At 66.5% G+C, this 57,671-nt stretch carries 51 protein-coding genes and 1 tRNA gene (2 of these 52 only partly in view); 28 read left to right on the top strand and 24 right to left on the bottom strand.

Annotated features, from left to right (window positions below; genetic code table 11):
- From nuoD to AC4ELS_RS01360, 12 genes are all read left to right on the top strand, one after another.
- Window positions 1-852, top strand: the 3' portion of a protein-coding gene (gene nuoD, locus AC4ELS_RS01415; protein WP_064878924.1) for an NADH dehydrogenase (quinone) subunit D. Its footprint begins 453 nt before the window's first position; the window shows 852 of its 1,305 coding nt (coding positions 454-1,305); the start codon falls outside the window, past its left edge; its stop codon occupies window positions 850-852.
- Between the two features lie 58 nt (window positions 853-910).
- Window positions 911-1,642, top strand: coding sequence for an NADH-quinone oxidoreductase subunit NuoE (nuoE, locus tag AC4ELS_RS01410; protein WP_110776842.1), 732 nt, complete (start codon window positions 911-913; stop codon window positions 1,640-1,642).
- Window positions 1,639-2,955, top strand: a complete 1,317-nt coding sequence (gene nuoF / locus AC4ELS_RS01405) for an NADH-quinone oxidoreductase subunit NuoF (RefSeq protein WP_448442749.1) — start codon at window positions 1,639-1,641, stop codon at window positions 2,953-2,955. The genes nuoE and nuoF overlap by 4 nt, the downstream gene beginning before the upstream one ends.
- Window positions 2,956-3,047: 92 nt before the next feature.
- Window positions 3,048-5,450, top strand: a complete 2,403-nt coding sequence (locus AC4ELS_RS01400) for an NADH-quinone oxidoreductase subunit G (protein WP_448442747.1) — start codon at window positions 3,048-3,050, stop codon at window positions 5,448-5,450.
- Complete coding sequence (gene nuoH / locus AC4ELS_RS01395; protein WP_448442745.1) at window positions 5,447-6,670, top strand: NADH-quinone oxidoreductase subunit NuoH; 1,224 nt, start codon at window positions 5,447-5,449, stop codon at window positions 6,668-6,670. The genes AC4ELS_RS01400 and nuoH overlap by 4 nt, the downstream gene beginning before the upstream one ends.
- Before the next feature lies 1 nt (window position 6,671).
- On the top strand, window positions 6,672-7,196 hold the full coding sequence (gene nuoI / locus AC4ELS_RS01390) for an NADH-quinone oxidoreductase subunit NuoI (RefSeq protein ID WP_064878914.1): 525 nt from the start codon (window positions 6,672-6,674) through the stop codon (window positions 7,194-7,196).
- Window positions 7,197-7,210: 14 nt separating this feature from the next.
- Window positions 7,211-7,954, top strand: a complete 744-nt coding sequence (locus AC4ELS_RS01385) for an NADH-quinone oxidoreductase subunit J (RefSeq protein WP_448442987.1) — start codon at window positions 7,211-7,213, stop codon at window positions 7,952-7,954.
- A gap of 4 nt (window positions 7,955-7,958) precedes the next feature.
- Window positions 7,959-8,258: an NADH-quinone oxidoreductase subunit NuoK gene (gene nuoK / locus AC4ELS_RS01380; protein WP_064878910.1), complete on the top strand. Its 300-nt coding sequence runs from the start codon at window positions 7,959-7,961 to the stop codon at window positions 8,256-8,258.
- A gap of 7 nt (window positions 8,259-8,265) precedes the next feature.
- Window positions 8,266-10,146, top strand: coding sequence for an NADH-quinone oxidoreductase subunit L (nuoL, locus tag AC4ELS_RS01375; RefSeq protein WP_448442743.1), 1,881 nt, complete (start codon window positions 8,266-8,268; stop codon window positions 10,144-10,146).
- Complete coding sequence (locus tag AC4ELS_RS01370; RefSeq protein ID WP_448442741.1) at window positions 10,140-11,729, top strand: NADH-quinone oxidoreductase subunit M; 1,590 nt, start codon at window positions 10,140-10,142, stop codon at window positions 11,727-11,729. The genes nuoL and AC4ELS_RS01370 overlap by 7 nt, the downstream gene beginning before the upstream one ends.
- A 2-nt stretch (window positions 11,730-11,731) precedes the next feature.
- Window positions 11,732-13,297, top strand: coding sequence for an NADH-quinone oxidoreductase subunit NuoN (gene nuoN, locus AC4ELS_RS01365; RefSeq protein WP_499045404.1), 1,566 nt, complete (start codon window positions 11,732-11,734; stop codon window positions 13,295-13,297).
- A 57-nt stretch (window positions 13,298-13,354) separates the two neighbouring features.
- Entirely contained in the window at window positions 13,355-14,131 is a 777-nt protein-coding gene (locus AC4ELS_RS01360) for an enoyl-CoA hydratase (protein ID WP_448442738.1), read from the top strand.
- On the opposite strand, the gene AC4ELS_RS01355 is transcribed toward AC4ELS_RS01360, so the two are convergent.
- The 6 genes from AC4ELS_RS01355 to AC4ELS_RS01330 form a co-directional block, all read right to left on the bottom strand.
- On the bottom strand, window positions 14,128-15,174 hold the full coding sequence (locus AC4ELS_RS01355) for a zinc-dependent alcohol dehydrogenase family protein (protein ID WP_448442736.1): 1,047 nt from the start codon (window positions 15,172-15,174) through the stop codon (window positions 14,128-14,130). The two genes, AC4ELS_RS01360 and AC4ELS_RS01355, sit on opposite strands and share 4 nt — an antisense overlap.
- A gap of 31 nt (window positions 15,175-15,205) precedes the next feature.
- Window positions 15,206-15,880 (bottom strand): PIG-L deacetylase family protein, encoded by a 675-nt coding sequence (locus tag AC4ELS_RS01350; protein ID WP_448442734.1) that lies wholly within the window; start codon window positions 15,878-15,880, stop codon window positions 15,206-15,208.
- 2 nt (window positions 15,881-15,882) lie between these two features.
- Entirely contained in the window at window positions 15,883-16,281 is a 399-nt protein-coding gene (locus AC4ELS_RS01345) for an SgcJ/EcaC family oxidoreductase (RefSeq protein ID WP_448442732.1), read from the bottom strand.
- 41 nt (window positions 16,282-16,322) lie between these two features.
- A complete protein-coding gene (locus AC4ELS_RS01340; protein ID WP_448442730.1) occupies window positions 16,323-17,687 on the bottom strand; it encodes an LLM class flavin-dependent oxidoreductase in 1,365 nt (454 codons plus the stop codon).
- Window positions 17,684-18,976, bottom strand: coding sequence for an MFS transporter (locus tag AC4ELS_RS01335; protein WP_448442985.1), 1,293 nt, complete (start codon window positions 18,974-18,976; stop codon window positions 17,684-17,686). Before AC4ELS_RS01335 ends, AC4ELS_RS01340 begins: the two co-directional genes overlap by 4 nt.
- A 96-nt stretch (window positions 18,977-19,072) precedes the next feature.
- Complete coding sequence (locus tag AC4ELS_RS01330) at window positions 19,073-19,681, bottom strand: TetR/AcrR family transcriptional regulator (RefSeq protein WP_499045401.1); 609 nt, start codon at window positions 19,679-19,681, stop codon at window positions 19,073-19,075.
- Between the two features lie 45 nt (window positions 19,682-19,726).
- Here AC4ELS_RS01330 and AC4ELS_RS01325 point away from each other — a divergent pair, with 45 nt between their 5' ends.
- Entirely contained in the window at window positions 19,727-20,872 is a 1,146-nt protein-coding gene (locus AC4ELS_RS01325; RefSeq protein ID WP_499045397.1) for a phosphotransferase family protein, read from the top strand.
- Window positions 20,873-21,988: an Rv3169 family protein gene (locus AC4ELS_RS01320; RefSeq protein ID WP_499045395.1), complete on the top strand. Its 1,116-nt coding sequence runs from the start codon at window positions 20,873-20,875 to the stop codon at window positions 21,986-21,988.
- Window positions 21,989-22,179: 191 nt separating this feature from the next.
- Here the strand turns inward: AC4ELS_RS01320 and AC4ELS_RS01315 are convergent, their stop codons facing one another.
- On the bottom strand, window positions 22,180-22,545 hold the full coding sequence (locus AC4ELS_RS01315; protein WP_499045393.1) for a DUF4345 domain-containing protein: 366 nt from the start codon (window positions 22,543-22,545) through the stop codon (window positions 22,180-22,182).
- A 34-nt stretch (window positions 22,546-22,579) separates the two neighbouring features.
- Between AC4ELS_RS01315 and AC4ELS_RS01310 the strand changes: the two genes are divergently transcribed.
- Entirely contained in the window at window positions 22,580-23,335 is a 756-nt protein-coding gene (locus tag AC4ELS_RS01310; protein ID WP_499045390.1) for an AraC family transcriptional regulator, read from the top strand.
- A 36-nt stretch (window positions 23,336-23,371) separates the two neighbouring features.
- Here AC4ELS_RS01310 and AC4ELS_RS01305 read toward each other — a convergent pair whose 3' ends face one another.
- The 4 genes from AC4ELS_RS01305 to AC4ELS_RS01290 all read right to left on the bottom strand — a co-directional run bounded on the left by AC4ELS_RS01305 (window position 23,372) and on the right by AC4ELS_RS01290 (window position 26,948).
- Window positions 23,372-23,737 carry a DoxX family protein gene (locus tag AC4ELS_RS01305; protein WP_448442722.1) on the bottom strand — a complete coding sequence of 122 codons (366 nt, stop codon included), beginning with the start codon at window positions 23,735-23,737 and terminating at the stop codon, window positions 23,372-23,374.
- Window positions 23,734-24,336 (bottom strand): TetR/AcrR family transcriptional regulator, encoded by a 603-nt coding sequence (locus AC4ELS_RS01300; protein WP_448442720.1) that lies wholly within the window; start codon window positions 24,334-24,336, stop codon window positions 23,734-23,736. Before AC4ELS_RS01300 ends, AC4ELS_RS01305 begins: the two co-directional genes overlap by 4 nt.
- Before the next feature lie 101 nt (window positions 24,337-24,437).
- The gene (locus tag AC4ELS_RS01295) at window positions 24,438-25,931 is read right to left on the bottom strand and encodes a flavin-containing monooxygenase (protein ID WP_499045386.1); all 1,494 of its coding nucleotides are present in this window, start codon (window positions 25,929-25,931) and stop codon (window positions 24,438-24,440) included.
- Window positions 25,932-25,976: 45 nt separating this feature from the next.
- Entirely contained in the window at window positions 25,977-26,948 is a 972-nt protein-coding gene (locus tag AC4ELS_RS01290) for a TIGR03617 family F420-dependent LLM class oxidoreductase (RefSeq protein WP_064879137.1), read from the bottom strand.
- 27 nt (window positions 26,949-26,975) lie between these two features.
- Here AC4ELS_RS01290 and AC4ELS_RS01285 point away from each other — a divergent pair, with 27 nt between their 5' ends.
- A complete protein-coding gene (locus AC4ELS_RS01285; RefSeq protein ID WP_499045383.1) occupies window positions 26,976-28,337 on the top strand; it encodes a flavin monoamine oxidase family protein in 1,362 nt (453 codons plus the stop codon).
- Here the strand turns inward: AC4ELS_RS01285 and AC4ELS_RS01280 are convergent.
- Window positions 28,327-29,253: an alpha/beta fold hydrolase gene (locus AC4ELS_RS01280; RefSeq protein ID WP_448442716.1), complete on the bottom strand. Its 927-nt coding sequence runs from the start codon at window positions 29,251-29,253 to the stop codon at window positions 28,327-28,329. The genes AC4ELS_RS01285 and AC4ELS_RS01280 overlap by 11 nt on opposite strands.
- A 43-nt stretch (window positions 29,254-29,296) precedes the next feature.
- A complete protein-coding gene (locus tag AC4ELS_RS01275) occupies window positions 29,297-30,394 on the bottom strand; it encodes an NAD(P)-dependent alcohol dehydrogenase (protein WP_448442714.1) in 1,098 nt (365 codons plus the stop codon).
- A 69-nt stretch (window positions 30,395-30,463) separates the two neighbouring features.
- Between AC4ELS_RS01275 and AC4ELS_RS01270 the strand changes: the two genes are divergently transcribed.
- Window positions 30,464-31,444 carry an NADPH:quinone oxidoreductase family protein gene (locus AC4ELS_RS01270; protein WP_499045379.1) on the top strand — a complete coding sequence of 327 codons (981 nt, stop codon included), beginning with the start codon at window positions 30,464-30,466 and terminating at the stop codon, window positions 31,442-31,444.
- 39 nt (window positions 31,445-31,483) lie between these two features.
- Window positions 31,484-31,906: a nitroreductase family deazaflavin-dependent oxidoreductase gene (locus AC4ELS_RS01265; protein ID WP_064878870.1), complete on the top strand. Its 423-nt coding sequence runs from the start codon at window positions 31,484-31,486 to the stop codon at window positions 31,904-31,906.
- A 3-nt stretch (window positions 31,907-31,909) separates the two neighbouring features.
- Here AC4ELS_RS01265 and AC4ELS_RS01260 read toward each other — a convergent pair whose 3' ends face one another.
- The gene (locus tag AC4ELS_RS01260; protein WP_499045376.1) at window positions 31,910-33,979 is read right to left on the bottom strand and encodes an acyltransferase family protein; all 2,070 of its coding nucleotides are present in this window, start codon (window positions 33,977-33,979) and stop codon (window positions 31,910-31,912) included.
- Between the two features lie 208 nt (window positions 33,980-34,187).
- Between AC4ELS_RS01260 and AC4ELS_RS01255 the strand changes: the two genes are divergently transcribed.
- The 3 genes from AC4ELS_RS01255 to AC4ELS_RS01245 are packed head-to-tail and all read left to right on the top strand — an operon-like array spanning window position 34,188 to window position 38,004.
- A complete protein-coding gene (locus tag AC4ELS_RS01255) occupies window positions 34,188-35,384 on the top strand; it encodes an acyl-CoA dehydrogenase family protein (protein ID WP_448442708.1) in 1,197 nt (398 codons plus the stop codon).
- Window positions 35,381-36,844 (top strand): aldehyde dehydrogenase family protein, encoded by a 1,464-nt coding sequence (locus AC4ELS_RS01250; RefSeq protein ID WP_448442982.1) that lies wholly within the window; start codon window positions 35,381-35,383, stop codon window positions 36,842-36,844. Before AC4ELS_RS01255 ends, AC4ELS_RS01250 begins: the two co-directional genes overlap by 4 nt.
- Entirely contained in the window at window positions 36,841-38,004 is a 1,164-nt protein-coding gene (locus tag AC4ELS_RS01245; RefSeq protein WP_448442706.1) for a CaiB/BaiF CoA transferase family protein, read from the top strand. The genes AC4ELS_RS01250 and AC4ELS_RS01245 overlap by 4 nt, the downstream gene beginning before the upstream one ends.
- Here the strand turns inward: AC4ELS_RS01245 and AC4ELS_RS01240 are convergent.
- The gene (locus AC4ELS_RS01240) at window positions 37,964-39,460 is read right to left on the bottom strand and encodes a PucR family transcriptional regulator (protein WP_448442704.1); all 1,497 of its coding nucleotides are present in this window, start codon (window positions 39,458-39,460) and stop codon (window positions 37,964-37,966) included. The two genes, AC4ELS_RS01245 and AC4ELS_RS01240, sit on opposite strands and share 41 nt — an antisense overlap.
- Before the next feature lie 243 nt (window positions 39,461-39,703).
- Between AC4ELS_RS01240 and AC4ELS_RS01235 the strand changes: the two genes are divergently transcribed.
- Window positions 39,704-39,853 (top strand): hypothetical protein, encoded by a 150-nt coding sequence (locus AC4ELS_RS01235; RefSeq protein WP_088304596.1) that lies wholly within the window; start codon window positions 39,704-39,706, stop codon window positions 39,851-39,853.
- A 99-nt stretch (window positions 39,854-39,952) separates the two neighbouring features.
- Here AC4ELS_RS01235 and AC4ELS_RS01230 read toward each other — a convergent pair whose 3' ends face one another.
- Together AC4ELS_RS01230 and AC4ELS_RS01225 are read right to left on the bottom strand one after the other, a co-directional pair.
- Window positions 39,953-40,690 carry an SDR family oxidoreductase gene (locus AC4ELS_RS01230; protein WP_064878858.1) on the bottom strand — a complete coding sequence of 246 codons (738 nt, stop codon included), beginning with the start codon at window positions 40,688-40,690 and terminating at the stop codon, window positions 39,953-39,955.
- Between the two features lie 38 nt (window positions 40,691-40,728).
- The gene (locus AC4ELS_RS01225; RefSeq protein WP_499045371.1) at window positions 40,729-42,171 is read right to left on the bottom strand and encodes a DHA2 family efflux MFS transporter permease subunit; all 1,443 of its coding nucleotides are present in this window, start codon (window positions 42,169-42,171) and stop codon (window positions 40,729-40,731) included.
- A 367-nt stretch (window positions 42,172-42,538) separates the two neighbouring features.
- Here AC4ELS_RS01225 and AC4ELS_RS01220 point away from each other — a divergent pair, with 367 nt between their 5' ends.
- From AC4ELS_RS01220 to AC4ELS_RS01210, 3 genes are all read left to right on the top strand, one after another.
- Window positions 42,539-43,969, top strand: a complete 1,431-nt coding sequence (locus AC4ELS_RS01220) for a TIGR00366 family protein (RefSeq protein WP_499045369.1) — start codon at window positions 42,539-42,541, stop codon at window positions 43,967-43,969.
- Between the two features lie 74 nt (window positions 43,970-44,043).
- Entirely contained in the window at window positions 44,044-45,111 is a 1,068-nt protein-coding gene (locus tag AC4ELS_RS01215) for a class I SAM-dependent methyltransferase (protein ID WP_499045367.1), read from the top strand.
- A 9-nt stretch (window positions 45,112-45,120) separates the two neighbouring features.
- Entirely contained in the window at window positions 45,121-45,873 is a 753-nt protein-coding gene (locus tag AC4ELS_RS01210) for a hypothetical protein (protein ID WP_499045364.1), read from the top strand.
- A gap of 268 nt (window positions 45,874-46,141) precedes the next feature.
- Here AC4ELS_RS01210 and AC4ELS_RS01205 read toward each other — a convergent pair.
- The 7 genes from AC4ELS_RS01205 to AC4ELS_RS01175 all read right to left on the bottom strand — a co-directional run bounded on the left by AC4ELS_RS01205 (window position 46,142) and on the right by AC4ELS_RS01175 (window position 54,380).
- Window positions 46,142-46,218, bottom strand: a tRNA-Met gene (locus tag AC4ELS_RS01205).
- Between the two features lie 84 nt (window positions 46,219-46,302).
- Window positions 46,303-47,697, bottom strand: a complete 1,395-nt coding sequence (locus tag AC4ELS_RS01200; RefSeq protein ID WP_498883437.1) for an FAD-binding oxidoreductase — start codon at window positions 47,695-47,697, stop codon at window positions 46,303-46,305.
- Between the two features lie 129 nt (window positions 47,698-47,826).
- Window positions 47,827-48,357, bottom strand: coding sequence for a hypothetical protein (locus AC4ELS_RS01195; RefSeq protein WP_499045361.1), 531 nt, complete (start codon window positions 48,355-48,357; stop codon window positions 47,827-47,829).
- Window positions 48,354-49,529: a type VII secretion target gene (locus AC4ELS_RS01190; protein ID WP_499045358.1), complete on the bottom strand. Its 1,176-nt coding sequence runs from the start codon at window positions 49,527-49,529 to the stop codon at window positions 48,354-48,356. The genes AC4ELS_RS01195 and AC4ELS_RS01190 overlap by 4 nt, the downstream gene beginning before the upstream one ends.
- Before the next feature lie 25 nt (window positions 49,530-49,554).
- A complete protein-coding gene (locus tag AC4ELS_RS01185; protein ID WP_499045356.1) occupies window positions 49,555-50,070 on the bottom strand; it encodes a hypothetical protein in 516 nt (171 codons plus the stop codon).
- Window positions 50,071-50,244: 174 nt separating this feature from the next.
- The gene (locus AC4ELS_RS01180; protein WP_499045354.1) at window positions 50,245-53,253 is read right to left on the bottom strand and encodes a UPF0182 family protein; all 3,009 of its coding nucleotides are present in this window, start codon (window positions 53,251-53,253) and stop codon (window positions 50,245-50,247) included.
- Window positions 53,254-53,351: 98 nt separating this feature from the next.
- Complete coding sequence (locus AC4ELS_RS01175; RefSeq protein ID WP_064878840.1) at window positions 53,352-54,380, bottom strand: YlbL family protein; 1,029 nt, start codon at window positions 54,378-54,380, stop codon at window positions 53,352-53,354.
- Window positions 54,381-54,471: 91 nt separating this feature from the next.
- On the opposite strand from AC4ELS_RS01175, the gene AC4ELS_RS01170 reads away from it, so the two are divergent.
- From AC4ELS_RS01170 to AC4ELS_RS01160, 3 genes are all read left to right on the top strand, one after another.
- Entirely contained in the window at window positions 54,472-55,920 is a 1,449-nt protein-coding gene (locus AC4ELS_RS01170; protein ID WP_499045350.1) for a zinc-dependent metalloprotease, read from the top strand.
- A 61-nt stretch (window positions 55,921-55,981) separates the two neighbouring features.
- Entirely contained in the window at window positions 55,982-56,833 is an 852-nt protein-coding gene (locus tag AC4ELS_RS01165) for a bacteriocin biosynthesis cyclodehydratase domain-containing protein (RefSeq protein ID WP_499045347.1), read from the top strand.
- Window positions 56,834-56,875: 42 nt separating this feature from the next.
- On the top strand, window positions 56,876-57,671 hold the 5' portion of the coding sequence (locus tag AC4ELS_RS01160) for a macrolide-binding ATPase MABP-1 (protein ID WP_064878835.1). It continues 539 nt past the right edge of the window; the window shows 796 of its 1,335 coding nt (coding positions 1-796); its start codon is at window positions 56,876-56,878; the stop codon falls past the right edge of the window.

Below are 57,671 nucleotides of genomic sequence, written 5' to 3'. Positions count from 1 at the left end.
ATGTTCTACGGGTTCCGGGAACGCGAAGAGATTCTGCGGGTGTTCGAGTCGATCACCGGGCTGCGGATGAACCATGCCTACATCCGGCCGGGCGGGCTGGCCGCCGATCTGCCCGACGGCGCGCTCGGTGAGGTCCGGGCGTTGCTCGACCTGTTACCGAACCGCTTGCAGGACCTAGAGGATCTGCTCAACGAGAACTACATCTGGAAGGCCCGCACGGTCGGTGTCGGGTATCTCGACCTGACCGGATGCATGGCGCTGGGGATCACGGGCCCGGTGTTGCGCTCCACCGGGCTGCCCCACGATCTGCGTCGCGCGCAGCCGTACTGCGGTTACGAGAACTACGAATTCGACGTCATCACCGATGACCGCTGCGATTCGTACGGCCGGTACATCATCCGGGTCAAGGAGATGCGGGAGTCGCTCAAGATCGTCGAGCAGTGTGTGGACCGGCTCGAGAAGATGGGCGACGGTCCCGTGATGATCAACGACAAGAAGCTGGCCTGGCCCGCCGATCTCAAGGTCGGCCCCGACGGTCTGGGCAATTCCCCCGAACACATCGCCAAGATCATGGGCCACTCGATGGAGGGGCTGATCCATCACTTCAAGCTCGTCACCGAGGGCATCCGGGTACCGGCCGGGCAGGTCTATGTCGCGGTCGAGTCCCCGCGCGGCGAGCTCGGAGTGCACATGGTGTCCGACGGTGGCACCCGGCCGTACCGGGTGCACTATCGCGACCCCTCGTTCACGAATCTGCAAGCGGTGGCGGCGATGTGCGAGGGAGGCATGGTCGCCGATGCGATCGCCGCGGTGGCGTCGATCGATCCGGTGATGGGCGGGGTTGATCGATGAGCGCTTGCGCGAAGAGGAAACGGCCTGTGAGCGCTTGCGCGAAGAGGAGACAGCACGGATGACTGACGTATTCATTCAACTGGGGCAACGCCCCGATGAAGCGGGCCCGCCGATCAACGGGCCCGCGGCATATCCGGATGAGGTGACGGCGCGGCTCACCGCCGACGCCGAGCAGATCATCGCCCGTTATCCCGAAGCCCGCTCTGCGCTGTTGTCGTTGCTGCATCTGGTGCAGGCCGAGGACGGTTGCCTGACATCGGCCGGAATCGGTTTCTGTGCCACGCTGTTGGGCCTGACCGATGCCGAGGTGGCCGCGGTCGCCACGTTCTACTCGATGTACCGGCGCACGCCGACGGGCGAATACCTCGTCGGGGTGTGCACCAACACGTTGTGCGCGATCATGGGCGGCGACGCGATACTCGATGCCCTGCAGGATCATCTGGGCATCCATGCCGGGGACACCACGGCCGATCGCCGGGTCACTCTCGAACACATCGAGTGCAATGCCGCCTGCGATTACGCACCGGTGGTGATGGTCAACTGGGAGTTCTACGACAACCAGACCCCGTCGTCGGCGCGGGATCTCGTCGACGGCCTGCGCGGCGGAACGCCGCCGGCCCCGACCCGCGGTGCACCACTGTGTACTTTCCGGGAAACCGCCCGGACCCTGGCCGGTCTGACCGACCCGCACACCCCGGGAGGTGCCCCCGGCACAGCCACGCTGGCCGGTCTGCGGGAAGCCAGGAAACGCGGCATGTCCACTCCCGAAGCGGGAGGCCCGATCTCGTGACCGCGCTGACCCCGGTACTGAGCCGATTCTGGGATGAACCAGAACCGTGGACGCTGGACACCTACCTCCGCCATGACGGTTACCGCGGGCTGCAGCGCGCCCTGGCGATGGGGCCCGACGACGTGATCGCGCTGGTCAAGGACTCCGGACTCCGTGGACGCGGCGGCGCAGGTTTCCCGACCGGCACCAAGTGGTCGTTCATCCCCCAGGGAGAAGACGGTCCGGCCGCCAAGCCCCATTACCTCGTCGTCAATGCCGACGAATCAGAACCCGGTACGTGCAAGGACATTCCGCTCCTGCTGACCACACCGCACTTTCTGATCGAGGGCATCATCATCGCGGCGTACGCGATCCGGGCCCGCCACGCGTTCATCTATGTCCGTGGCGAGGTGGTGCCGGTCTTGCGCCGGCTGCAGGCCGCGGTCGCCGAGGCCTATGCGGCGGGATATCTGGGCACCGACATCCTCGGCTCCGGATTCGACCTGGAACTGACCGTGCACGCCGGAGCGGGCGCCTACATCTGCGGCGAGGAAACCGCGCTGCTGGATTCCCTGGAGGGCCGCCGCGGCCAACCACGACTGCGCCCACCGTTTCCCGCCGTCGCGGGCCTCTACGCCTGCCCGACAGTGGTCAACAACGTCGAGTCCATCGCCAGCGTTCCCCCGATCCTCGTCAACGGCGTGGACTGGTTCCGGTCGATGGGATCGGAGAAATCCCCTGGCTTCACGCTGTATTCGCTGTCGGGCCACGTCAACCGGCCCGGACAGTACGAAGCGCCGCTGGGCATCACCCTGCGCGAACTACTCGACTACGCCGGTGGCGTCCGCGACGGGCACACCCTGAAATTCTGGACTCCGGGCGGATCGTCGACACCGCTGCTGACGACCGAACACATCGATGTGCCCCTGGATTACGAGGGCATGGCCTCCGTCGGATCCATGCTGGGCACCAAAGCGCTGCAGATCTTCGACGAGACCACCTGCGTGGTCCGGGCAGTACGACGCTGGACACAGTTCTATGCGCACGAATCCTGCGGCAAGTGCACACCGTGCCGCGAAGGCACGTACTGGCTGGCCCAGATCTACGCCCGCCTGGAAACCGGTGCTGGCACCCGGGCCGATATCGACAAACTGCTCGACATCGCCGACGGCATCTTCGGAAAGTCGTTCTGCGCGTTGGGTGACGGTGCGGCCAGCCCGATCATGTCCTCGATCAAGTACTTCCGTGACGAGTACGTGGCGCACCTGGACAGGGGCTGCCCGTTCGATCCGCACGCCTCGACGTTGATGGCGACCGAAGGGGCGGGTGCGTAGATGTTTCTCACCGCGAGCAGACACAAAGTCGCACTTTTACCGGGCGCGCCGTGCGAGTTCGCGTCTGCTCGCGCAAGGAAAGGGGGCCGTGCATGACGCTGGCCGAGCCGACCAAGGACACCCCGCCGGTGGAAATGGTGTCGCTCACCATCGACGGTGAACACTTCAGTGTCCCCAAGGGCACGTTGGTGATCCGCGCCGCCGAACTGATGGGTGTCCAGATCCCGCGGTTCTGCGATCACCCGCTGCTCGACCCGGTGGGGGCCTGCCGGCAGTGCCTCGTCGAGGTCGAGGGTCAGCGCAAGCCGATGGCCTCCTGTACCACCACGGTCAGCCCAGACATGGTGGTGCACACCCAGTTCAGCTCCGAAGCTGCCGACAAGGCCCAGCGCGGTGTGATGGAACTACTGTTGATCAACCACCCGCTGGACTGCCCGATCTGCGACAAGGGCGGTGAATGTCCCCTGCAGAACCAGGCAATGTCCAACGGGCGCCCCGAAACCCGGTTCGAGGACGTCAAGCGGACCTATCCGAAGCCGATCAGTATCTCCGCGCAGGTGCTCCTGGATCGCGAACGGTGCGTGCTTTGCGCCCGTTGCACCCGGTTCTCCGCACAGATCGCCGGCGACCCGTTCATCGAACTGTTGGAACGTGGTGCGCTGCAACAGGTGGGCATCGCCCCCGGCGAGCCGTTCCAGTCCTACTTCTCCGGTAACACCGTGCAGATCTGCCCGGTGGGGGCGCTGACGGGGACGGCCTACCGCTTCCGGGCCCGGCCATTCGACCTGGTGTCCAGCCCCAGTGTCTGCGAACACTGCGCGTCGGGATGTGCCCAGCGCACCGATCACCGCCGAGGCAAGGTCATGCGGCGCCTGGCCGGTGACGATCCCGAGGTCAATGAGGAGTGGAACTGCGACAAGGGTCGGTGGGCGTTCACCTATGCCACGGTCGGAGATCGGATCACGACGCCGTTGGTCCGGGAGAACGGCGCGTTGCGCCCGGCATCGTGGTCAGAAGCGCTGACGGTGGCCGGGGCGGGCCTGCTGGCTGCCGCGTCGAGCACCGGTGTGCTGGTCGGCGGGCGCTGCACCGTGCAGGATGCCTACGCCTACTCGAAGTTCGCCCGGATGGTGCTGGGCACCAATGACATCGACTTCCGCGCGCGGCCGCACTCCGGCGAGGAGGCCGATTTCCTGGCTGCCCGCATCGCCGGACAACCGATGACATTGCGTTACGCCGAACTGGAAAAGGCACCGACCGTGCTGCTGGTCGGGTTGGAGCCCGAAGAGGAATCCCCGATCGTCTTCCTGCGACTGCGCAAGGCCGCCCGCAAGAACGGCCAGCAGGTGCTCTCGGTGGCACCGTTCGCCAGTCGCGGGCTGACCAAGATGGCGGGCACGCTGATCCCCACGGTCCCCGGAGCCGAGGCGGATGCACTGGCCGCGCTGGAGACCGATGAGCGACTGCGAGGACCAGGGGCGGTGATCCTGGTCGGTGAGCGACTGGCCACCTCACCCGGCGCATTGTCGGCCGCGCAGCGCCTGGCCACGGCAACTGGGGCCCGGTTGGCGTGGGTGCCGCGCCGGGCCGGCGAGCGCGGCGCCGTAGAGGCCGGCGCCCTGCCGAACCTGCTGCCCGGGGGTCGCCCCGTCACCGATGCCGACGCACGAACCCAGACGGCTACGGTGTGGAACACCGCCGAACTGCCCGGCACCACCGGACGCGACACCAACGCCATCCTGGCCGCGGCAGCTGACGGACAACTCGCCGCGCTTCTGTTCGGCGGCGTCGAGGTTACCGACCTGCCCGACCCGGCCACGGCGCTGGCCGCACTGCGCGCCACCCCGCTCGTCGTCAGTCTCGAACTGCGCGAGAGCGAGGTCACCGAGCTGGCCGATGTGGTGTTCCCCGTGGCGCCGGTGGTGGAGAAGGCCGGCGCATACGTGAACTGGGAAGGCCGGATTCGCCCGTTCAAGCCGGCGTTGCAGACGAACGCGATTCCCGACCTGCGGGTACTGCACTACCTCGCCGACGAGATCGGCGTCGACCTCGGGCTGACCGGACCCGACGCCGCGGACGGCGAACTGGCCCGGCTCGGTAGCTGGACCGGACCCCGCGCCGCGGAGCCGGTGGCGACACCCGAACCACGCCCGACCCCCGGGCCCGGACAGGCGGTGCTGGCCAGCTGGCGTCTGCTGCTCGACGCCGGACGCCTGCAGGACGGCGAACCCTATCTGGCCGGCACTGCGGTCTGCCCGGTGGCGCGGCTCTCGCCCGGTACCGCCACTGAACTCGGTGTGGCAGCGGGAGATCCGGTGACCGTGAGCACCGACCGCGGATCGGTCACCTTGCCGCTGTCGATCACCGAGATGCCCGACCGGGTGGTGTGGCTACCCACCAATTCCCCGGGGTCGGCGATCCATCGACAACTCGGGGTGACCGCCGGTGCCCTGGTCTCGATCACGCGGGCCTCGATCGGGCAGGCCGACTCATGACCTACCCCGACCCCACCCTGTTCGGTCACGACCCGTGGTGGCTGATCCTGGCCAAGGCACTCGGGGTGTTCGTCTTCCTGCTGCTGACCGTGCTCGCGGCGATCCTCATCGAACGGAAGGTGCTGGGCCGCATGCAGTTGCGGCCCGGCCCCAACCGGGTGGGCCCCTGGGGTCTGCTGCAGTCGTTGGCCGACGGGGTCAAGCTGGCACTCAAGGAAGGGCTCGTCCCTGCCGGCGCCGACAAGCCCATCTACCTGCTGGCGCCGATCATTTCGGTGATCCCTGCATTCATGGCGTTCGCGGTGATCCCGATGGGAGGCGAGGTTTCGGTCTTCGGCCACCGTACCGCGCTGCAGTTGACCGATCTGCCCGTCGCGGTGCTCTACATCCTGGCTGTCACCTCGATCGGGGTGTACGGCATCGTGCTGGCCGGGTGGGCGTCGGGGTCCACCTATCCGCTGCTGGGCGGTCTGCGTTCCAGCGCCCAGGTGATCTCCTACGAGGTCGCGATGGCCCTGTCGTTCGCCGCGGTGTTCCTCTACGCGGGCACCATGTCCACCTCGGGCATCGTGGCGGCCCAGGACAGCACGTGGTTTGTGTTCCTGCTGCTGCCTTCGTTCGTCGTGTATGTGACGTCGATGGTGGGCGAGACCAACCGGGCGCCTTTCGATCTGCCCGAGGCCGAGGGAGAACTGGTCGGCGGCTTCCACACCGAGTACTCGTCGTTGAAGTTCGCGATGTTCATGCTCGCCGAGTACGTCAACATGACCACCGTCTCCGCGCTGGCCACCACGATGTTCCTCGGCGGCTGGCATGCACCGTTCCCGTTCAACCTGATCGACGGCGCGAACAGCGGCTGGTGGCCGCTGCTGTGGTTCACCGCCAAGGTGTGGATGTTCATGTTCGGATACTTCTGGCTGCGGGCCACCCTGCCCCGGATGCGTTACGACCAGTTCATGGCATTGGGCTGGAAGGTGCTCATCCCGGTGTCACTGGTGTGGATCATGGTCGTCGCCGTCACTCACAGCCTGCGCGAGCACGGGTACCACAACTGGGCCACCGGCCTGGTGACCACCGCGGTCGTCATCGTGGCGGTTTTGGCAGCCGCGCTGTGGAAAGCGTTGCGGGGCAGGATTGCTCAGCCGATACCGCAGCAGAGCGCCGGCGCCTACCCGGTACCTCCGCTGCCGAATGCTGGAAAGGAGGCTGTCGATGCCTAAGATGCCCAAGTTCGTCGACGCCCTGGCCGGATTCGCGGTCACCTTCGGATCGATGTTCAAAAAGCCGATCACCGAAGAGTATCCGGAGAAACCGGGACCGGTCGCACCGCGATATCACGGCCGTCATCAACTCAACCGTTACGCCGACGGCCTGGAGAAGTGCATCGGCTGCGAATTGTGCGCCTGGGCCTGTCCGGCCGACGCCATCTTCGTCGAAGGCGCCGACAACACTGCCGACGAACGCTTTTCGCCGGGCGAACGCTACGGCCGGGTGTACCAGATCAACTATCTGCGCTGCATCGGGTGCGGATTGTGCATCGAGGCCTGCCCGACCCGGGCGTTGACGATGACCAACCAATACGAGATGGCCGACGACAACCGGGCCGACCTGATCTGGGGGAAGGACAAGCTGCTGGCCCCGATGCAACCCGGGATGCAGGCACCACCCCACGACATGGCGCCGGGCAGTACCGACGACGACTACTACCTCGGCCGGATCACCCCGCTTTCCCAGGACGCCCAGTGAGCCCCGACGTCCTGATGCTCGCCGCTGAACATTCTGCGCGGACGTCGACATCGGAGGCGGTGCTGTTCTGGATCCTCGGGACGGTCGCGGTGCTCGGCGCCATCGGCGTGGTCGCCGCACCGAAAGCGGTGTACTCCGCGGTGTTTCTGGCCTGCACCATGATCGCGCTGGCGGTGCTCTATATCGCCCAGGACGCCTTGTTCCTCGGCGTGGTGCAGGTGGTGGTGTACACCGGCGCGGTGATGATGCTGTTCCTGTTCGTACTGATGCTCATCGGTGTCGACCTGGCCGAATCCTTCGCCGAAACGATACGCGGCCAACGCATTGCGGCACTCGCGGCGGGCACCGGGTTCGGCATCCTGTTGATCGCCGGGATCGGCAGCGTGTCTGTCAGCGGGTTCACCGGGCTGGCCCAGGCCAACAGCGGTGGCAACGTGGAAGGACTGGCGGCCCTGATCTTCACCCGGTACCTGTGGGCATTCGAGCTGACCAGCACACTGCTCATCACCGCCGCTCTCGGCGCGATGGTACTGGCGCACCGAGAGCGCTTCGAGCGCCGCAAAACCCAGCGAGAACTGGCCGTCGAACGGTTCCAGGCCGGAGGTCATCCGACGCCGCTGCCCAATCCCGGTGTCTACGCACGGCATAACGCCGTCGATGTCCCGGCCCGACTGCCCGATGGCTCCGATGCGGCGTTGTCGGTGAGCGCCATCCTGCCGCAGCGCACGATCAGTAACTCGGCCAACGGGGAGGGGTGATGCGATGAATCCCGACAACTATCTCTACCTGTCGGCGCTGTTGTTCACCATCGGCGCTTCGGGAGTACTGCTGCGGCGCAATGCCATCGTGATGTTCATGTGCGTCGAGCTCATGCTGAACGCCGCCAATCTGGCGTTCGTGGCGTTCTCCCGCATGCACGGTCATCTCGATGGTCAGGTGGTGGCGTTCTTCACCATGGTGGTGGCCGCCTGCGAAGTGGTGATCGGCCTGGCCATCATCATGACCATCTTCCGTACCCGCCATTCGGCCTCGGTCGACGACGCCAGCCTGCTGAAGCACTAAGGGCGACATGACACTACCTGTGTGGCTTCTGATCGCACTCCCGGCCGCCGGAGCAGCGGTGCTGCTGTTGAGCGGCCGACGGTCCGACCGGTGGGGGCATCTGCTGGGTTGCGCGACCGCGCTGAGCGCCTTCGCCGTCGGAGCGGTGCAGTTCAGCCAGATGCTGGGCCGCCCCGACGAGGGCCGGGCCGTCGCAGAATCCCTGTTCTCCTGGGTGCCGGTGGCCGGCTTGCAGGTCGATTTCGGCCTGCAACTCGATCAGCTGTCGGTGTGCTTCGTGCTGCTGATCACCGGCGTGGGGTCCTTGATCCATATCTACTCCATCGGGTACATGGCCGAAGATCCTGATCGGCGAAGGTTTTTCGCGTACCTGAATCTGTTTGTGGCGGCCATGCTGCTGCTCGTGCTCGCCGACAACTACCTGGGCCTGTATGCCGGGTGGGAAGGCGTGGGCCTCGCCTCGTATCTGCTGATCGGGTTCTGGTCGCACAAGCCGTCGGCGGCCGCCGCAGCCAAGAAGGCGTTCGTCGTCAACCGGGTCGGCGACATGGGTCTGGCCATCGCGCTGATGATCATGTTCGCCACCGTCGGGTCGATCTCGTTCGCCGGGGTGTTCGGCGCCGCACCGGCATTGAGCGAAGCCACGTTGACCGCGATCGGCCTCCTGCTGTTGTTGGGCGCCTGCGGCAAATCGGCCCAGGTGCCGCTGCAGTCCTGGCTCGGGGACGCGATGGAGGGCCCGACCCCGGTGTCGGCGCTCATCCACGCCGCCACGATGGTGACCGCCGGCGTCTACCTGATCGTGCGGTCCGGGCCGATCTTCGACCTGGCCCCGGGAGCTCAGACCGGTGTGGTCGTCGTCGGCGCGGTCACGCTGCTGTTCGGCGCGATCATCGGCTGCGCCAAGGACGACATCAAGAAGGCGCTGGCCGCGTCGACCATGAGCCAGATCGGCTACATGGTGCTGGCCGCCGGCCTCGGGCCCGCCGGGTACGCGTTCGCGATCATGCACCTGCTCACGCACGGATTCTTCAAGGCCGGCCTGTTCCTCGGGGCGGGGTCGGTGATGCACGCGATGAACGACGAGGTGAACATGCGCCGCTACGGCGGTCTGCGCAAGGTCCTGCCGATCACGTTCGCCACGTTCGGACTCGGCTATCTGGCCATCATCGGAGTCCCGCCGCTGGCCGGCTTCTTCTCCAAAGACAGCATCATCGAGGCGGCGCTGGGCGCCGGGGGCGTACGCGGGGTGATCCTCGGCGGGGCAGCCATTCTGGGGGCCGGGATCACCGCGTTCTACATGACCCGGGTGATGCTGATGACGTTCTTCGGCGAAAAGCGTTGGGATGAGCAGGCGCATCCGCACGAGGCGCCGGCCGTGATGACCTGGCCGATGATCCTGCTCGCGGTCGGCTCGGTGGTCTCCGGCGGCGCGCTGGCGATCGGTGGCACGCTGTCGCACTGGCTCGAGCCGGTTGTCGGCGCTCACGAGGCGCACCATGCGATCCCTGCGTGGGTGGTCACTGTGGTGGTGCTGGCCGTCGTCGCGGTCGGCATCGCGGTGGCCTACCGGATGTATGCGCGGCGGCCGGTTCCGGTCGAGGTGCCCGACGGCTCGGCGCTGACGGTGGCGGCCCGGCGCGACCTGTACGGCGACGCTTTCAACGAGGCGGTGTTCATGCGAGGTGGCCAGACCTTGACGGCGGCCCTGGTGACCGTCGATGACAAGGTGGTCGACGGCACCGCAGGTGGCCTGGCCGCGCTGGTCAGCCGAACATCGGACGGGTTGCGCCAGTTGCAGACCGGCTTCGCCCGCTCCTATGCGCTCTCCATGCTGGGCGGGGCGGCCCTGGTGGTGGCGACGATCCTGGCGGTGCGACTGTGGTGAGCACATTTCCGTGGCTGACGGCGTTGTGGGCCACCCCGACGGTGGGAGCCGCCGTGGTGATGCTGCTGCCCGCGGCGCAGCGGACACTGGCCAAATGGTTCGCGCTGGTGGTCTCGCTGGCCGCGCTGGGTCTGGCCGCCGTGCTCGCCGTCGGCTTCGCTCCCGCCGGTGAGCAGTATCAGTTCGTCGAATCACACCGCTGGATCCCGTCGTTCGGCACCGGCTACATCCTCGGGGTCGACGGAATCGCTCTGGCCCTGGTGGTCCTCACCGCGGTGCTGCTGCCGCTGCTCATCGTCGCGGGCTGGAATGACGCCACCCACCAGACCGGGCTGGGCGGCCGCGGCGTCCAGGCCTACCTGGCGCTGACGCTGGCCGTCGAGGGCATGGTGTTCATGTCCCTGGTGGCCCTGGACATCTTGCTGTTCTACGTGTTCTTCGAGGCCATGCTGATCCCGATGTACTTCTTGATCGGCGGGTTCGGCGGGGAGCACAGATCTAAAGCGGCGGTGAAGTTCCTGCTGTACAACCTGTTCGGCGGCCTGGTCATGCTGGCCGCGGTGATCGGGCTCTACGTGGTCACCGCGGGCAGCGATGCCTTCGATTCGGGCACGTTCGACTTCCGCGCGATCGTCGCCGCGGTCTCGTCCGGTGAGCTCGTGATCAACCCGATGGTGGCGAACTTCCTGTTCCTCGGTTTCATGTTCGCATTCGCCGTCAAGGCGCCGCTGTGGCCTTTCCACCGCTGGCTGCCCGATGCCGCGGTTCAGGCCACCCCCGCGAGCGCGGTGCTGATGATGGCCATCATGGACAAGGTCGGCACGTTCGGCATGCTGCGCTACTGCCTACCGTTGTTCCCCGATGCGTCAACGTATTTCCGGCCCCTGGTCATCACTCTCGCGGTGATCGGCATCGTCTACGGCGCCGTCCTGGCGATCGGCCAGACCGATGTGATGCGGTTGATCGCCTACACCTCGATCTCGCATTTCGGTTTCATCATCCTGGGCATCTTCGTGATGACCAGTCAGGGTCAGGCCGGGTCGACCCTGTACATGATCAACCACGGGATCTCCACGGCCGCACTGTTCCTGATCGCCGGATTCCTGGTCTCGCGCCATGGTTCCCGGTTGATCGATTCCTACGGCGGCGTGCAGAAGGTGGCCCCGGTCCTTGCCGGAACGTTCCTGGTGGCCGGCCTGGCCACGTTGTCCTTGCCGGGCCTGGCGCCGTTCATCAGTGAATTCCTGGTTCTCATCGGCACATTCACGCGGTACCCGGTGGTCGCGGTGTTCGCCGCCACCGCACTGGTGCTGTCCGCCGTGTACATCCTGTGGATGTACCAACGGATGATGACCGGCCCGCTCCCCGAGGGGCTCGCCGGCGACGGACACCGGATCCGGGACCTGGTTCCTCGCGAGCTCGCCGTGGTGGTCCCCCTGATCGCGCTGCTGCTGGTGCTGGGCATCTATCCCAAACCCGCTCTGGACGTGATCAATCCGGCCGTCCAGCACACGTTGACCACCATCGGACAGAACGATCCGCCACCGCAGGTGTTGCCCAAGCTGGCAGAGGGGGTCCGCTGATCATGGTGACGCCGAGCATCGAATACGGCCTGCTGTCCCCCATGCTGATCGTGTTCGGGGTGGGAGTGGCCGGTGTACTGGTCGAGGCTTTCCTGCCCCGACCGGCCCGCTACCGGGTACAGGTCGCCCTTGCACTGGGCGGACTGCTCACCGCCGTCGTGGCTGTCGTCCTTTTGGCCCGGGACCTTCACGGCACCCCCGGCCGACCCGCGGTCTTGGGCTCGGTGGTCCTCGATGCACCCGCATTGTTCCTGCAGGGCACCATCGCCGTCGTCGGTGCACTGGGGATCCTGTTGATCGCCGAACGGCAACCCAGAACTGCTACGCAAGACGGCATCGCCGGTCTGGACGGCTTCACGCCACAGGCCTCGGCGGTGCCGGGAAGCGTGGCCGAGAAGATGGCCACCAAGTCAGGGGTGATGCAGACCGAGGTCTTCCCGCTGACCATGTTCGCCATCGGCGGCATGCTCCTGTTCCCGGCCGCCGATGATCTGCTGACCATGTTCATCGCGCTGGAAGTCCTGTCGCTTCCGCTCTACCTGCTGTGCGGGCTGGCCCGACACCGGCGGCTGCTGTCGCAGGAAGCGTCGATGAAATACTTTCTGCTGGGCGCGTTCTCGTCGGCCTTCTTCCTCTACGGCGCGGCCATGCTGTACGGCTACGCCGGCACCCTGGATCTGGCCGGAATCGCCACCGCCGTGGACACCAAGGCACCCAACACTCCGCTGGCACTGATCGGTGTTGCCCTCTTGCTGGTCGGCGTGTTGTTCAAAGTCGGTGCCGTTCCGTTCCATTCGTGGATCCCCGACGTGTACCAGGGCGCCCCGACCGCGATCACCGCATTCATGGCCGCAGGAACCAAGCTCGCCGCGTTCGGCGCCATGCTGCGCATCTTCTACGTGGCGCTGCCGCAGTTGCGTGACGACTGGCGGCCCGTGCTGTGGGCGATCGCGATCCTGACCATGGTGGTCGGCACCATCACCGCCGTCACCCAGACGGACGTCAAACGCATGCTCGCCTACTCCGCGGTGGCCCACTCGGGTTTCATCCTCACCGGCGTGATCGCCGCCAACCCGGCCGGTGTGTCCTCCACGCTGTTCTACCTGTTCGCCTACGGATTCAGCACGCTGGGCGCGTTCGCGGTTGTCGGTCTGGTTCGCAACGCCGCCGACGAGGAGGAGACGTCGATGGCGCAGTGGGCCGGTCTGGGCCGGCGATATCCCATTGTCGGCGTGGTGTTTTCGTTGTTCCTACTGGCATTCGCCGGAATTCCGCTGACCAGCGGATTCGTCAGCAAGTTCGCGGTGTTCAAGGCCGCAGGTGAGGGCGGGGCCATCCCGCTGGTCATCATCGGCGTCATCGCCAGTGCCGTGGCGGCCTATTTCTACGTGCGGGTGATCGTGCTCATGTTCTTCACCGACCCGCCCGAGGGGGCCCCCGAAGTCGTTGTTCCGAGCGGGCTCACCGCCGCCGTCATCACCGTCACCGCGGCCGTCACCTTCGCGCTCGGCGCCCTGCCGCAACCGCTGCTGGACCTGGCCAACAATGCCGAGACCTTCCTGCGCTGATTTCTCACCGCGAGCAGACGCAAACTCGCACAAATATGCGGCGTAGCATGCGATTTTATGTCTGCTCGCGATGTTGTCCTTACCACTGACCACGGCGCTGTCCGGGTCCTCACCCTGCATCGTCCACAGTCGCGGAACGCGCTGGGACGCGAGCTGATCGAGGAGCTGTACCGCGCCCTGGACGAGGCCGACACCGACCCGGCCGTACGGACGATCGTGCTCACCGGGACCGACCCCGCGTTCTGCGCCGGCGTCGACCTCAAAGAGGCGCAGACCCTCGGCATGGACTACTTCGAGAAGTTCCGGTCGCACAACTGCATCACCAAGACCGGCGAGTTGAGCACTCCGATCATCGGGGCGATCAACGGGGCGACGTTCACCGGCGGGCTGGAGATGGCGCTTGGCTGCGACTTCCTGATCGCCTCCGAGCGGGCGGTGTTCGCCGACACCCACGCCCGGATCGGCATCCTGCCCGGCGGCGGGATGACGGCCCGGCTGCCTCACGTGGTCGGTGCGGCCATGGCGCGGCGGCTGTCGATGACCGGTGAGGTTATCGATGCCGCCCGCGCCGAACGCCTCGGCCTGGTCACCGAGGTGGTGCCGCACGAGCGGCTACTGGAGCGGGCACTGGAACTGGCCGGTCAGATCGCCGAGGTACCGGGACCGACCATGGCAGGCCTCAAAGAGATCTACACCCGCGGCAGCCAACCGATCGTCGGTCCCGCACTCGCCGCCGAGCAGGAGATCGCCGGCGCGCAGGCCCGGGATTTCGACGGTCTGGGTGACCGCTATCAGGCGGTGGCCCAACGTAACCGGGGCCAGATCGACAGCTAGCCCGGCGAGGCCGGCTCGATGATCGTGATCCCCGGCCCGGTGGGCGTGTCCATGGCGGCCATCGCCGCGCCCGCCTGATCGAGCCCCACCCGCCGGGTTACCAACAACTCCGGTTGCAGTGCACCCGACGCGAGAAGACCCAGCATCGCCGGGTAGTCGACGGCAGGCATACCGTGCGACCCGAGGATCGCGAGTTCCTGGGCGATCACCCGGTCCATCGGGAGCGCGGTCTGTGCCGCATCACCCAGCAGGAGCCCCACCTGGATATGCCGACCGCGCCGCCGCAACGAGGACACGGAGGCCGCCGCGACCGCCGGATGTCCGATCGCGTCGACCCCGATGTGTGCACCGCCGCCGGTCCGTTGCACGACTTCGGCTGCGGTGTCGGGGATCTCGGTGGCATTGATCAGCTCATCGGCTCCGAGACGGTTCGCGACGTCCAGCGCCTGAGCGCTGCGGTCCACGGCAACGACCTTGGCGCCGAAGGCTTTCGCGATCATCACCGCCGACAGGCCTACCCCGCCACACCCGTGGACCGCGACCCACTGGCCGGGCTGTACCTCACCGTGGACGACCAGGGCTCGGTACGAGGTCGCGAACCGGCACCCCAGCGAAGCCGCCGCCACGAACGAGACCTCGTCAGGCAGACGGACAAGGTTGGCCTGCGCCCGCGGGACCGCGACCCGCTGTGCGAAGGAGCCGGGCAGAGTGAAACCCGGCTGGAGCTGATCGGGGCACACCTGGGCGTTCCCGGACACGCAGAACTCGCAGCGACCGCAACCCAGGACGAACGGCGCGGTCACCCGATCGCCCACCTGCCAACCCGACACGTCGGCACCCAACGCCACAACGGTCCCGGCGAATTCGTGACCGGGAATGATCGGCAAGGCCACCGGATCGTGGCCCCGCCACGCGTGCCAGTCGGACCGGCACACGCCGGTGGCCGCCACCTCGACGACCACCCCGTCGTCGGGACATTCGGGATCGGCCACGTCGACCACGACGGGCCGCACGCCCACCTCGGAATAGACCACTGCACGCACAGCTGCGATAGTAAGCCGATTCCTGCCCGGTTCAGCGATGCCGCTTCACAATGAAGCCGACGGTTCGCCCGCCGAATCCCGGCAGGGCGGGCGTCGACATCTCCACCTGTTGCCGGGCCTGTTCGACGACGGGAGTCTTCGGGTCGAGCACCGACAGGTAAACCTCATGGGCGGCAAGAGATCTCACCGCCACATCGGTATAGCCGTCGACGACCTCACAGTGCGACGGGTCCGGCCCGTTCTCGAAGAGCCAGGCCGGCGGATCGGTCAAGCTGTCGTAAGCCGCCGCGACGGCGTGGGCGAATTCGATGTGGTCACGCTGATTGGGTGCGCCGGGCGCCCAGCTGGGCCCGCTGTAGAGGGTGACGACGACGTCGGGACGCACCGCCGCGATGGTGTCGGCGATCTTCGCCCGCAGTTCGGGAGTGTCGCGGATGTTGCTGTCCGGAAAGTCCCAGAACGACACGTCATCGACGCCGACGATGGCGGCCGACCGCCGCTGCTCCCCCTCCCGCAGCGGCCCGGCCTGTTCGGGCGGCATACCGGCGATACCGACCTCGCCGCGCGAGGCCAGCGCGTACTTCACGGACTTGCCCTCGTCGGTCCACTTGGCGACGGCGGCCCCGACGCCGTACTCGGGATCATCCGGGTGGGCCACCAACACCAGCGCGGTCTGCCAATCGGTGGGAAAGGTTTGGATGGCCATCGCTAGCGCACCCGGGTGTTGTGGGCGGAGCGGATCAGCCAGCCTCCGTCGTTCTCGACGAGGACGTAGCTGATGATGCCGCTGCGGTCCTGGGCCTGTGCGCCCGGCTGGACGTGGTCGGGCCAGTCCCAGCGGGTGTGCACCAGCGCCACACCCGGAGCGATCTCATCGATGGACTCGACCTGCTGGGTGTAGTTGCACTTCTGCCGGACAACGGATTCCGGAACATCGCGGTGCCCTTCGACATTCGCTTGACGCGAGGTCCACCACAATCCGCTGTGCGCGACGAAGTCGGCATCCTCGGTGAAATACCGACCCCAGCCATCCATGTCGTGCGCTACCCACAGGTCGGTCGTCGCCGCCATGACGGCCCTGATGTCCTGCCGCTCCTTCAGGTTCATTCCACCAGTGTCGGACCTCAACCGTGGTTCATGTCAATGCCTCAGGCCCAGTCCGGCGGCCGGTGAGCGGCACCGGGATGGTCCGGTGAGAGCAACGGTCCGGCCCCTCCCAGGTGCTCACGGAGTGTCACCCGCTCACCGTGGTCGGGCACCCTTCCCCGACGACGCAGTTCGGGCACGACATGGCGGGCGAAGTCGACGAAGGTGCCGGGTGTGGTGACATAGGCCAGGTTGAACCCGTCGACGTCGGCCTCGTCGACCCAGCGTTCGAGTTCGTCGGCGACCTCGCTCGGCGAACCCACCACCACCGGGCCACGCCCGCCCAGACCGACCTCGTCGGCCAGCTCTCCCGCCGTCCAGTTCCGGTCCTGCGTGGTAAACGACGCCAACGCCGAACGATTGGCCTCGGTCTGGACGTATCTCAGCGGTTCGTCGGCCCCGAGTTCGGCCACATCGACCCCGGTCCAGCCACCGAACAGCGCCAGCGCACCTTCGGTGCTGACGTACTGCCGGTAGTCGTCCAGCTTGGCCACGGCCGCCTCATGGGTCTCTGCGACGATCGGGGTCAGCATCGTGAAAACCTTGATGGACCGGGGATCTCGGCCGTGCTCAGCGGCAGCGGCGCGCAGCGTCTTGACCGGCTTGGCCACGATTTCGGGCGTCGGGCCGGAAACGAACACCGCCTCGGCATGCGCCGCGGCGAACCGGACCCCTCGCGGCGAGGCACCCGCCTGAAACAGCACAGGGGTGCGCTGCGGAGACGGTTCACACAGGAACGGCCCTGGGACGCTGAAATAGCGCCCCTTGTGCTCGATGTCATGGACTTTCGCCGGGTCGGTGAACACGCCCCGCTCGCGGTCACGGACGACCGCGCCGGGTTCCCACGATGCCTCCCACAGCTTGTAGCAGACCTCGAGGTATTCCTCGGCGATCTCGTACCGCTCGTCATGTGGAATCTGGGTGTCCAGCCCCAGATTGCGTGCGGCACTGTCGAGATAGGAGGTGACGATGTTCCAGGCCACCCGACCGCCCGTCAGGTGATCCAGGGTGGAGAATCGACGCGCCAAGGCGTAGGGCTGCTCATAGGTCAACGACGCCGTGACACCGAATCCCAGGGTTTCGGTGACCGCTGCCATGGCCGAAACCGCCAGCGTCGGGTCGTTGACGGGAACCTGTGCGGCATCGGCCACCGCCGCATCCCGTGAACCGCCGTAGACGTCGTAAACGCCGAGCACGTCGGCGAGAAACAGCGCGTCGAAGCCGCCGGCCTCCAGCGTGCGGGCCAGCTCCGTCCAGTACCCGAGTTCGCGGTACCGGTAGCCCTGATCTTCGGGATGACGCCACAACCCCGGGGACTGGTGCCCGACACAGGCCATGTCGAAGGCGTTGAGGTAGATCCTGGTCATCGTGCGTCCCCGATCTCGTCCAGATGTGTTTCCCGCGCGAAATAGGCGGCCGTGAAGGTGATCACCGTCAGCACCGCGAAATACCCCACGATCAGCCAGGGGCTGCCGCCGCCGGCGACCAGCAGCGCCGCGGCGATCAGCGGTGCGAAGCCACCCGAGAGCACCGCACCGATCTGATAACCCAGCGAAGCACCGCTGTAGCGCACCCGCGTGTCGAACAGTTCCCCGAACCAGGCGGCCTGTGGCCCGTACATGGCGTCGTGGGCGACGTTGACACCGAACACGATCGACAACACGATCGCGATGTGCGATCCGGTTCCCGCGGCGACGAAGAACAGGATCAGGGCCAGCACTCCGGCCACCGCACCGAACAGATACGGGGGCCGCCTACCGATCCGGTCGGACAGCACGGCCCAGGCCGGCGTGCTGATCAGGCCGACGGCAGACGCGATCAGGACGGCTGTCAACCCGACCTGACTGCCCGCTGACGACGAATCTTGCAGGTACGTCAACGAATACGTGGTCAACAGGACAAACAGCGCGATCTGCGAGAACCGCAGTGCCGTGGTGATCAACACATTGCGCGGCTGCGTGCGCAGTACCTCCAGCACCGGCAGCCGGGCCACCTCGCCGCGATCACGGACCTGGGTGAACATCTCGGCATCGGTGAGCCTCAGCCTGATCACCAGACCGACGACGACCAGGACGGCACTGAGCAGGAAGGGGATTCGCCAACCATAGGCCAGGAAGGTGTCAGGTCCGGTGATCGTCCTGGTGAGGTAGAAGACCGCCGTCGACAACAACATGCCGGCCGGCGAACCCAATTGGGTGAAGCTGCCGAACAAGCCGCGACGGCCTGGCGGCGCGTGCTCCACCGAAAGTAGTGCCGCACCACCCCATTCGGCCCCCACCGCCAGACCCTGGAGCAACCGCAGGACCACCAGCAGCACGGGTGCGATCAGCCCGACCTGGGCGTAGGTCGGCAGGAGTCCGATCGCGAACGTGCTCACGCCCATGCCCACCAGCGCGGCCACCAGAACCGATTTGCGCCCCAGACGATCTCCGTAGTGCCCCGATATCAGTGCACCCAACGGCCTGGCCCCGAACCCCGCGGCATACGTCGCGAACGCGGCCAGTGTGCCTGCCGTGGACGAGATGTTCGGGAAGAACAGCGGTTTGAAGACCAGGGCCGCGGCCGTGGCATACAGATAGAAGTCGTACCACTCGATCGTGGTGCCGACCGCACTGCCCAGCGCGACGGTGCGCGCACTCGGCTTGGCAGTGGCCAGTGAACGTGGGGCGGTAATAGTCACGTGGCCGCAGGTTATGCGCGGTTGGAACCGCTCGGAAGATTTGTCCTCAGTCTGATGTAAAGGCGTCGGACGTCACGGCTTGACGGTGGCCCCGTGTACCAGGATGGCCGCCGTCTGCGCCACCCACTCGTCGTCGAGTTCACGTTCGGGCCACAGCAGCATCCGCAGCATGGTCGACCCGCCGATGAGCTCCACCAGGCGGTCGGGGTCGACATCAGGTTGGACCTCGCCCCGGACGATGCCGTCGACGATCCGGGCGCGCACGGTGACGAAGGTCCCGGCGAACCGCTGCATCACGCGGGAGTTCAGGTCGGTATCGGCGACGACATCGGCGACCAGTCCGGGCAGGGCCGCGCGCATCACCGGGCTGGTGAACACGTCGCGGGCAGCGCCGATCATCGCCCGGATATCGGCGGCGATGTCACCGGCCGGAGCGGTCAGGCCCGACGCGGTCGCGGGAAACACCGCCTCGTGGACCAGCTCGGCCTTACTCGACCACCGGCGGTACAGCGCGGTTTTCGTGGTCTGCGCGCGCTCGGCGACCGCGGCCATCGTCAGGCTTGCGTAACCGATTTCGACAAGCAGGTCCACGGTGGCCTGCAATATGGCAGCGTCGATGCGCGGGTCACGGGGACGCCCCGCTCCCGCGGTCTTGCCAACCGGTGATGGCTCTGCTTTCATAACGCTACTAACAGTATCGTAATTGTGGCCGTAAGGAACAGTTGAATGGCAAACGAGGCCGTGGACGCTCCTGTGGAGAACGTCGACCACCTGCAACGCTCCAGTCGCGACGTCACCACCCTCCCCTCGGTGCTGTCGAAATGGCTGTCCACCGTGATGCCGGGCGGTGTCACCCCCGAGATCACCGTGGAAAGCGGCGTGGACTCAAACGGTATGTCCTCAGAAACGATCATGCTGACCGGACGCTGGGAAGAGAACGGCGAGCCGAAGGAGCAAAAGTGGGTGGCCCGCGTCGCCCCCGCCCAGGACGATGTCCCGGTGTTCTCGTCGTACCGGCTTGACCACCAGTTCGAGGTGATGCGGCAGGTCGGCGAACTCACCGACGTTCCCGTCCCCAACGTGCGCTGGATGGACACCACCGGCGAGGTGCTGGGCACGCCGTTCTTCCTGATGGACCGAGTCGACGGCCAGGTGCCGCCCGATGTCATGCCCTACACCTTCGGCGGGAACTGGTTCGCCGACGCCCCGATCGAACGCCAGCGCGAACTTCAGGACAGCACCGTGGCGGTGCTCGCCAAGCTGCATGCGATCCCGGACGCCGCAGAGCGGTTCGGGTTCCTGTCGGAGATCGATCCGCCCGGTGACACCCCGCTGCGCCGGCACTTCGGCTGGCTGAAGGACTGGTACGAATTCTCGGTCCCCGATATCGGCCGCTCACCACTCGTCGAGCGAGCGCTGAAATGGCTCGAGGACAACTTCCCCGAGGACGTGGCAGCCTCCGAAACCGTTCTGACGTGGGGCGATTCGCGTATCGGCAACGTGCTGTACGACGACTTCCGCCCTGCTGCGGTCCTCGACTGGGAGATGGCCACCCTCGGCCCGCGCGAACTCGATGTGTCCTGGATCATCTTCGCGCACATGGTGTTTCAGGAGCTGTCCGGTATGGCCGGATTGCCCGGTCTGCCCGACGTGATGCGCGAGGAGGATGTCCGCGCGACCTACCGCGAGTTGACCGGCGCCGAACTCAGCGACCTGCGCTGGTTCTACATCTACTCGGGGGTCATCTGGTGCTGCGTGTTCATGCGCACCGGCGCCCGGCGCGTGCACTTCGGCGAGACCGAGAAGCCCGACGATGTCGAAACGATGTTCTACCACGCGCCGTTGCTGCGGTGCCTGATCGAGGAGTCCTAAATGCTCGGCCCGATGGACGAATACCCCGTCCACCAAGTCCCCCAGCCGATCGCCTGGCCCGGCTCGTCCGACCGGAACTTCTACGACCGTTCGTATTTCAACGCCCATGACCGCACCGGCGACATCTTCGTCATCACCGGTCTCGGCTACTACCCCAACCTCGGGGTGAAGGACGCTTATTTCCTGGTACGCCGCGGCAACGAGCAGACGGCGGTACACCTGTCCGACGCGATCGATCAAGACCGGCTCAACCAGCACGTGCTGGGCTACCGCGTCGAGGTCACCGAACCGCTGCGCAAGATCCGCATCGTGCTCGACGAGACCGAGGGCGTCGCCGCGGATCTCACCTGGAACGGGTTGTTCGACGTGGTGCAGGAGCAGCCGCACCTGATGCGTCAGGGCAACCGGGTCACGCTCGACGCCCAGCGCTTCGCCCAAACAGGTTCCTGGAGCGGCTATCTGGAGATCGACGGCCAGCGCATCGACGTCGACCCGGACACCTGGATCGGCTCCCGCGACCGATCCTGGGGCATCCGCCCGGTCGGTGAGGCCGAGCCTGCAGGGCGACCGGCCGACCCGCCGTTCGAAGGCATGTGGTGGCTGTACGTCCCGATGGCGTTCGACGACTTCTCGATCGTCTTCATCATCCAGGAAGACCCCAGCGGGTTCCGCTCCCTCAACGACTGCAGCCGGGTCTTCAAGGACGGTCGTGTCGAGCAACTCGGCTGGCCGCGGGTGAAGATCCACTACCGCTCGGGCACCCGGATCCCCACCGGAGCCACCATCGAGGCCACCACACCCGACGGCACCCCCGTCCGCTTCGACGTGGAATCCAAACTGCCCGTGCCGATTCACGTCGGCGGCGGCTACGGCGGCGACGTCGACTGGATTCACGGCGTGTGGAAGGGCGAGAAGTTCACCGAGCGCCGCACCTACGACATGACCGATCCGGCGGTCGTCGGCCGAACTGCGTTCGGTGTGATCGACCACGTCGGTCGCGCCGTCTGCACCGAAGGCGACGGTGCACCGGTCGAGGGCTGGGGCCTGTTCGAGCACGGCGCACTCGGCCGTCACGATCCGTCCGGCTTCGCCGACTGGCTGACTGTAGCCCCGTAGCCCCGTAGCCCCCAGTTTGTCACTCTCTAGCCGGCAGTTTGTCACGCCAGAGTGGCTGTCGCCGCCGGCAGCCACTCTGGCGTGACATGGCAATCGGAGCCCGAGCCACGGCGTCACGCTGGCGTGACGCTCGGGCTTGAGCGCCACTCTGGCGTGACGATGCGGCGGAAAAGCGCGGCAAAGCGGCTGACTCAGGCCACCCAGAACAGCGCGCCCGCGCCGATCGTCTCGACCACGCAGTAGAACCAGTTGGGATAGAACGACGTACGTTCGTCGAACACCGCCGATACACCGCGGCCGACGGCCATCCCGACCAGCGCGGCGCCGACGGTGATCAGGATCCCGGTCCGGACCTCCCCCGGCGTCACGGCCGCGTAGGTCAGCACCGCGGCGATCGCGATACCGAAACCGCCATACACGCCACGGACTTCCGCGCGGGCGGCGGCGGTTCTGAGGTCGTAGTCGAACGGACGCAGAATCGCCTGCGGAGCTGCCAGTGCGTAGACACCCATGCCGAGGAAGAACACCCCGGCCACGACGATTACTGCGATGGCCACGGTAACCTCCTGATCAATTGATGAGGAGGCCAGCATGCCGCCTGAACCCGGGCCCGCGCTTCCACAAACCTGCTGCCCGACGGTGTGGCTGTGGCCGGGGCAGGCCCTCTACGCCGGGCCGGGGCTCGGCCTTGAGCCGCATTCCGGATCGGTGTGGTGCCTGGCCGTCGGCGTCGACGGACCGCTGACCGTGACACTCCACGGCAGCGCCACCGTCGCACGCAGCGTGTTGATCCCGCCGCGGCTCACCCATCACCTTTCGATGCAGGGTGGGTTGGTGTCGAGCTACCTCGACCCCAGCTCGCAACGCAGTGCGTCGTGCCGGCAGCAGTTCACCGAGTTCCGGGACGGCATCGGGGTAGGCCATGCCGCAGAGACCAGACTGACGGCCATGCCGGAAGACGACGAGGCGGCGCGGCGCTGGCTGGACCTCGCCGCCCCGGATACCCCCCACCGGATCGACCCCCGGATCGAATTGGTGGCCAAGCAGATTCGCGAGAACCCCGCCGCAGCGGTATCCGCACGTGAACTGGCAGCCGCCGCGGGTGTCTCCGAATCCCGGTTCCTGCACCTGTTCCGCCGCGAGGCAGGGACCAGTCTGCGGCGCTACCGGATCTGGAGCCGGCTCGTTGCGGCCGGGACTGCCGTGGCGGCCGGCGAGAATCTGACCACCGCAGCTGTCGATGCCGGGTTCGCCAGTCCGTCACACCTGGCCGACAGCTTCAAGACCACCTTTGGACTGTCGGCGACGCAGTTGCTCTCGACGGGTCTTCGTATCCGTACGCCGTGACATGGCCAGCATGCCCAACGTGTCGGGCCGAAAGCCTCATGCCACGTATGAGACCACCAGTACGAAGGCTGAGAACAGGAGCATGCCCAGGCAATTGATCCAGAATTCCTGCTTCAGAAATCGGGCGCGGTAATGCGCATAGCAGGCGCACAGAAAATAGACGACAATTCCCACATTGGCCGAGAACGCCACGCCTGGATATTTGAGGCCGGCAATCAACCCGACGCCGGCAAGAAGTTTGACCACGATCAGCACCCACCACCAGTCACGAGGGAGTCCGACACCATCGAGGCATCCTTGGACAAATCGCGGCGGCTTGAGCGAGATCAGCGCGTCCCCGAGGATCACGATCGCCAGAATTGCGGTGAGCCACCACCAGTGCGGCGTGTCGATCACAATCATTCTCCTTGTCGGGTTGGTGCGATGACGCACTCGATGACGTCGCGTAGTTGGTCGGGCACCGACCGGTGTCCCAATGCCTGGTTGTTGCCGCTGAGCACAATGCCCAGGTATGCGAAATAGATGGTGCGAGCGTTGCGCGCGGCATCAGACTCGCCGACACCGACGTGCAGCAGAGCCGACTCGATTTCGCCCACCAGGATTTCTGCCAGATGACCAAAGATGCTCGAAGTGTGATCTCCGCGAACAATGATCGACGCATACCGGCGTGAGAGGGCTGGATCTTCGGCGAAGTAGGTCAGGAACGGTTCGAACAGTTTGGCAATCGCCTTCGGTGCATTCGCGTGAGATGGCCTTCGGGTGAGACCTTTTCGGTTGGCGTGCACCGCTGCGATCCGGTCGTCGAACACTGCCACCAACAAGCCGTCTTTGTCTCCGACGCTCATCACGGTCCCGCTGCTTACTCCGGCATCGGTTGCGATCTGCCGAACAGTCGTCGATTCAAAGCCTTGCTCGCGGAACAGCTTTTCAGCGGTCGCCAAAACCTTGCGCTGGGTGGCATCTCGCTGTTCGGCCCTTGACTGAACATGTTCAGTGAACATGTTCAGGAGGCTGCCACCTCGTCTGGGCTGTGTCAAGGACGAGATTGTCCGAACAGTGGAAAGGCGGCGTGTCTGGCAGCAGACACGCCCGCTCGCGGTGCTTAGGAGGCCACCGACTCGGCGGCGGGGGCGCGGCCGAAGACCATCGACTCGTCGATGCGGTCGAAGCGGTGGTCGATGGCATCCAGCACGTAGTTGTGCCGCACGTGCCACGGCCGCTTGGTACCCGAACGCGGCAGTGCATGCTCGGAACGCTGGATGTAGCCGGCCTCCAGATCCCAGGTCCGCTTCTCCGGCATCGGCGCCGCACCCTTGTGCGGATAGGCGTGGGTGTAGCCGTGAGCGCCCATGTAGGCCAACAGGTTTGCGAACGCCCGCGCGGTCATGTCGGCCCGCAGCGTCCACGACGCGTTCGTGTAGCCGATGCACCAAGCCAGGTTCGGGACATCCTCGAGCAGGAACTCCTTGTAGACATATCGCTCGGTCGGTTTGACCTCGTGACCGTCCAGCGACAACCGGATGCCGCCGAGGGCCTGCAGTTGCAGGCCGGTCGCCGTGACGATCACGTCGGCGTCCACCCGTCCGCCCGACTTCAACACGATGCCCGCGGCGTCGATGTGGTCGATGTGATCGGTGACGACATCGACCCGTCCGTCGCTGATGTGCTCGAACAGGTCCCCGTCGAGCACGAGGCACAACCGTTGATCCCACGGCTTGTATCGCGGCTTGAAATGCACGTCGACGGGATACCCCTCGGGCAGCAGGGCCACCGTCCGGCTGCGCAGGAACCGGCGACCGAGGTCGGGTGCCTTACGGAAGAAGAAGTAGCTAAGCACGTGGATCATCGCGTTGCGGAACCGCACGATCTGATGAGATAGCTTGCGCGGCAGAAACTTACGGATCGCCTGCACCGAGGGAACGATGCGGTCCGCCGACACCATGTAGGTCGGTGAGCGCTGGAGCATCGTCACGTGCGAGGCCTGCTGCGCCAGCGCGGGCACCAGACTGACCGCGGTGGCCCCGCTGCCGATCACCACGACGCGCTTGCCCGAGTAATCCAGTGACTCGGGCCAGAACTGCGGGTGCACGACGTCGCCACCGAACGTCTCGATTCCGGGGAAATCCGGGGTGTAGGGCTCGTCGTAGTTGTAGTAGCCCGTGCCGCAGAACAGGTACCGGCACCGGAAGGTCGCGGCCTGGCCGTCCTGCTCGGCGTGCACCGTCCAGGTGTCGGTGTCCGAATCCCAATCCGCCGACAGCACACGGGTGTTGAACCGGATATGGCGGTCGATTCCATGTTCCCGGGCGGTGTCGGTCAGGTAGTCGCGAATATCGCTGCCATCGGCGACGTTCTCGGGCCGGGTCCAGGGTTGATACGGAAAGCTCAGCGTGAAGATGTCGCTGTCCGAGCGGATCCCCGGATACCGGAACAGGTCCCAGGTGCCGCCGATCCGCGCTCGGCGTTCCAGCACGGTGTAGGTCAGCCCGGGACTCTTCTCGTGGACACGATAGGCCGCGCCCAACCCCGAGATCCCGGCCCCGATGACGAGCACATCCGAATAGTCCGGATCCGCCGCATGGCGATCACCGCCCATGGCGAACCTCCTTTGGTCCCGACGAGTACCACCCACCCTAGGCGTTCAGTCGCGCAGCGCGTCGACGATCTGGGCAAGCGATTCCACCGCGATCGGGCCGGGTTGGTACAGGCAGATCCGGTCGGACACCCCGGCCACGCGGTCGCGGATGTGAGCGGCGACATCGGCGGGGCTACCGCATGCCGCGATGGTGTGCAGCACCTCGTCGTCGATCAGCGAACCCATCTCCTGCCAGCGGCCCTGCTTGGACAGCGCGTTGAGTTCCGGCTGCAGGTCACCCCAGCCGTGAACGTCCAGCACCGGGCGATAGGCCGGGGTCGATCCGTAGAAGGCCAGCAGCCGTCGCGTCGCGTCGTGGTCGTCCCCTACAGACACGATGATCTCCGGGACGATCGCCAGCTCCCCCGCGTCACGTCCGGCGGCGGCGAGCCCGTCACGCACCGCGGGCAACGTCGCCTCGTGCAGGAACCGCTTCGAACCGAACGGCATGACCAACAAGCCGTCGGCGAACTGCGCGGTGGCCCGGGTGAGCCGCGGGCCCAGCGCGCCGACATAGATGGGCGGCGGACCGTACGGGTTGTCCCGCGGGGTGAACGTCGGTGTCATCAACGTGTGCCGGTAGTAGTCGCCTCGAAAGTCGAGCCGCTCCCCGGTGTCCCAGGCAGCGAAGATCGCCCGCAAGGCCGCGACGAACTCTGACATCCGGGCCACGGGCCGGTCGAAGTCCGCGCCGAACCGCTTCTCGATCTGCGTCCGGATCTGCGTACCGAGCCCGAGCGTGAACCTTCCACCGGACAGGATCTGGTGGTCGATGGCCTGGTGTGCCAGGTGAATCGGGTTACGGGGAAACGCAATTGCCACATTCGTCATCAGGTCGAGATCCCCGACCGTGGAGGCGAGCGTCAGCGGGGTGAATACATCGTGGGGTCCCTCGAAGGTGAACACTCCACTGGCACCGGCCTCGCGCAGGGCCGCAGCCCGACCCATCGCGTCGCGCGGCCCGAACAACGCTGTCATGACCTTCACGCGTGAGAGCCTAGACAGGTGAGCATCCCAACGAGCACCGACGTCGTCGTCGTGGGTGCCGGCTTCGCCGGCCTGTCCGCTGCCCGCGCCCTGACCAGGCTCGGACACGAGGTGGTGGTGCTCGAGGGGCGCGACCGGGTGGGCGGACGATCGTCGACGACCACGATCGCCGGGGTGCCGGTCGACCTGGGCGGCACGTTCGTCGGCCCCACCCAGGACGCGGTGCTGGCGCTGGCCGACGAACTCGGGTGCCGCACCGTGCCCACCTACGACCGCGGCAAGAATCTGATTCTCTGGCATGGCCGGGTCCGGGCCTACCGCAGCACGATCCCGCGGCTGTCGATGATGGAACTGTTCGACGTATCCCGCATCCAGTGGCGTTTCGAACGGCTCTGCCGGCTCATCCGGGTCAATGAGCCGTGGAAGAGTTCGAACGCCGAGAAGCTCGACGAGCTCACACTGGAGCAGTGGCTGCGCTCGGCCGGGGCCAACGCTTCGACGCGCAACCTCATGGCCATCATGTCCCGGGTCACGTGGGGCGCCGAGCCCGACGAGGTGTCGATGCTGCACGCCGCCCGCTACGTCAAGGCCGCCGGCGGGCTCGACCGCATGCTCGACGTCCGTGGCGGCGCCCAACAGGACCGGTTTCCCGGCGGCACCCAGCAGATCGCGTCGAAGATGGCCGAGGAACTCGGAGATCGGGTGGTGCTCGATGCCCCGGTGGACCGCATCGAACGCCACGACGACGGCACCGTCGCGGTGACCTGTCCCTCCGGCGTGGTGCAGGCACGTGCGGTGATCGTGGCGATCCCGCCGCAGCACCGGACCGGGATCGAGTTCAGCCCGGCGCTGCCAAAGCCGTATACCGACCTGGCCGCGAACTGGCCGCAGGGCAACCTCAGCAAGGCATATGCCGCCTATGAACAACCGTTCTGGCGCACCAACGGGTGCTCAGGCGAGGCATTGTCCGACGAGGGCCCCGTTTTCATCACCTTCGATGTGAGCCCGGCCGACGGCAGTTCCGGCGGCCCCGGAATCCTGCTCGGTTTCACCGACGCCCGCACCTTCGACCGGTTGTCACCCCCAGAGCGGCGCGAGCAGGCCCTGTCCGGGTTCGCCACCCTGTTCGGCGACGCGGCCCGACAACCGATCGATTACGTCGACCACTGTTGGAGCGCAGAACAATTCGCACCGGGTGGGCCCACCGCGGCGGTGCCGCCGGGATCGTGGACCCAGTACGGCAGGTGGCTACGAGAACCGGTGGACGCGATCCACTGGGCCGGCACCGAAACCGCGAATGAGTGGACCGGATTTCTCGACGGAGCGGTCCGGTCCGGTCAGCGTGCGGCCGCCGAAGTCGCGGGCCGCCTTACTGATTGACCGCCTGCGGCGACGCTACCGATTCGGCCAGCGCCCGCAACTGGGCGTTCACCTGCGACGGGCATTCCAGGATGGCGCAGTGCCCACCGGGCATCTCGACGAAGGCATGCAGGTTGGGGGCGTCGTCGGCGATCCGGCGGGCGGCGTTGATGGGCAGCAAGCGGTCCTTGGAGCTGCCGATCACCAGCGTGGGCACCGACAGGTTCTGCAGCGAGATATGTTGTGGGCCCAGCCCGTTCACCAGCGTGCGGGCCCAGCCGCCGCGTCCCGCGGCCGGAGTCTCGGCGAACAGTTGATAGATGAACTCAGCGACCGACGGGTCGGCGTCACGGCCCACCGCCAGACGGGCGACGAAACGTTTGTTGGGACGCTCGATGATCCGCGGCATCCGCGTACCGCCGAAGGTCCGGATCGCCGTACCTGCCGCCCGAACCCGCGTCGACGCCAGCGGGGCCGGAACCCTCAACAGCTTCACATCGCGCACCAGGTCTCCGGTGGTGGTGTTGATCAGCGCGACGGCGTCGGCACGGGCGGGCACCCGGGCCGGATAGCGTTGCGACCATGAAGTGATCGCGATACCGCCCATCGAATGCCCGGCGACAACGGCACGTTCACCGGGCCTCAGCGTGGCGTCCAGCACCGCGTCGAGATCGGCGGCGAGATGGTTGAGGCTGTAGCGGTGACGCCCGCGCGGGGTCTCGCTGTGGCCGTGTCCGCGATGGTCGTAGGCGATGACGCGGAAGTCCGCGGCCAGATCGGCGATCTGGTGCGCCCAGACGCCGATGGCACACGTGATGCCGTGAGCCAGCACGATCGGGTAGCCGTCCTCGGGTCCGAACACCTCGGCATGCAGCCGCACGCCGTCGACGGCGCGCACCTCGACAGTGCGTCCCGGTGGTAGCTGGGGAAGAGTCATGATGCTCCGATCGTTGGCGTCGTTGCCGGGTGAAACAGAGGGATTACGAGCCTACCGCTTGGGTGATCAGGACGGGTTTTACCACGTCAGCGGACTTTGCGGCAGCCCACGCGCGGCCGAAGTCGTCGAAGGGGTAGCGGCTGACGAACTTGTCGAGCGGTAGTTCGCCACGGCGGTACAGATCGACCAGGCGCGGGATGAAGGTCTGCGGTTCGCTGTCACCCTCGACCACGCCGCGTACGCTCAGCCCCTTTCCCATGATCGCGGCGACCGGCAGTTCGGCCGTCAACGCGCCGAGGCCCAGTAGCGCCAGGGTGCCGCGCTCACGTAACACCGTGATTGCTGTCATGAGGACGTCTGGGCGCGCGGTGGTGTCGACTGCCGCGGCCGCTCCCCCGGTCAGCTCGAGCACAGCTGCGGCCACGTCGCCGCCGGCGGTCGGATCGATCGTGGCGGTGGCACCCAACTCGGTTGCCAGCGAACGTCGTTCGGCGATCGGGTCGACAGCGACGACGGCCCGGCACCCCGCGATGCGGGCGCCCATGACCGCGGAGAGCCCCACCGCTCCGGCCCCGAACACCACAAGTGCATCCGTGGGTTGCGGCGCAAGCACATTGAGCACGGCACCCACCCCGGTCTGCACGCTGCAGCCCAGGGGGGCGGCCAGCGCGGGGTCGATCGGCTCGGGCAGCACCACAGCGTTTCGGCTGCCGGCGATCGCATACGTGCAGAAACTGGACTGACCGAAGAAGCCGCCCCCGATGGGGACCCCGTCGGCGTGCAGCGCACTGGACTCTCCGCGGGTGCCGCGCATGTTCAGGTCGGTGGAACGCTCGCAGTAGGCCGGGGTGTCCGCCTGACAGTTGGAGCAGGCGCCGCAGCTGGCGAAGGTGAGGACGACCTGGTCCCCCACGCCGGGTACGGCATTCGGTCCGACCTCGATGACCCTGCCTGCACCTTCGTGACCGAACACCATCGGCAGTTTGCGAAACCGTGCCGCGACACTCACATCGGTGTGGCAGATGCCCACCGCGTCGATGCGAACCAGCACTTCGTCGCCGCGGGGTGGACGAATTTGCACGTCGGTGAGCTGGGGATCGGCTCCGGCGTCGAGCACCACCGCAGCGCGGGCGTTGAGCATCCGGTGATGCTAAGCCACGCACTTGACACCTGTCACAATTGGCTGGCGACCCACCAGAAGGAGACAACGATGCGTGCAGCACAGATCACCCGACTCGACGGTCCGGACGCAGTGCGGGTGGCCGAGGTGGAGGAGCCCTCCAGCGCCGAGGGCGCCGAGCAGGTCGTGATCGACGTCCACGCCGCGGGCGTTGCCTTCCCCGACGCCCTGCTCACCCGTGGTCTCTACCAGTACAAGCCTGAGCTTCCGTTCACCCCGGGTGCCGAGATCGCCGGCGTGGTGCGCAGCGCCCCGGCCGATGCCCATGTCGCTGCCGGCGATCGCGTGCTCGGCCTGACCATGCTGTCGGGCGGCATGGCCGAAGTCGTCGCCTTGCCCGCCGAGCGCGTGTTCCCCCTGCCGGACGCCGTGTCGTTCGAGGCCGGCGCCGGCATCCTGTTCAACGACCTGACCGTCCAGTTCGCCCTGCGCACCCGCGGCCGGCTGGTGAAGGGTGAGACCGTCCTGGTGCACGGTGCGGCCGGTGGCATCGGCACCTCGGCGCTGCGACTGGCCCCGGCACTCGGAGCCGCACGCACCATCGCGGTGGTGTCCACCGAGGAGAAGGCCGAGATCGCCAGGGCCGCAGGCGCTTCCGACGTGGTGCTCGCCGACGGGTTCCGCGACGCGGTGAAGGAAATCACCGGCGGGCGGGGCGTGGATGTCGTGGTCGACCCGGTCGGCGGGGATCGCTTCACCGACTCGCTGCGATCACTGGCCGTGGGCGGACGGCTCCTCGTCATCGGGTTCACCGGCGGTGAGATCCCCACGGTCAAGGTCAATCGCCTGCTGCTCAACAACGTCGACGTGGTCGGCGCGGGCTGGGGCGCCTGGACCTTCTCCCATCCCGGCTATTTGCAGGAGCAGTGGGCCGAACTGCAGCCGCTGCTGGCCTCCGGCGTGGTGCCCGCACCACAGCCCGAGGTGTTTCCACTGGAGCAGGCCGCGGAGGCCATCGCGTCGCTGGAGAACCGCAGCGCCAAGGGCAAGGTGGTGCTGAAGCTGCGGTGACCCGGGAATAACAACGCCGGTGTCGGTGTTGCGGGGGGCGTGAGTGAACATGCCGAACTGAGCCCGACAGACTGGGTACGCGACCAGACCCAACGCATCCTGGAACAAGGCACCACCGAGGGCGTCGAGGTGCTCGACCGCCCCATCGTGCTGTTCACGACGACGGGCGCCAAGTCCGGCAAGAAGCGGTACGTACCGCTGATGCGCGTGGAAGAGAACGGCCGCTACGCGATGGTGGCCTCCAAGGGTGGCGCGCCGGAGCATCCGTCGTGGTACTTCAACGTCAAGGCCCACCCCGCCGTGACGGTGCAGGACGGCGACAAGACGGTCTCGCTGACCGCTCGCGAGATCTCCGGTGACGAGCGCGAACACTGGTGGAAGCTCGCCGTCGAGGCCTACCCGCCCTACGCCGAATACCAGACCAAGACCGACCGACAGATTCCGGTGTTCATCGTCGAATGACGACTACCACCATCCGAGGGCGTCGGACATCTGCCGCGCCAACTCGGTGGTGAGTGTGCGCACGTAAGTCGCCGACAGGTGGTGGGCATCGTGGTACACCAACACGTTGCCCTCCACGGCGCGGCAGATCGTCGGCCGGCACACCGCATCGGTGAGGTCGAGAACCTTCATCAGCGGATAGTCGGCCAGGTAATCGAGGGTCGGATTGCGTTGCGCCAGGGCTTCGTTGCGCGGCACCCCGCAAGACTCGACGTCACCCCCCTTGGACAGACAGTCCACCGGCGAGAAGAACCAGCCGTCACGGAGCATCCACGGCGTGTCACGCATGCCGAGCATCGGAATTCCATTGGCGGACAACTCATCCCATATGCCCAGGTAGTAATCGGGCACATAATCGCCCGGGCCGTTGAGGATCGGGCGCGTCGAGGTGAAGAACACGTAGTCCGGCCGGTCGGCGATGATCTGCGCCAAGGCGTTGTCCGACCACGTCCGACAGGACGGATATTTCTCGAACGACCCCGCGATGATCGGCACGGGTTTGGTGGTCAGCGGACAGCCGAACTTCAGGTAGGTGGTCACCTTGACGCCGTGTTGGCGCCCGATCTGATGTAGCGCGGTCAGCCAGTGCTCGGAATGCGACCCACCCGCCAACGCGATGGTGTGGGCGCCGTCGGGATCTCCGTACACGCAGCTGACGACCTCACCACCGGTGAATCCCGTGACGCAATGGTCGATCGACGACGGCGGGATGTCGTCGTCGGCCTCCAGCGCGCTCGGGCGCATCGGCAGTTTGGCGACCCGGTGATTCTCGGTGAGCGCGAGCGCGCCCGGGTAGTCCCGCATCGACAGCATGCCCAGTTCCGCACCGCTGGCCCGGGCGAGGGCGACATGTCCGCGCCACATCAGCGACGACGCCACGAGCATCACCGTCACCAGCAGAACCGCGGCACCCGGCACGGCCCACGTGCGGGCTAGCCGATACCACCGGGCTTGCCATTGCGCCCTGGCCGACCACGCGGTGAGCCAGGCGATCAGCACCGCGGCCAGAGCGACAGCGGCGCCATCGACCATGCCGACCGCATCGTCATTGATGAAGGCCAGCCAAAAGATCAACAACGGCCAGTGCCACAGGTACAGCGGGTAGGCCATCGATCCGAGCACGACCAACGGGCCGCTGCGCAGGATTTCGTTCGCCCTCGGCGGCATCGCCTGAGCTGCGCTCACTATCACCAGCACGGTCGCCGCCACCGGAATCAACGCCCAGGCTCCCGGGGACTGCACCGTCCGGTCAGTGAGCACACCGCACACCAGGATCGCCGCCAGACCGGCCGCGGCCACACCGGCGCGCAGCCAACCCGGCCACCGGAGTCGACCCACCGGCACGGCCACGAGGGCGGCCGCGAGAACCCCGGCCAACACCTCCCAGGCCCGGGCGAAGGTGCTGTAGTAGGCGAGCATCGGGCTGTCCGACTGCGTCGTAACCGCGTAGTACAGCGAGGCCACCAGTGCGACAGCGGACACCCCGACCAGGATTGTGGGTCGTGCGGTGCGTCCGCGGCGCGCCGTCACCGCCATGACCACCCCGGCGAGCACAACGAACGCCAGCGTGAACTGGCCCAGCATCGAGAGCGCCCACAGATGGTGCAGCGGGGTCACCGTCTCGCCGGCCTGCACATAGTCGTCCGCCGAGCCAAGCAACTGCCAATTCTGGTAGAAGCCCAGGCTGGCCAGGGTCTGATCAGCGAAGGCCTCCCACCTGGTCTCCGGCTGGACGAGCACCGTCAGCACCGCACACACGGCCAGCACGAGAACCAACGGCGGCACCACCCTGCGCGCCACCCGGCCCATCTCTGCGGCCAGCGCCGCGGGGCTCGTCAGGCTGCGCAGGACGCGACCACCGATGAAGAAGCCGGTCAGAACCAGCAGGACATCCAGCCCGCCGCAGGCCCGCCCGAACCAGAAATGGCAGATGACGACCATCACGATGGCCACACCACTCAACCCGATCAGGTCATCACGAACCTGCCGCGGAACGGAAGGAACGAGAACCGGATCGCCAACAATCACCTGCACGCTGAACTTTCCCTGGGCTGTCTTCGCCGGTCACTGACGACGGAACACCCTGGGGCCACGCCGTTCGCCGCACCGAGCATAGGCCACCCAACCCGGTGGTCAGGCCCGGCGACCGGGCATCCGAATGCTCCCCATCGGACAGGTAGCACACCCCTGTTGTACGAATCGGCCATAGGCATGTGTGCGTGGGCAAATCTAGCCTTGAGTCATGACCGCCACCGCCACACCGGCCGCCAAGAAGTCCACCTACCGGCCGCTGGAGCTGTTCGACACCGACCGGTTGCTCGATGACGACGAACGCGAGATCGCCGCGACCGTGCGCAAGTTTGTCGACACCCGCCTACGGCCCAACGTGAGCGAATGGTTCGAATCGGCCACCCTGCCCCGGGAGCTGGCCAAGGAGTTCGGCAAGCTCGGCGTTCTCGGCATGCACCTGCAGGGCTACGGCTGCGCGGGCACCAACGCCGTCAGCTACGGATTGGCCTGTATGGAGCTGGAGGCCGGCGACAGCGGGTTCCGCAGCTTCGTCTCCGTCCAGGGCTCGCTGTCGATGTTCTCCATCTACCGCTACGGCTCGGAGGAACAGAAGAACGAATGGCTGCCCCGGCTGGCCGCCGGTGATGCGATCGGCTGCTTCGGCCTGACCGAACCCGACTTCGGTTCCAACCCCGCCGGCATGCGCACCCGCGCCCGCCGCGACGGAAGCGACTGGGTGCTCAACGGCACCAAGATGTGGATCACCAACGGCAACCTCGCCGATGTGGCCACCGTGTGGGCGCAGACCGACGAGGGCATTCGCGGCTTCCTGGTGCCCACCGACACCCCGGGCTTCACCGCCAACGAGATTCACCGCAAGCTCTCCCTGCGTGCCTCGGTCACCTCCGAGCTCGTGCTGGACAACGTCCGGCTGCCGGGCTCGGCGCAGCTGCCGCTGGCCGAAGGGCTGTCGGCCCCGCTGTCGTGCCTGAACGAGGCCCGGTTCGGCATCGTGTTCGGCTCGCTCGGTGCGGCCCGCGACAGCCTGGAGACCGCGATCGACTATGCCGGCTCGCGCGAGGTGTTCGACAAGCCACTGACCAGCTACCAGCTCACCCAGGAAAAGCTGGCGAACATGACCGTCGAACTCGGCAAGGGGATGCTGCTGGCAATCCACCTGGGCCGCATCAAGGATGCCGAAGAGGTGCGACCAGAACAGATCAGCCTGGGCAAGCTCAACAACGTCCGCGAAGCACTGGCCATCGCCCGTGAATGCCGGACCCTGTTGGGCGGCAGCGGCATCACCCTCGAATACTCACCGCTGCGCCACGCCAACAACCTCGAATCCGTCCTCACCTACGAGGGCACCTCCGAGATGCACCTGCTGTCGATCGGCAAGGCCCTGACCGGGCAGGCGGCCTTCCGCTGATGACCGCTGCCATCGAGCACCTGATCGGTGGACAGTGGCTACCCGGCACCGGCGACACGCTGCTCAGCGTGAACCCGGCACAACCGAGTCTGGTTGTGGCCCAGGGAAGTAATGCCCGCACATCCGACGTCGACGCCGCGGTGCGTGCCGCCGGCGAGGCTGCCGCATCCTGGGCCGCCACCCCGATGCATCAGCGCGGTACGGTCCTGCTGAGCACGGCGGACATCGTCGACCGCAACGCCGAGGCGTGGGGCATGGAGCTGGCCCGCGAGGAAGGCAAGACGAAAGCCGAAGGCATCGGCGAGGTTCGGCGGGCCGCGCAGATCCTGCGCTACTACGGCAACGAGGGCGACCGGCAGGCGGGCGAGATCTACGCCTCGCCCCGGGCCGGTGAACAGATCCTCATCACCCGCAAACCGCTCGGCGTGGTCGGGGTGATCACCCCGTTCAACTTCCCCATCGCCATTCCGGCCTGGAAGATCGCGCCCGCAATGATCTACGGCAACACCGTCGTGTGGAAACCCGCGAGCACCGTTCCGCTGCTGGCGATCCGGCTCGCGCAGGCACTGACCGAGGCTGGCCTGCCCTCCGGCGTGCTCAACCTGCTGATCGGCGGATCCGACATCGGCAACGCCATCGTGGAGCACCCCGGCATCGACGGCATCACGTTCACCGGTTCCACCGGGGTCGGGCGGCGAATCGCCGCGGCCGCGGCGGCGCGCGGAGTCCCCGCTCAGGCCGAAATGGGCGGTAAGAACGCCGCCGTCGTGCTCGACGACGCCGATGTCGAACTGGCCCTCGAGCAGGTGATGCTCGGTGCGTTCCGCTCTACCGGGCAGAAATGCACGGCCACGTCCCGCCTGATCGTCACCGACGGGATCGCCGACGAGTTCCTGGCCGCACTGGCCGAGCGCGCGGCGGCCCTGGCCGTCGGGGACCCCACCGACGACGCGACCCAGATGGGACCTGTCGTCAATGACGCTGCACACCAGTCTATTTCGGCGAGGATTCAGGCCGCTGCCGCGCAGGGCGCCACGGTGTTGACCGGCGGTGCCCCCTACTCGGAAGGACCACTGGCCGAGGGCTACTTCATCCCGCCAACCGTCGTCGAACTCAACGGTCAAGCCGCCGACGTATGGACCGACGAATTGTTCGGACCGGTCCTCGCCGTCAAGCGGGCCGCCGACGCCGACACCGCGTTCCGCCTTGCCAATGACAGCGAGTTCGGGCTCTCGGCAGCGGTTTTCACCCAGGACCTGACCCGGGCACTGCAGGCTGTCGAGCAGATCGACGTCGGCGTGCTGCACGTCAACTCCGAGTCGGCCGGCGCCGATCCGCACGTACCGTTCGGCGGGGCCAAGAAGAGCGGGCTCGGCCCCAAGGAGCAGGGCGGCGCCGCACGGGAATTCTTCACCCACACCACGACGGTGTACCTGCGGGGCGGGCGGCCGGGAGCATGAGCGTGAGGATGGGCGCCCTCGACGGAATCGTCGTCGTCGATTTCAGCCGCGTGCTGGCCGGGCCGTACGCGACCATGATGCTCGGCGACTTCGGCGCCGAGGTGATCAAGATCGAACGCCCGGACACCGGCGACGACACCCGGGCGTGGGGCCCGCCCTACGATTCATCTGGCATGGCAACGTATTTCAACGCCGTCAACCGCAACAAGCGTTCAGTGGCACTCGACCTGTCCGACCGGGACGGCCGGGAGCACGCCCGCTCCCTGGTGGCCCGGGCCGACATCGTGGTGGAGAACTTCCGGCCGGGGACCATGGAGAAACTCGGTCTGGGCTACGAGGATCTGCGGGTGGTCCGTCCCGACCTGATCTATTGCTCGATCACCGGGTTCGGCCGCGACGGCGGCGCCGCGCTGCCGGGCTACGACCTGCTGGTGCAGGCGGTCGGCGGGTTGATGAGCGTCACCGGAACCGAACCGGGCGATCCGACCAAGGCCGGCGTGGCCCTGGTCGATGTGCTGGCCGGCCTGCACGCGCTGAGCGGAATCCTGGCGGCGCTGGCGCACCGCGACCGCTCCGGGGTCGGACAGCGCGTCGACACCAACCTGTTCTCGGTGTTGTTGTCCTCCATGGTCAATCAGGCCTCCGGATACCTGGGGGCCGGCGCAGTGCCGCAGATCATGGGCAATCGCCATCCGAGTATCGCGCCGTACCAGACGTTCGACACCGCCGACCGGCCCATCGCGGTAGCCGTCGGCAACGACAAACAGTTCCGGTCCTTCGCCGCCGCCATCGGCGAACCACAGCTGGCCCAGGACCCCCGGTTCGCTACCAATCCGGACCGGGTCGCCCACCGGGATGCGTTGTGCGCCATCATCGAAACCGCGTTGAAGAGACACGGCGCCGATCACTGGTACGCGGTGCTGACCGCCGCGAGCGTGCCGGCCGGCCCGATCAACGATCTGTCGGAGGCATTCGCGTTCGCCCGCCGACTCGGCTTGGAAGCAACCGTGCCGGTACCAGGGACACCGACACCTCAAGTGGCCAACCCGATCACCTTGTCGGCCACCCCGGTCACCTACCGAAGTGGACCACCAAGCCTGGGCTCCGACGACGACACGCTCAGCCCGGCCGGCGAGACGCCAGCAGCTGCCAGGCCTTGAGCCCCAGCCACAACTGTGCCCGGGTATCGGCCGATTCAAGGTCGTCACCCAACAATTGGGAGATTCGCCGCATCCGGTTGCGCATGGTGTGGCGATGCACCGCAAGCTCAGCCGCCGCCGCCTCCATCTGACCGTTGCGACCGAGGAAGGCCGCCAGGGTGGGGATCAGATCCTCCCCACCCGCCAGTGCATCCAATGGTGCTGCCAACACCCGCAATTCGGCCGTACTCCGACCCTCGAGCAGCACACCCATCGGGCTGAGTTCACCGAATTCGGTGAACCGCTCCCTGCCCGAATTCGCCGCGATGCGGGCCTGCTCCAAGGCCGTGGACAGATCGGTCGGCCCGACAGGCCGGCTCATCCCGCCACCGACCGTGATACCCGTCTGTTGCTCGAGTTCCTCGATCACCGAGCGGATGCGGCGTCGGCTCCCGGTCGCCGGAACGATGATCACGATCTCGTCACCCATCGGGGCCATCAGAAACGATGTCAGCACCCGTCCCAGCACGTGCTGCGCGGCCAGCAGCGGGCCCGCACCGGTGAACGACGCCACCACGATGTCATCGTCGGGCTCAAAACCGAAGTAGCGCAACACCGCACCGTCGACAGCTCCCGTGCCGGAAATCATCTCGCGGGCCACCGCGGTCCGCAGCAGCTGTTCGGCGTCGACCACCCGGGCCGGTTTCTCGATCGCGATCGAGATCAGCGACACGGCATGGGCGACCAGGAGCCGGTCGGCGTTGGACATCGGATCGGACGTACGTATCGCCAGCCGGCCGCGAACGGGCTGGGCGGCCCGCAGATTCTGGATGGTGACGTAGGCATCCCCGTCAGCGGTGACATGGGCGCCGCCGTGCCGATGCGCGGGCTGAACCTGCTCTCCGAGCACGACGATCAGCCGCTCCTGGTCGTCACCCCCGGCCGCCAGCACGGTGCCGTCGTTGTCCACCACGACAACGGTCGCGGACAGACGATCCGCCAAAGCGTCGACCACCCCGGGAATGCCGCCCCGCAGTGTCGCCCGGGCCAGTACCTCCTGATCGTCGACCACGCGCTGCACCGAGCGCAGTTCGTCGGCCTTGAGCGCGTCGATCACCACCCTGGCGATCGCGATGAACGGCGTCGAGGCGGGCACTTCGAGCACGGGAATCCCCAACTGATCTCCGGCGGAACGTACCGCCGGCGGGATGTCGGCAATCATGGTGCCGGTGTCGACGGCGAGTGCCGCGGTCCCGGCCGCGGCCAGGCGTGCCACGTAGGCGAATTGCGCGTCGGCGTCGGCTCCGATGTTGATGCCGGTCGTCATGACCAACTCGCCCCCGGCCAGATACGGAGCCGGGTCGGGCAACTCGATGGCATGCGCCCACGCGATCTCACGGTCAGCGCCGCGCGCTCCGGCCACCAGGACCAGACCGAGACTGTCGACCTCGGTCAGATCTCGCACGGTGAGTGCCACAGGAGAAGTCTTACTCCTTTTCCGCAGTCGGCGGCATCACCTGGACGCCTGACTGTGACTGCGCCCACTCCGCTGCGACGAAACTGGTTGAGCTGTAGCGAAACTCACACTCTAAGAATTGCTTTTAGACAGCCGCTGCGAGGAGCATGGGAGATGTCCATTTCGCTCGGGCGATCCCCGAGGTGTGGACGTCAACAAACAACGAGTACCCGTGATCCGGGGCACTTTCGAGGAGTGAGAAGTATGTCCTTCGCACAGTTTCGCGCAAACCAGAAGCGCGCCAACATGCGGCGCCGCCTCTATGCGCGGATCAACGAACTGCCGAATTCGTCGGTTCGCGAAGAGTTGATCGCAGTAGTTCAGCGGCACGAGCTTCAGGATGCAGATCACTGAGATGACGATTCCGCTGTACAGAGCCGGTGGCCCGAAGGCCTCCGGCTCTGTTGTTTTTCGGCGGTTGGCGATCGCCGGTTGATCTCGGGGTCTGTCCCCTCAGCCGCGGCCGAAGTACGGCATGGACCGCGCCATGACCGTCAGCGTCGGCACCGACACCTCCAGGGGCAGATCGATCAGGTGCGCCACAGCGCGGGCCACATGCCCGACGTCGAAAGTCGGTTCAGCTGCGAGACTTCCGTCGGCCTGCAGGGTCTGGTGACTGAATCCCGCAGTCATGTCGGTCGCGGCATTGCCGATGTCGATCTGGGTGACGCAGATGTCGATATCGCGCAGGTCCAGCAACATTGATGCGGTCAGCCCACTCATCGCGTGTTTCGTGACGGTGTAGGCCAGGCTTTTGGGGCGGGGCCGGTGTGCCGAGATCGATCCGTTGTTGATGATGCGCCCGCCGCGGGGCAGCTGGGCGGCCATGACTCGAGCGGCTTCCCGTGCACAGAACACCGCGCCGTCGACGTTGGTGCGCCAAGTGTCGTGCCACTGCTGGTCGGCGAGGTCGGCGATCGACGCCGACGGCCCGAACACCCCTGCGTTGTTGAACAACACATCCACGCGCCCGAATGTCGACACCGCGTCGGCGAACAACGCCTGCACCGAGGCTGAATCCGTGACGTCGGTCGGCACGATGCGGGCGTTGGGATTCCCGCCTCCCACCTCGGCGAGCGGCTCGGCGCGGCGGCCGGCCAGCGCCACCTGATGTCCGGCGTCCAGCAGAACCCGGGCCGTCGCGCGGCCGATACCACTACCCGCGCCCGTGATGACCACGACTTTGCCCATGCGCCCGATTGTGCCCGACCTCGACCGAGCGCCCGGGCTCAATGTGTCGGCGTGCCACCCGCGGGGCTCGGACGCGGAGCGGTGAAGAAGGACCCGATCACGGCGAACACGCTGATCACCGCGGCGGCTGTGAAGGCCGCATGCACGCCGGGCAGATCCGGGGCCCCACCCGAGTGGGACGCCTTGGTCATCACCGTCACGAACAAGGCGGTTCCCGCGGCACCGCCAACCTGCTGCAGCGTCGTCAGGATGGCACTGCCATGCGAATAGAGCCGGTCTGGCAGGACTGCGAGCGCGTCAGTCATCAACGGGGTGAACATCATCGACAGGCCCAACATCATGACCGACTGCAAGACCACCAGTTCCCAGACCGGTGACGCCGCCGACAGCAGCGTGAAACCCCACAGCGACACACACAGCATCAACGACCCGGGCACGACCAGCAGACGGGCGCCGTGACGGTCATAGGCTCGGCCGACCAGCGGCCCGGCCAACCCCATCAACAGCCCGCCGGGCAGCGTCGCCAACCCGGCCACCAGTGCGCTCTGCTTCAGTACGTCCTGCACGTACAGCGGCACCATGATGATGGCGCCGAACAACCCCATGAAGCCGAGGACCACCAGGCTCAGCGACACCGAGAACCGCCGATAGGTGAAGGGCCGCAGATCCAGGAACGCACGGTCGCGTCGTTGCAGCAGTATCTGCCGCGCACCGAAGGCCACCATCGCCGCCGCACCGATCACCATCGGCACCCACGCAGGCACCGACTGCGGGCGGTGAGCGGATTCGCCCATGAGCGACAGCCCGAACACCAAGCCCGCGAACGCGATCGCCGACAGCGGGACCGAGACAGGATCGATCGGGGTGGGATCCTCCCGTTCGTCGTCGACGCGCAGCCACGCCAGACCGGCGCTCAGCGCGAGCAGGGCGATCGGCAGCACGATCCAGAACATCCATCGCCAGTCCAGTGAGCCGAGGATGAACCCCGACAGCGTGGGCCCGATCGCCGGTGCGACGGCGATGACGATCGAGATGGTGCCCATCATCTGGCCGCGCCGGTCCGCGGGAATCAGCGTCATGACCGTCGTCATCAGCAGCGGCATCATGACCGCGGTACCGCAGGCCTGCACGATGCGCCCGACCAGCAGAACCGTGAACCCCGGCGCGAGCGCGGCCACCAATGTGCCGGTACAGAACAGGGTCATCGACGCCAGGTAGATACTGCGCACCGGGAACCGCTGCAGCAGCGAACCCGACATCGGGATGACCACCGCCATGGTCAACAGGAAGCCACTGGTGAGCCATTGCGCGGTGCTCGCCGAGATGTCCAGATCGACGATCAGGGCGGGTAACGCCACGCTCATGATCGTCTCGTTGAGGATCATCACGAACGCCGAGCTGACCAACAGCGCGATGATGACATTGGCGCTCGACTGGGCACGCGGTTGCGCCGCGATCTCCCCCGTGCTCGGGCCCGTCATTGTTTCCCACTCTCCTAGCTCCCCCGAGCTTTGCCTGCGCAGCCACCCAGGGTAGGTCGGACACCCGACATCAGGGAAACCGATTTTTTTGCTGTGGTTGACCGGCGCCGGCAGTGCTCGCCCATCGAGCCGCCTCGAAACACGGCAGCAGACGAGCGCAGCCACGCCGCACGAAGCGCTGGGCCAGTGCGATATTCGCACCGACTGGGCACAATCCACCCGGCAGTTCGTCGGCCAGTGGACTCTGTCGATCCGTCCCTGCCAACCGCCCACTGCGGAGTGCTCCAAAGACTAGAGTCCGTGCCGAACCGCGGCGGCTGCTGCCGACGGCGGCAGCGATGGGGCACCAAAACGGCGAGGTAGATCAATGACCACGAGCGAAGAACCGCGGACCAAGCGCCGCGGAATCATGCAGTCCCTCACCGGGCTGTGTGTCCGCTATGTCGAGCGTCTGATGCCCGACCCATATCTGTTCGCGGTCATCCTGACCCTCATCGTTGCCGGCCTGGTCGCCTTCTTGGTGCACGGTGCAACCCCCGACGGCATGCTCAAGGCGTGGTACGGCGGTGTGTGGGGATCGCAGAACATCTTCACGTTCGCCTTCCAGATGGTTCTGATCCTGGTGACGGGCTACACGCTCGCCGAGGCGCCGATTCTGAAACGGGCCATCGTCGCCATCGCCGCCAAACCGAACAACCAGGTTCAGGGCGCCTTCCTCTGTTTCGGCGTGAGCGCTGTTCTCTCCCTGCTGAACTGGGGGCTCGGGCTGGTGGCCGGCGCGCTGGTCGCCCGCCAGGTTGCGAAGCGATTCGCCGACGCGCATTTCGGCTACCTCATCGCGGCGGCGTTCATGGGCTTCATCGTCTGGACGCAGGGGCTCTCGTCGTCGATCGCCCTGGCGAACACGGACAGTAGCAGCCCGATCAACGTGATCCACAAGATCACCGGCGTCACCGTGCCGCTGAGCCAGACGATCTTCCAGCCCTACAGCTGGCTGTCGGTGATCGTCGTGCTGGCGCTGCTCGCGCTCGCCATCTGGCGGATGGAACCGACACAGAGCCTTGCACCCGATCCCGCGGTGTTCGAGGACGAGGATGCGCCCGAGGACGTGGGCGGATCGGCGGCTTCGCCCGCGGAAGGCAAGAAGACGTTCGCCGAATGGCTGGAAAACCTGTGGATCCTCAATGTCCTGGTTTTCGCTGCGGGCATCGCCTATTTCGTCCTCAGCGGTTTCGCACTGAACATCTCGTCGATGATCATGTTGTTCACCATCACCAGTGCGTTGCTGCACCGGACACCGATCCGGTTCATCCGGGCCTTCACCGGTGCTGCCAAGGTGTCCGGCCCACTGCTTCTGCAGTACCCGCTGTACGGCGGTCTGGTCGGCTTGCTGGGCTATCAGGCGGTGGAGGGTGCGAAACCGCTGCAGACGCTGCTGGCCGAGGCGTTCGTGAACGGCGCGTCCCAGTACACGCTGCCGTTCCTGACCTTCATCGGCTCATTGATCATCAGCCTGTTCGTGCCGTCGGGCGGTGGGCACTGGGCGGTACAGGGCCCGATCGCCGTCGATTCGGCGCTGGCGATCGGTCAGGACTCACCGGCGTACCTGGGTTTGATCTCCATGGCGGTGGCCGTCGGCGAGGGCGTCGCGAACATGATCCAGCCGTTCTGGCTACTGCCCCTGCTGGCGATTGCGAAACTCAATGTCCGTCAGGTGATGGGCTTTACGGTCGTCGCGTTCCTGATCGGAGTCGTGGTGCTGGGCGCCACCACGCTCATTGCGCCGTACGTGATCTGAAGTCGGTGTCACAAACAAAAATCGAGTAGTGCACTACTGCATACTGCGCTGCAGCGTCACGCAAGTATCGGCCCATGACAATCACGGACGCGGCGCCGCACAATGGCAGCGCTCCCACATTCCTGGTATCCGCCAACGATGCACCACATCCCCTGGCCCTCATCGCAGCCCGTTTCAAAGAAGCGATGTTGGCCGCGGACAAGCTGATCATCGACGGCCGTGCCACACCCGATGAGGCACAGGCCCATGTTTCGTCCGCCTGCAATGCCCTCTCCGACCAGATCCACCTCCACTTGCGGCCGGGTAACCCCGGCGTCGACGAGATGGGGGCATTCATACACGCGGAGACCTACCCGTACCTGGGGCTGAGCAGCCTGATCGACCGCTCCTACACCAAACCGCGGGGCTATGCCGGGGACTATCTGACGTTGCAGATGGTCTACGACGACCAACCGGACGGGGTACGCAGGCTCGGTCCCTACATCGACCGGTGGTTTCTCGACATACCGGCCTCGCGCGCCGTGAAGAATCGTCGACAGCTGCTGCGCGACACCATCATCGACACTGCGCGGGCCTGCAACGATAGACCGGCTGCGATCACAAGTCTGGCCTGCGGGCCCGCCCGTGAGATCTTCGACATCTTCTCCGAGCCAGACCACCCGGACATCACCGCTACCTGTCTGGACATCGACGACCAGGCATTGGCCTACGCACAGAGCCTCGCAGACAGTGCCGGTGTGACCGGAAGAGTTGCGTTCGTTCAAGCCAACGTCGTCAAACTAGCGCTGGGACGTCAAACTCTGACGTTGGGCGATCAGGATCTGGTGTATTCGATTGGCCTCATCGACTATCTGGCCGATCACCTCGTCATCAGACTGCTCGACTGGATCTACCGCCACCTGCGTCCAGGTGGCACGGCGATTGTCGGGAACTTCGATGTCGACAATCCGGACCGGGCGTTCATGGACCACCTGCTGGATTGGAGGCTGATTCACCGGTCACCGCAAGACTTGGCAGATCTGTTCGCACGATCGGAGTTCGGGCACGCGCCGGTCGAGATTCGTCGCGAAGCCACGGGGATCAACCTGTTCGCTTCGGCTACCCGGCCGAAACCATCACCCGCAGTTACTTCACAGGCTTAGGGTCGCGACATGCGGGAGTCAACCGTGATACGCCGAATAGCCTCGGTAACTGTCGTCGTGTCGATGATCGGCGTGGGTACGGCGTGCCACTCCGGCGGTTCGGGCAACTCCAGCAGTCCGGCTCCGACCACCAGCGCATCGGCCAACGTCGCGCCGTTCAGCGGATTCATCGAAGCCGTCAACGGCGCCAAAGGGCCCGTCACTTACCGGGCGGAGCTCCCTCAGCTGCGCGACGGAGACGCAACGGCCCGCGACGAGTTCAACACCGGCATGCGCGCGGCCCTCGACGAATACCTCACGCCGCCCGACGACAACCGCCCGGTGACGGTCGCGCCCGGCGTCATCGATGAAGACAAGCGCAGCGAGGTGTCCCACATCGGTTTCGGCGCGGTGGCCGGCGTGCTGCTGCTCAACATCTTCGTCGACCATGCAGCGCACCCGTTCAACACCGTGTCCACGAAGGTGATCGACGTCCACACGGCGAAGCCGATCCTGATCACCGATCTGTTCACCGACCAGACTGCCGGACTGACCGCGTTGGTCGACGGCATCAAGGCCGAGATGGCCGACGAGGAGAAGTTGGCCAATCAGCCCGCGCCGGCCCCGGTCGCCGATCAACTCGGCAATTGGGTACCCGACGACGGACTGGTTGTCTACGTTTCGGTCGCCCACGTACTCGGCGACTACTACCCGGTGACCGTGCACTGGGACGCCATCGCGGGCGTGCTCGCGCCGGGGATGCGGGACACGCTGACGAAATAGCCTGCGGTCACGTCTCGTTTCGTCGGAACAGCCGGGTGCGACGAGCTGGGTGATCTCGCTTGGCGTCGTTTGAATTGGCCCGCTTCCGGCGTTGACGACGGTGTGTTTGACGTCGCCGGTGATCTCCCATTGCGTGGTGCACCTCGCGGGATCGACGGCTCGTGCCCACGTGTGGGAGTTCAGATCTCCACCGACAAGCACTGTCGATCCGCGTTCCCAATCCATAGAAAATGGCCCTCGGAGATAATCTCCGAGGGCCATTTCCTCTTGGTAGCGGGGACAGGATTCGAACCTGCGACCTCTGGGTTATGAGCCCAGCGAGCTACCGAGCTGCTCCACCCCGCGTTGCGAATACAAGGTTACCGGGGTCTTACGTCGAGCTCCAAATCGAGTGCTCAGAGAGGTTTCCGGCCCGAAAACGACCGGAAATCAGCCCACAAAACGCACCACCTGACCGCACCGGAACACCCCGGCCGGGTCGTGCCGGTCGGCCAGTGCGGCCAACCAGTGCCGGGTGTCCTCGTCATAGACGCGGGCGGCCCGCCCGGCGTCCTCGGACGGTGCGAAATTGGCGAGCTGGCCGCCGCTGGACCATGGCGACAGGGCCACGATGAGCGCGCCGGCCTGCGGCACCACGGCATCGGCCATCGGGGGCACCAGGACCCCGATGGTGCTCACCGCGAAAGCGGCGTCGCGATGGCAGAACGCGCTGCGGTGCCGTCCCTCACGGGCCAGCGCCCCGCCCAGCATCCGGACTTCCACAATCGTCTGCACCGAGCCCGAATCAGGCCCGGCCGCGGCCAGCAGCACCTCGACCGTCTCCGCGGTCAGTTCCCGCAACAGCGTGTGGTGCTCGAAGATCGGCATCGGATCCACCGGGTCGGCGTGCACGGCGCCGATGGCGGCATAGGGCATCACCGCGACGGTATCGAGCACCGGGGTCGAGACTGCGCGCATCGGCGCCAGCAACCGCTCGGCCTCGGCGAAATCGCCGACGGCCGCGTACCGCACCGCCACGGTCAGGCGGCCGGCCAACGGTTCCGGAACGCCGGGCATCGGCGGGAGCTGTTGCAGTGCAATGGATGTCGATACCGACTCCGGCAGGTCGGCACACCAGCCCGCCCACTCGCGGAGGACAACGCCGGCGTCTGCGCCGTCGAAATACACCGCGCCACCATAGAACTCGGCGATCGGCAGCAGATCGATCTCGACCGACGTGACGATACCCAGCGTGGACTTTCCGCCGCGCAGCCCCCAGAACAACTCCGCGTTCTCCTCCGGAGTGGCGCGCAGCAACTCGCCCGCCCCGGTGACCAACTCGAACGACCGCACGTAGTCCGACGACAACCCGAAAGTGCGGACCAACGGCCCGATGCCTGCGCCGGTGAGAAATCCCACCACGCCGACGCTGGGGGCCGAACCGCCCAGCCCGGCCAGACCGTGCGGGGCGGCCGCGTCGAGCACCTGCTGCCACGTGGCCCCGGCCGCCACCCGCGCGGTACGCGCCACGGGATCGACGGTGACACCGGTCATCTCAGAGGTCAGCACCAGGATCGTGTCGGGGGCCACCACCATGGCGCCGTGGCCGGTGGCCTGGACCGCGACCCGGTAGCCTCTGGCCGCCGCGAAGCCCACGGTGTTGGCGATGTCGTAGGCGGTGGCCGCCAGCACCACCGCGGCAGGCTCGACAACGGCCGCCGCATTCCACGGGGTGGCCCGTTCATAGCCGGCTTCCCCAGGTAGGGCCACGGGGGCGGCGACGTGGGCTCGCAGGCCCTTCAACGCGTCGTCCAGGCCGTCGTGGGCGACATCGGTCAGGGTCATCGGGGTCCTCTCAAGATGAGCGCAGAAAGTCGTGCAAGATACTCGCCACACAGCATCGCCTAGCCGACTTGGCGTTGACTTGGCGGCCAGTTCAGAGAGGCAGTGGCGCGGCAGTAGACCTGCGCCGCATCACTTCTTTTGCGGCCTGCACACCCCTGCGAACTCCTTGCCTTCCTTCTCCGTCACACCCGCGTCGTCGAGCCAACCGACGCCTTCGAAGTAGAAGGTCCCGGCCGGGTGACTGGTCGATCCGGCGGCGACCTCGGCCGTCCGAGCGGTCGCGGGGTACCCCCCGGGCGTGGACTGCACATTGAGGAACAAATATTCTTCTGTGCGCCAATCGAAGTCAGGCGGCGGCGCTTCCGTCACGGTCAGACCCGGATAGGGTCCACCGACGGTGAACCGGTCGAGAGTCGCCGTACCGGAGGGATCGGTCAACACGAGCTTCGGGCCAAATCCGAACCCGACCTCCACCGACCGCACCCCGGCGCAGCCCGGCGGCATCCAGATCTCCAGCTTGCCGTCGGTGACCCGGGCACCGAACGCCGGTCGCATCGGGGCGGCGAACGGGGCATCCGACCACGGGCGGTCCCCGGTCCGGCAAGCGGTGAGCCCCGCCGCCACCAGCAGCGTCAACAGCACGGCCAGCCAGGACCTCACGAATAACCCCCGTCGGACAAGCCGGCATCGCGTTCCAGCGGGTTGATGCCGGTCTTCTGTTCGATGATCGCACCCAGCCCGTAATCCCGTGCCATCCAGGCGAATCCCTTCTGGGCCCACTGTTCGGAATGGCGCTCCTCGTGGTGCAACAGGCGGTCGAGGTCGAGGGTGCTCTGGAACGGCACACCGCTGTCATCCTGTCCCCAGTTGGCCCCCGATTGGATGATCTGGCTCAGCTGAGCAGCCGGATCCTTGGATCCGTCGATGTTCATCACGAACACGTCGCCGTAGGTTGTGCCGCCGTGGACGCCGATCTTGTCCATCACCGGTCCGCCCAACCCCATCAGCATGCCGTTGGGTGTCGTGGCCAACGATCCCCCGCCGCCCTTGTCGAAAATCTGGTCATAGCTCCAGGAGTTCGCGTTCTGTCGATCGACGATGCGCTGCACCTCGGCGGCCGAGTAGGGCGTTTCCTCGAAGTCGTTGTGAACGTCATCGGCGGTACCCAGCTTCCCGTCCGCACCGGCCTCGGCGGCGTCGTAGTCGGTGCCTGCGTTGAGGATGTAGGTCATCACCACCGCCTTCTTCGCGTCCTCCTTGCTGGTACCGGGCGGCAGGATGAAGAACGACTTACCGTCCTTGTCCTTGACCTCCTGCAGTCCGTTGAGCACGTCGAACGACTGCGGGGTGATGTTCTGTGCGCGGGCGATGTCGACCATGGTCTGCGGGTCGACCCCGTGCTTGGACGCATTCTCCAGCCACTGCGCGTATTTGGATCCTGGTACCACCGGGCCGGTGAGAAGCCCGGCATCACGCAACGCTTTCTCGTAATCACTGACCGGTGGATGCTCGCCGGCGTCGGGCAGCTCGGCCGTCCCGGTGAAGTCGATGCGTTCGGCCGCCTCGTCATCCCCGCGCTCGTAACGGTCGGCGGCCACCCGGAGCTTCTGCGCGTACACCGTCACATCGCCGCCCAGCATCTTGGCCTGCTCGGTGAGGGCGGATCCCACCGTCCCGCATGCCGCCCCGACCGCCAGCGAGGGCATCGACCCGGCGGCCCCGGAGATGACCGGACCGGCGCGATTGCCGCTGACGCCATGGCCCGCGGTGTCGAAGGTGGACGCCGTCTCCCGCATCGTCTGTTCATCGACGTAGAGCGTGGCGTCACTCATGTCACGCAGCCGACGGCCCGAGGCTTCATTTCACGAGCCCCTTGTTGATCCGGTCCATCTTGCTGGCCGTCGACTTGTCCGCCGCGTCGAATTCGGCCAACGCGGTCTGAATGGACGTCTGCAACGCCAGCCGACGCATCCCCCACTTCAGGGCCAGTACCGGATACACCGCCACCAGGGCCTTCAGCCGCCATCCCAGCGAGACCCGGCCCTCGTCGGAGATGTCGAACAGGTCCGCCTCCGGACTCGACACCAGATCCGTCACCCGGGTGCGGATGCTGCCGAGCTCCGCACCACCGGAGGACATCGCGGTGTGCAGCAACTTGAGCCTGTCGCGGTAGAGCTCCTGATCGCCGAACATCTCGGTGGCGTGGCCCTGCGCGGTGTCGGACGCGGTGCCGCGCCAGTCCGACGCCAACCGGGTCAACTGCAGGCGCTCGCGGGCGATCTGATTGTCGATGTCACCCGCTGCTGCGGCCACATCACCGGCGGCCGACACCAGTTGCTCGGGATGGCTGCCCAGCACTTGCGAAATCGTCACCGCCACCAGCGACTCCCCACCGCCAACCGCCCACCGAGTACTGGTCCATTGTCACCCACCGGAGCGGCCCGGTGATGCACCAATATTCGGCGCGGCAACTACCACGAGAAGACGCGTAGGTACCCGAAATCCCGAGATCTGCGGTACCTACGCGTCTTTTCGCGTGCGTTAGGGCTACTTGGCGGTATTGAACTTGTTCATCGCATCGTTCAAGCGCTGCAACGCCTGCCCGTACTTACCGAAGTCGCCACTGCGCTGTGCATCCTGTGCCTCCGACAGCGCCGACTCGACGTCCTTGAGCGCCGCGGACTTGGCCGGCGACAGCTGCACCGGCTCACCTGGCGGCACTGCGGCGGCCGGCGGTGGGACCGCCTGGGGCGCCTGGCCGTCGGCATTGGCCGGTGGCGGCGCCGCCGGTGCCGCTTCCGGCGTCGCGGCAGACTGCGGCTTGCCGTCGGTGGGGGCCACATTGGTGGCGGTGGCGCCGGCACCCGGCCCGAACAGCTCGGTCAGCGCGGCACCGACGGTCGGGCCGTAACCCACCTTGTCGCCGTAGAGCATGGCCACCCGGATCAACCGCGGATAGGTCGAGGCTGCGTCACTGGTTCCCGGTGACGCGTAAACCGGTGCCACATAAAGCAATCCACCGTCGGCCACCGGCAGGGTCAACAGGTTGCCCCACCGGATCCGGTTCAGGTTGTCGCGTCCGATCACACCGAGGTCCTGCGTCACCGCGGTATCGGTACTTATCGCGTTGAACGCCTGCTTGGGCCCCTTGACCTCGCCCGGGATCGTCAGCACGGTGATCTTGCCGTAGGTCGCCGGGTCCGAGCTGGCGCTGACATAGGCCGCCAAGAACTCGCGCTGCAGCCAGTTCAATGCACTGGTCAACTGGAACGACGCCGAACCATTGTTGTTCACCAGGTCTTTGGCGACGATGTAGAACGGCGGCTGATAGCTGCTTGCCGTCGGGTTGGGATCCAGCGGCACATTCCAGAAGTCGGCGTTGGTGAAGAACTTCACCGGGTCGTCGACGTGGTACTTGGTCAGCAGCGACCGCTGAACCTTGAACAGATCCTCGGGATAACGCAGGTGCGCCTGCAGTTCCGGAGAGATGTCCGCCTTCGGCTTGACCGTCCCGGGGAACACACTCATCCAGGCCTTCAGCACCGGATCCTGCTCGTCCTGGGCGTACAGCGTGACCGTGCCGTCGTAGGCATCGACGGTGGCCTTGACCGAGTTGCGGATGTAGGACACCTGCTTGTCCGGTGCCAGTCGGTTGACCGCCACCTCGTTCGAATCGGCCGTCGCGCTCGACAACGTCGTCAACTCCGAATAGGGATAGTTGTCCAGCGTGGTGTAGCCGTCGACGATCCAGACCATTCGCTTGTTGACGATCGCCGGGTACACGGATGTGTCGGTGGTCAGCCACGGCGCCACCGCCTCCACCCGCTCGGCCGGATCCCGGTTGAACAGGATCTTGCTGTTCTCACCGATCACGTTGGACAGCAGGAAGTTTCGCTCGGCGAACTTGGCGGCGAACACCGACCGGGCCAGCCAGTTACCGATCGGCACACCGCCGGTGCCCGAGTACGTGTAGTTCTTGGTGTCGGTGTTGGTCTCGTAGTCGTATTCGCGGTCGACGTCACCGTTCTTGCCGACGATGGCATAGTCGGCCGCGGTATCGGCGATCACCGGCCCGAAGTACACCCGGGGCTGGTCCAGCGGTGCCGGCCCGGGCGAGACCACCTTGCCGTTGGCACCGACGACGCTGGCGAGGAACTCCGGGTAACCACCGTTCTGGTTGGGGTCGTTGGCAATACCGCGCACCGTGTTGGCCGGCGAGGCGATGAAGCCGTTGCCGTGGGTGTAGACGGTGTGCCGGTTGATCCAGTCGCGCTGGTTCTCGATCAGCCGGTCCGGATTGAGTTCGCGTGCGGCGACGACGAAGTCACGAAGACCGCCGTCGGGGCCGGCGTAGCGGTCGATGGCCAGCTGATCCGGGAAGAAGTAGAAGTTCTTACCCTGCTGGAACTGGGTGAACGCGGGGCTGACGATCGTCGGATCGAGCAACCGGATGTTCGACGTGGTCGCCCGGTCCGCAGCGACCTGCGCGGCGGTGGTCTGACCGTTGCTCTCGTAATTGCGGTACGTCACCGTGTCGTCGGTGAGCCCGTAGGCCTGCCGGGTCGCGGTGATACTGCGGCTGATGTACTCGCTCTCCTTCTGCGCGGCGTTGGGCTTGACGCTGAACTGCTCGACGATCAGCGGCCACCCCGCACCGACCACCATCGAGCTCAGCAGCAACAGCACCACGCCGATGGCCGGAATCCGCAAATCACGCAGCACGATCGCCGAGAACACCGCCACCGCGCAGATCAGGGCGATCGCCAGCAGGATCAGCTTGGCAGGCAGCACGGCGTTGATATCGGTGTAGCCCGCACCGGTGAACGGCTTGCCGGCGCGGGTATTGCTCAGCAACTCGTAGCGGTCCAGCCAGTACGCGAATGCCTTGAGCAGGATCAGGAAGCCGACCATGCTGATCAGCTGGATGCGCGCAGCGCGGCTCAGCGCTCCGCTGCGACCGGCGAGACGGATTCCGCCGAACACATAGTGCCCCAGCAGATTCGCGACGAACGCCAGGAAGGTCGCGACGAACAGATACGTCAGGACCAGCCGATAGAACGGCAGGTCGAACGCGTAGAAGCCCAGATCCCGACCGAACTGCGGATCGGTGATCCCGAAGTCACTGCCGTGCAGGAACAACTGCACGCGCACCCAGTAGCTCTGCGCGATGACACCGGCCAGCAGGCCGATGAAGACCGGCACCCCGATCCCGAACAAGCGCAGCCGGGCCAACACGGTGGTCCGGTAACGCGCCACCGGATCGTTCGGGCCCGCCGCCGGGACGAACACCGGACGGGTGCGATAGGCCAGGGCCAGGCCGGCGAACACCACCAGACCGATGAGCAGGCCGACCACGAGGAACACGATGAGCCGGGTGGCCAGCACTGTGGTGAACACCGAGCGGTACCCCAGCTCGCCGAACCACAACCAGTCGACATAGCCGTCGACGACCCGAGGTCCGATCAACAGCGCCAGCACTACCACCAGTGCCAGGCCGATCAGTACCCGGCTACGTCGCGTCAGCTTCGGCATCCTCGCCGCGGGCCGCATCCCCACTCGTGAACTCCCGTTTCAGCCTCGGTGGACTCGTGGCATGCCCGACGGGGCCGCCCGATTTTCTACAACTCTAGTCATCCACAGGCTGCGCGCGGGTTTCAGCAACGAGGCGGTTCGCCACCGGCAGAAATCGTGTGCAATGCATCGACGGCGTGGGTCAAGGTGTCCACCTTCACCAACTCCATGCCGTCCTGGGGCGCAGAACGTGCCTCGGTGCAGTTGTCGGCCGGCACCAGGAACACCGTGGCGCCCGCTTCCTTGGCCGCCAGCATCTTGTGCGTGATGCCACCGATGGACCCGACCTTGCCCTCACCGGTGATGGTTCCGGTGCCCGCGATGAACTTGCCGTCGTTGAGATCACCGGTGCTCAGCTTGTCGACGACGGCCAAGCTGAACATCAGCCCGGCAGACGGGCCGCCGATGTTGGCCAGGTTGAAGTCGATGGCGAACGGGGCCCACGGCGCATCGAGCACGCCCACGCCCAGGAACCCGTAGTCCCGATCGGGGTTGTCCCCGAGCGTGATCGTCGCGACCCCTGGCGGAGCGTTCTTGCGACGGAAGTCGATCACCAGCTGCTCGCCCGGCTTGGTCTTCTTCAAGATGGCCTGGAACTCGTCGAGGTTGGCCACCGGTACCCCGTTCACGCCGTCGATCGCGTCACCGTCGCGCAGCTTGCCCGCCGAGGGACCCGGATCGGTGACGCTCTGCACGGTCACCGCCACGGGGTACTTCAGGAACGACAGCGCCGCGTACTCGGCGCTGTCCTCGGACCTCTTGAAATCCGAGTTGTTGGCCTCGTCGATCTCGTTCTTGGATTTGTCCGGCGGGTACACGAGATCGCGCGGCACCAGTTGCTCACGGCCCGACATCCACAACGCCATCGCCTGGCCCAGGGTCAGGCCGTCACGCTGGGACACCGTGGTCATGTTCAGGTGCCCCGCCGTGGGGTGGACGTGTGCATCGGGGCCTTGGATGTCGACGACCTGCTTGCCCTCGACCTCGCCCAGGGTGTTGAACGTCGGACCCGGCCCCAACGAGACGAAGGGCACCGTCACCACCGACAGCAGGACGCCGAACGCCACAATCGGCACCAGCGCAACCAGCAGCGTCAAAATCCGCCTGTTCACGCCGCCCACAGTAAAGCCTGAACCATCGTGTTCACCCACAGCGTGACCCACAGGCACACCCGGGCACCCCGTCATGAGTACCGTTGTGGGTATGGCTGACCTGCCCTTCGGCTTCTCCGCCGGGAACGACCCCGACCGAGACAAAGACAAGAAGGACCCCGATTCGGGATCCGGCTCCGGCAACTCCGGGCCAGGTCCGGGGTCGGATCCGTTCGGTTTCGGCATGGGCGGAGCCAACTTCGACATGGGCGATCTCGGGCAGATCTTCACCAAGCTCGGGGAGATGTTCAGCGGCGCAAGTGGCGCCATGGGCGGCAAACAATCCGGTCCGGTGAACTACGACCTGGCCCGGCAGTTGGCGTCCAACTCGATCGGATTCGTCGCCCCGGTGCCGGAGAAGACCGCCGGCGCGGTCGCGGACGCGGTACGCCTGGCCGAGACCTGGCTCGACGGGGTCACCCCGCTGCCCGCGGGCACCACCAGGTCGGTGGCGTGGACCCCGAGCGACTGGCTGGACAACACGCTGGACACCTGGAAGCGACTGTGTGACCCGGTGGCCGAGCAGATCTCCTCGGTGTGGGCGTCGGCGCTGCCCGAAGAGGCCAAGAGCATGGCCGGCCCGCTGCTGGCGATGATGTCGCAGATGGGCGGCATGGCGTTCGGCTCCCAACTGGGCCAGGCGCTGGGCAAGCTGTCCCGCGAGGTGCTGACCTCCACCGACGTCGGCCTGCCGCTGGGCCCCAAGGGAGTCGCGGCCCTCATGCCCGAGGCCATCGAACCTCTGGCCGAGGGGCTGGAGCGTCCGCGCAGCGAGATCCTGACCTTCCTGGCCGCCCGCGAGGCCGCCCACCACCGGCTGTTCAGCCATGTGCCGTGGCTGTCGAGCCAGCTGCTCGGCGCCGTCGAGGCCTTCGCCAAGGGCATGAAGGTCGACATGTCGGGCATCGAGGACTTCGCCCGCGGGTTCAACCCGGCCTCCCTCGGCGACCCGTCGGAGATGGAACAGCTGCTCAACCAGGGCATCTTCGAGCCCAAGGCCACACCCGAACAGGAAGCCGCACTGGAACGGCTCGAAACCCTGCTGGCGCTCATCGAAGGCTGGGTGCAGACCGTCGTCACCGCAGCACTGGGCGATCGCATTCCCGGCACCTCCGCGCTGGCCGAAATGCTTCGCCGGCGGCGCGCCACCGGTGGACCCGCCGAGCAGACCTTCGCCACGCTCGTCGGCCTGGAATTGCGCCCCCGCAAGATGCGCGAAGCCGCGGTGTTGTGGGAACGGCTCACCGAGGCCGTCGGCACCGATGTCCGCGACAGCGTGTGGCAGCACCCCGACCTGCTGCCGAGCGCCGCCGATCTCGACGAGCCGGCCGGCTTCATCGACCGGATGGTCGGCGGCGACACCAGCGGCATCGACAGCGCCTTCGAACAGGCTTTGGCTGATCTTGAAAAAGAAGCCGACCTGGAGAAAGAGCAGCGCGAGGGTGGCGACGGCGGCGCCAAGGATGCCGACACCAAGGGCGACGACGACAGCCAGGCCTGACCCCCGCACGGCCTGTGGATAACTGAAACGGCGGTGTCCGCCGCCGTGGCAGAGTCATCGCATGACGCGCTACGTGCTCGCCGCAGGCCGTCCGATCCTGCTGCGCCCCGACGACTCGGTTCAGTTGGGCTGGGATCCGCGGCGCGCCGTATTGGTGCGGCCGCCCGCCGGAATGAGCCAGGCGCAATTGGCCGATCTGTTGCGGGCACTGCAGGCCGGCGCCACTCACGACGAATTGCTCACGGCTGCAGGAATATTCGACGATGACGCCGACGGGATCGACGAGCTCATCGGCGCCTTGACCGAAGCGGGGATGCTCACGACGCTGACGGCCCCGCCGCCACAGCCGACCCGGTCGGCCTCCATCCGCGTGCACGGCCGCGGACCGCTGTCGGAACTCCTGACCAACGGCCTGCGCTGCTCAGGCGCTCGGGTCAGGCACAGCACGCACCCCCACACCAGAAACGTCGCGGCCTCCACCGACCTCGTGGTGCTGGCCGATTACCAGATGTCCGACCCGCGGCTGCTGCAAGAACTGCATCGCGGCGGGATCGCCCACCTGCCGGTGCGGGTCCGCGACGGCGCCGGTCTGGTGGGGCCGCTGGTGGTCCCCGGCCTGACCAGCTGCCTGCACTGCGCCGATCTGCACCGCGCCGATCGCGACGCGGCGTGGCCGGCCGTGGCCACCCAGCTCAGAGGTGCCGTGGGCAGCGCCAGTCGCGCGACCATCCTGGCCACCGCCGCCCTGGCAATGCGTCAGGTCGATCTGGTGATCCGTGCCGTCAGCCATTCCGGGGATACCCAGCCTGCGCCCGAGGCACCGCCGACACTCAACACCACACTCGAACTCGACGCCGACGGGTACGCGATCGCCGCCAGGCATTGGTCCCGTCACCCCGACTGCCCGTGTTGAAAACGAATGTTGCCAGTTAGTTGCGGCGCATTCAGGAGCATCGTGGATGATGGTCTGGTGACCGACATCAAACGGGGAAGCGTCGCACGGAATGCGAAGCTGGCCGGTCTGGCCGGCGGCATGGCCGGACGGGCAGCACTGGGCTTCGGCAAGCGTCTGACCGGCAAGTCCAAGGACGAAGTCACTGCCGAACTGATGGACAAGGCCGCTCAACAATTGTTCGCCGTGCTCGGTGAACTCAAGGGCGGAGCGATGAAGGTGGGCCAGGCACTGTCGGTGCTGGAGGCGGCCATCCCCGAGCAGTACGGCAAGCCGTACCGCGAAGCACTGACCAAATTGCAGCGCGAGGCTCCCCCGCTGCCGGCCGCCAAGGTGCACCGCGTGCTCGATGCACAGTTGGGCACCAAATGGCGGGAGCGGTTCACCTCCTTCGACGACACCCCGGTGGCCTCGGCGAGCATCGGCCAGGTGCACAAGGCGGTCTGGTCCGACGGCCGCGAGGTGGCCGTCAAAATCCAGTACCCCGGTGCCGACGAGGCACTGCGCGCGGACCTCAAGACGATCCAGCGCCTGGTCGGCGTGTTCAAGCAGCTGGCCCCCGGCGTCGACATCCAGGGCATCGTCGACGAGCTGATCGAACGCACCGACATGGAGCTGGACTACCGGCTCGAGGCAGAGAATCAGCGTGCGTTCGCCAAGGCGTACCGCGACGATCCGCACTTCCGCATTCCGGCCATCGTCGCCAGCGCACCGAAGGTCGTCATCGCCGAATGGATGGACGGCATCCCGATGTCGGTGATCATCCGCGACGGCACACCCGAACAGCGCGACCTGATGG

Source organism: Mycobacterium shunyiense (genome assembly GCF_058270035.1).
Note: the sequence above shows the minus strand (reverse complement) of the source record. Positions and strands in the feature narration are given on the sequence as shown.

Bases quoted from the DNA above. Each gene is read 5' to 3' on its own strand.
- AC4ELS_RS01190 (WP_499045358.1), bottom strand. From the start codon at position 49,529: ATGAGTGACGCCACGCTCTACGTCGATGAACAGACGATGCGGGAGACG.
- AC4ELS_RS01200 (WP_498883437.1), bottom strand. From the start codon at position 47,697: ATGACCCTGACCGATGTCGCCCACGACGGCCTGGACGACGCGTTGAAG.
- AC4ELS_RS01400 (WP_448442747.1), top strand. From the start codon at position 3,048: ATGACGCTGGCCGAGCCGACCAAGGACACCCCGCCGGTGGAAATGGTG.
- AC4ELS_RS01340 (WP_448442730.1), bottom strand. From the start codon at position 17,687: ATGACCAGGATCTACCTCAACGCCTTCGACATGGCCTGTGTCGGGCAC.
- AC4ELS_RS01300 (WP_448442720.1), bottom strand. From the start codon at position 24,336: ATGTTCACTGAACATGTTCAGTCAAGGGCCGAACAGCGAGATGCCACC.
- AC4ELS_RS01255 (WP_448442708.1), top strand. From the start codon at position 34,188: ATGACCGCCACCGCCACACCGGCCGCCAAGAAGTCCACCTACCGGCCG.
- AC4ELS_RS01220 (WP_499045369.1), top strand. From the start codon at position 42,539: ATGACCACGAGCGAAGAACCGCGGACCAAGCGCCGCGGAATCATGCAG.
- nuoH (WP_448442745.1), top strand. From the start codon at position 5,447: ATGACCTACCCCGACCCCACCCTGTTCGGTCACGACCCGTGGTGGCTG.
- AC4ELS_RS01215 (WP_499045367.1), top strand. From the start codon at position 44,044: ATGACAATCACGGACGCGGCGCCGCACAATGGCAGCGCTCCCACATTC.
- AC4ELS_RS01385 (WP_448442987.1), top strand. From the start codon at position 7,211: ATGCTCGCCGCTGAACATTCTGCGCGGACGTCGACATCGGAGGCGGTG.
- AC4ELS_RS01330 (WP_499045401.1), bottom strand. From the start codon at position 19,681: ATGAAAGCAGAGCCATCACCGGTTGGCAAGACCGCGGGAGCGGGGCGT.
- AC4ELS_RS01245 (WP_448442706.1), top strand. From the start codon at position 36,841: ATGAGCGTGAGGATGGGCGCCCTCGACGGAATCGTCGTCGTCGATTTC.
- nuoI (WP_064878914.1), top strand. From the start codon at position 6,672: ATGCCCAAGTTCGTCGACGCCCTGGCCGGATTCGCGGTCACCTTCGGA.
- AC4ELS_RS01165 (WP_499045347.1), top strand. From the start codon at position 55,982: ATGACGCGCTACGTGCTCGCCGCAGGCCGTCCGATCCTGCTGCGCCCC.
- AC4ELS_RS01350 (WP_448442734.1), bottom strand. From the start codon at position 15,880: ATGGCCATCCAAACCTTTCCCACCGATTGGCAGACCGCGCTGGTGTTG.
- AC4ELS_RS01320 (WP_499045395.1), top strand. From the start codon at position 20,873: ATGCTCGGCCCGATGGACGAATACCCCGTCCACCAAGTCCCCCAGCCG.
- nuoN (WP_499045404.1), top strand. From the start codon at position 11,732: ATGGTGACGCCGAGCATCGAATACGGCCTGCTGTCCCCCATGCTGATC.
- AC4ELS_RS01270 (WP_499045379.1), top strand. From the start codon at position 30,464: ATGCGTGCAGCACAGATCACCCGACTCGACGGTCCGGACGCAGTGCGG.
- nuoL (WP_448442743.1), top strand. From the start codon at position 8,266: ATGACACTACCTGTGTGGCTTCTGATCGCACTCCCGGCCGCCGGAGCA.
- AC4ELS_RS01290 (WP_064879137.1), bottom strand. From the start codon at position 26,948: ATGACAGCGTTGTTCGGGCCGCGCGACGCGATGGGTCGGGCTGCGGCC.
- AC4ELS_RS01210 (WP_499045364.1), top strand. From the start codon at position 45,121: ATGCGGGAGTCAACCGTGATACGCCGAATAGCCTCGGTAACTGTCGTC.
- AC4ELS_RS01310 (WP_499045390.1), top strand. From the start codon at position 22,580: ATGCCGCCTGAACCCGGGCCCGCGCTTCCACAAACCTGCTGCCCGACG.
- nuoK (WP_064878910.1), top strand. From the start codon at position 7,959: ATGAATCCCGACAACTATCTCTACCTGTCGGCGCTGTTGTTCACCATC.
- AC4ELS_RS01305 (WP_448442722.1), bottom strand. From the start codon at position 23,737: ATGATTGTGATCGACACGCCGCACTGGTGGTGGCTCACCGCAATTCTG.
- AC4ELS_RS01295 (WP_499045386.1), bottom strand. From the start codon at position 25,931: ATGGGCGGTGATCGCCATGCGGCGGATCCGGACTATTCGGATGTGCTC.
- AC4ELS_RS01170 (WP_499045350.1), top strand. From the start codon at position 54,472: ATGGCTGACCTGCCCTTCGGCTTCTCCGCCGGGAACGACCCCGACCGA.
- AC4ELS_RS01275 (WP_448442714.1), bottom strand. From the start codon at position 30,394: ATGCTCAACGCCCGCGCTGCGGTGGTGCTCGACGCCGGAGCCGATCCC.
- AC4ELS_RS01235 (WP_088304596.1), top strand. From the start codon at position 39,704: ATGTCCTTCGCACAGTTTCGCGCAAACCAGAAGCGCGCCAACATGCGG.
- AC4ELS_RS01225 (WP_499045371.1), bottom strand. From the start codon at position 42,171: ATGACGGGCCCGAGCACGGGGGAGATCGCGGCGCAACCGCGTGCCCAG.
- AC4ELS_RS01345 (WP_448442732.1), bottom strand. From the start codon at position 16,281: ATGAACCTGAAGGAGCGGCAGGACATCAGGGCCGTCATGGCGGCGACG.
- AC4ELS_RS01280 (WP_448442716.1), bottom strand. From the start codon at position 29,253: ATGACTCTTCCCCAGCTACCACCGGGACGCACTGTCGAGGTGCGCGCC.
- AC4ELS_RS01360 (WP_448442738.1), top strand. From the start codon at position 13,355: ATGTCTGCTCGCGATGTTGTCCTTACCACTGACCACGGCGCTGTCCGG.
- AC4ELS_RS01325 (WP_499045397.1), top strand. From the start codon at position 19,727: ATGGCAAACGAGGCCGTGGACGCTCCTGTGGAGAACGTCGACCACCTG.
- nuoE (WP_110776842.1), top strand. From the start codon at position 911: ATGACTGACGTATTCATTCAACTGGGGCAACGCCCCGATGAAGCGGGC.
- AC4ELS_RS01230 (WP_064878858.1), bottom strand. From the start codon at position 40,690: ATGGGCAAAGTCGTGGTCATCACGGGCGCGGGTAGTGGTATCGGCCGC.